General features: G+C 71.3%; 48 protein-coding genes and 1 pseudogene (2 of these 49 cut by a window edge). 19 read left to right on the forward strand and 30 right to left on the reverse strand.

Annotation, left to right across the window (positions count from 1 at the left end; translation table 11 throughout):
- Nucleotides 1–1,043 carry the 5' portion of a low temperature requirement protein A gene (locus BMY89_RS06860; RefSeq protein ID WP_092376650.1) on the reverse strand. The gene continues 169 nt to the left of window position 1, outside the view, so only the first 1,043 of its 1,212 coding nucleotides appear in the window; its start codon is at nt 1,041–1,043; its stop codon lies off the left edge, out of view.
- Between the two features lie 80 nt (nt 1,044–1,123).
- The gene (locus tag BMY89_RS06865; protein ID WP_092376653.1) at nt 1,124–1,642 is read right to left on the reverse strand and encodes an NUDIX hydrolase; all 519 of its coding nucleotides are present in this window, start codon (nt 1,640–1,642) and stop codon (nt 1,124–1,126) included.
- Between the two features lie 199 nt (nt 1,643–1,841).
- Here BMY89_RS06865 and BMY89_RS06870 point away from each other — a divergent pair, with 199 nt between their 5' ends.
- Nucleotides 1,842–3,056 carry a S8 family peptidase gene (locus BMY89_RS06870; RefSeq protein ID WP_092376656.1) on the forward strand — a complete coding sequence of 405 codons (1,215 nt, stop codon included), beginning with the start codon at nt 1,842–1,844 and terminating at the stop codon, nt 3,054–3,056.
- Nucleotides 3,057–3,141: 85 nt separating this feature from the next.
- Here BMY89_RS06870 and BMY89_RS06875 read toward each other — a convergent pair whose 3' ends face one another.
- A complete protein-coding gene (locus BMY89_RS06875) occupies nt 3,142–3,837 on the reverse strand; it encodes a class I SAM-dependent methyltransferase (protein ID WP_092377509.1) in 696 nt (231 codons plus the stop codon).
- Between the two features lie 98 nt (nt 3,838–3,935).
- Here BMY89_RS06875 and BMY89_RS06880 point away from each other — a divergent pair, with 98 nt between their 5' ends.
- Nucleotides 3,936–4,817 (forward strand): LLM class F420-dependent oxidoreductase, encoded by an 882-nt coding sequence (locus BMY89_RS06880; RefSeq protein WP_092376659.1) that lies wholly within the window; start codon nt 3,936–3,938, stop codon nt 4,815–4,817.
- On the opposite strand, the gene BMY89_RS06885 is transcribed toward BMY89_RS06880, so the two are convergent.
- The 3 genes from BMY89_RS06885 to BMY89_RS06895 all read right to left on the reverse strand — a co-directional run bounded on the left by BMY89_RS06885 (nt 4,803) and on the right by BMY89_RS06895 (nt 7,616).
- Nucleotides 4,803–5,333, reverse strand: coding sequence for an AAA family ATPase (locus BMY89_RS06885; RefSeq protein WP_092376662.1), 531 nt, complete (start codon nt 5,331–5,333; stop codon nt 4,803–4,805). The two genes, BMY89_RS06880 and BMY89_RS06885, sit on opposite strands and share 15 nt — an antisense overlap.
- A 94-nt stretch (nt 5,334–5,427) precedes the next feature.
- Nucleotides 5,428–6,327, reverse strand: a complete 900-nt coding sequence (locus tag BMY89_RS06890) for a carbohydrate kinase family protein (RefSeq protein ID WP_092377511.1) — start codon at nt 6,325–6,327, stop codon at nt 5,428–5,430.
- A gap of 65 nt (nt 6,328–6,392) precedes the next feature.
- Complete coding sequence (locus BMY89_RS06895; protein WP_092376665.1) at nt 6,393–7,616, reverse strand: MFS transporter; 1,224 nt, start codon at nt 7,614–7,616, stop codon at nt 6,393–6,395.
- Nucleotides 7,617–7,675: 59 nt separating this feature from the next.
- Between BMY89_RS06895 and BMY89_RS06900 the strand changes: the two genes are divergently transcribed.
- A complete protein-coding gene (locus tag BMY89_RS06900) occupies nt 7,676–8,668 on the forward strand; it encodes a helix-turn-helix domain-containing protein (RefSeq protein ID WP_092376668.1) in 993 nt (330 codons plus the stop codon).
- Here the strand turns inward: BMY89_RS06900 and BMY89_RS06905 are convergent.
- The 6 genes from BMY89_RS06905 to BMY89_RS06930 all read right to left on the reverse strand — a co-directional run bounded on the left by BMY89_RS06905 (nt 8,655) and on the right by BMY89_RS06930 (nt 21,813).
- On the reverse strand, nt 8,655–10,589 hold the full coding sequence (locus BMY89_RS06905; protein WP_092376671.1) for a copper resistance CopC family protein: 1,935 nt from the start codon (nt 10,587–10,589) through the stop codon (nt 8,655–8,657). The genes BMY89_RS06900 and BMY89_RS06905 overlap by 14 nt on opposite strands.
- Nucleotides 10,590–10,704: 115 nt before the next feature.
- Nucleotides 10,705–11,739 (reverse strand): WxL protein peptidoglycan domain-containing protein, encoded by a 1,035-nt coding sequence (locus BMY89_RS06910; protein WP_092376674.1) that lies wholly within the window; start codon nt 11,737–11,739, stop codon nt 10,705–10,707.
- A gap of 71 nt (nt 11,740–11,810) precedes the next feature.
- Nucleotides 11,811–12,443, reverse strand: a complete 633-nt coding sequence (locus BMY89_RS06915; RefSeq protein ID WP_092376676.1) for a hypothetical protein — start codon at nt 12,441–12,443, stop codon at nt 11,811–11,813.
- Nucleotides 12,444–12,477: 34 nt separating this feature from the next.
- A complete protein-coding gene (locus BMY89_RS06920; RefSeq protein WP_092376679.1) occupies nt 12,478–14,895 on the reverse strand; it encodes a family 43 glycosylhydrolase in 2,418 nt (805 codons plus the stop codon).
- 73 nt (nt 14,896–14,968) lie between these two features.
- Nucleotides 14,969–17,413: a glycoside hydrolase family 43 protein gene (locus BMY89_RS06925; RefSeq protein WP_092376681.1), complete on the reverse strand. Its 2,445-nt coding sequence runs from the start codon at nt 17,411–17,413 to the stop codon at nt 14,969–14,971.
- A 185-nt stretch (nt 17,414–17,598) separates the two neighbouring features.
- Nucleotides 17,599–21,813: a HEAT repeat domain-containing protein gene (locus BMY89_RS06930; RefSeq protein WP_170147745.1), complete on the reverse strand. Its 4,215-nt coding sequence runs from the start codon at nt 21,811–21,813 to the stop codon at nt 17,599–17,601.
- Nucleotides 21,814–22,026: 213 nt separating this feature from the next.
- On the opposite strand from BMY89_RS06930, the gene BMY89_RS06935 reads away from it, so the two are divergent.
- Nucleotides 22,027–22,983 (forward strand): SCO2521 family protein, encoded by a 957-nt coding sequence (locus tag BMY89_RS06935; RefSeq protein WP_092376687.1) that lies wholly within the window; start codon nt 22,027–22,029, stop codon nt 22,981–22,983.
- Between the two features lie 6 nt (nt 22,984–22,989).
- Here the strand turns inward: BMY89_RS06935 and BMY89_RS06940 are convergent, their stop codons facing one another.
- From BMY89_RS06940 to BMY89_RS06970, 6 genes are all read right to left on the reverse strand, one after another.
- Nucleotides 22,990–23,973, reverse strand: coding sequence for an SCO2522 family protein (locus BMY89_RS06940; RefSeq protein WP_232521099.1), 984 nt, complete (start codon nt 23,971–23,973; stop codon nt 22,990–22,992).
- Nucleotides 23,958–24,887, reverse strand: coding sequence for an SCO2523 family variant P-loop protein (locus BMY89_RS06945; protein WP_092376694.1), 930 nt, complete (start codon nt 24,885–24,887; stop codon nt 23,958–23,960). The genes BMY89_RS06940 and BMY89_RS06945 overlap by 16 nt, the downstream gene beginning before the upstream one ends.
- On the reverse strand, nt 24,888–26,729 hold the full coding sequence (locus tag BMY89_RS06950; RefSeq protein ID WP_092376697.1) for an SCO2524 family protein: 1,842 nt from the start codon (nt 26,727–26,729) through the stop codon (nt 24,888–24,890).
- Nucleotides 26,730–27,092: 363 nt separating this feature from the next.
- On the reverse strand, nt 27,093–27,797 hold the full coding sequence (locus BMY89_RS06960; protein WP_198413969.1) for an SCO2525 family SAM-dependent methyltransferase: 705 nt from the start codon (nt 27,795–27,797) through the stop codon (nt 27,093–27,095).
- A gap of 302 nt (nt 27,798–28,099) precedes the next feature.
- Nucleotides 28,100–28,777 (reverse strand): hypothetical protein, encoded by a 678-nt coding sequence (locus BMY89_RS06965; protein WP_092376709.1) that lies wholly within the window; start codon nt 28,775–28,777, stop codon nt 28,100–28,102.
- 151 nt (nt 28,778–28,928) lie between these two features.
- The gene (locus tag BMY89_RS06970) at nt 28,929–29,570 is read right to left on the reverse strand and encodes a nucleotidyltransferase family protein (RefSeq protein WP_232521100.1); all 642 of its coding nucleotides are present in this window, start codon (nt 29,568–29,570) and stop codon (nt 28,929–28,931) included.
- 114 nt (nt 29,571–29,684) lie between these two features.
- Here BMY89_RS06970 and BMY89_RS06975 point away from each other — a divergent pair, with 114 nt between their 5' ends.
- Nucleotides 29,685–30,551 carry an SDR family oxidoreductase gene (locus BMY89_RS06975; protein WP_092376714.1) on the forward strand — a complete coding sequence of 289 codons (867 nt, stop codon included), beginning with the start codon at nt 29,685–29,687 and terminating at the stop codon, nt 30,549–30,551.
- Between the two features lie 52 nt (nt 30,552–30,603).
- Here the strand turns inward: BMY89_RS06975 and BMY89_RS06980 are convergent, their stop codons facing one another.
- Nucleotides 30,604–32,994 (reverse strand): tetratricopeptide repeat protein, encoded by a 2,391-nt coding sequence (locus BMY89_RS06980; protein WP_092376717.1) that lies wholly within the window; start codon nt 32,992–32,994, stop codon nt 30,604–30,606.
- 409 nt (nt 32,995–33,403) lie between these two features.
- Between BMY89_RS06980 and BMY89_RS30815 the strand changes: the two are divergent.
- Nucleotides 33,404–33,448: pseudogene (locus BMY89_RS30815) on the forward strand (hypothetical protein); the annotation flags it as partial.
- Nucleotides 33,449–33,547: 99 nt separating this feature from the next.
- On the opposite strand, the gene BMY89_RS06990 reads toward BMY89_RS30815, so the two are convergent.
- Nucleotides 33,548–34,195 carry an L-threonylcarbamoyladenylate synthase gene (locus BMY89_RS06990; RefSeq protein ID WP_092376720.1) on the reverse strand — a complete coding sequence of 216 codons (648 nt, stop codon included), beginning with the start codon at nt 34,193–34,195 and terminating at the stop codon, nt 33,548–33,550.
- An 86-nt stretch (nt 34,196–34,281) separates the two neighbouring features.
- On the opposite strand from BMY89_RS06990, the gene BMY89_RS06995 reads away from it, so the two are divergent.
- Nucleotides 34,282–34,680 carry a hypothetical protein gene (locus BMY89_RS06995; protein ID WP_092376723.1) on the forward strand — a complete coding sequence of 133 codons (399 nt, stop codon included), beginning with the start codon at nt 34,282–34,284 and terminating at the stop codon, nt 34,678–34,680.
- Between the two features lie 54 nt (nt 34,681–34,734).
- Here BMY89_RS06995 and BMY89_RS07000 read toward each other — a convergent pair whose 3' ends face one another.
- The 10 genes from BMY89_RS07000 to BMY89_RS07045 all read right to left on the reverse strand — a co-directional run bounded on the left by BMY89_RS07000 (nt 34,735) and on the right by BMY89_RS07045 (nt 46,044).
- Nucleotides 34,735–35,031, reverse strand: a complete 297-nt coding sequence (locus tag BMY89_RS07000; RefSeq protein WP_092376726.1) for an amphi-Trp domain-containing protein — start codon at nt 35,029–35,031, stop codon at nt 34,735–34,737.
- A gap of 66 nt (nt 35,032–35,097) precedes the next feature.
- Complete coding sequence (locus tag BMY89_RS07005; protein WP_139217917.1) at nt 35,098–36,195, reverse strand: hypothetical protein; 1,098 nt, start codon at nt 36,193–36,195, stop codon at nt 35,098–35,100.
- A 182-nt stretch (nt 36,196–36,377) separates the two neighbouring features.
- The gene (locus tag BMY89_RS07010) at nt 36,378–37,403 is read right to left on the reverse strand and encodes a phosphotransferase family protein (protein ID WP_092376731.1); all 1,026 of its coding nucleotides are present in this window, start codon (nt 37,401–37,403) and stop codon (nt 36,378–36,380) included.
- A complete protein-coding gene (locus tag BMY89_RS07015; RefSeq protein WP_092376734.1) occupies nt 37,400–38,188 on the reverse strand; it encodes an SDR family NAD(P)-dependent oxidoreductase in 789 nt (262 codons plus the stop codon). The genes BMY89_RS07010 and BMY89_RS07015 overlap by 4 nt, the downstream gene beginning before the upstream one ends.
- Nucleotides 38,185–38,814 (reverse strand): TetR/AcrR family transcriptional regulator, encoded by a 630-nt coding sequence (locus BMY89_RS07020; RefSeq protein ID WP_092377519.1) that lies wholly within the window; start codon nt 38,812–38,814, stop codon nt 38,185–38,187. The genes BMY89_RS07015 and BMY89_RS07020 overlap by 4 nt, the downstream gene beginning before the upstream one ends.
- Before the next feature lie 59 nt (nt 38,815–38,873).
- Nucleotides 38,874–40,853 (reverse strand): acetoacetate--CoA ligase, encoded by a 1,980-nt coding sequence (locus BMY89_RS07025; protein WP_092376737.1) that lies wholly within the window; start codon nt 40,851–40,853, stop codon nt 38,874–38,876.
- 47 nt (nt 40,854–40,900) lie between these two features.
- Nucleotides 40,901–42,106, reverse strand: a complete 1,206-nt coding sequence (locus BMY89_RS07030) for a sugar ABC transporter permease (RefSeq protein WP_170147744.1) — start codon at nt 42,104–42,106, stop codon at nt 40,901–40,903.
- Nucleotides 42,107–42,117: 11 nt separating this feature from the next.
- The gene (locus tag BMY89_RS07035) at nt 42,118–42,924 is read right to left on the reverse strand and encodes an ATP-binding cassette domain-containing protein (RefSeq protein WP_092376743.1); all 807 of its coding nucleotides are present in this window, start codon (nt 42,922–42,924) and stop codon (nt 42,118–42,120) included.
- 57 nt (nt 42,925–42,981) lie between these two features.
- On the reverse strand, nt 42,982–44,127 hold the full coding sequence (locus BMY89_RS07040; protein WP_092376746.1) for a substrate-binding domain-containing protein: 1,146 nt from the start codon (nt 44,125–44,127) through the stop codon (nt 42,982–42,984).
- Nucleotides 44,128–44,250: 123 nt separating this feature from the next.
- On the reverse strand, nt 44,251–46,044 hold the full coding sequence (locus BMY89_RS07045; protein WP_092376750.1) for a flavin-containing monooxygenase: 1,794 nt from the start codon (nt 46,042–46,044) through the stop codon (nt 44,251–44,253).
- Between the two features lie 160 nt (nt 46,045–46,204).
- Here BMY89_RS07045 and BMY89_RS07050 point away from each other — a divergent pair, with 160 nt between their 5' ends.
- From BMY89_RS07050 to BMY89_RS07110, 12 genes are all read left to right on the forward strand, one after another.
- Entirely contained in the window at nt 46,205–47,383 is a 1,179-nt protein-coding gene (locus BMY89_RS07050) for an acyl-CoA dehydrogenase family protein (RefSeq protein WP_092376752.1), read from the forward strand.
- Between the two features lie 515 nt (nt 47,384–47,898).
- Nucleotides 47,899–48,585: an arsenate reductase/protein-tyrosine-phosphatase family protein gene (locus BMY89_RS07060; protein ID WP_092376758.1), complete on the forward strand. Its 687-nt coding sequence runs from the start codon at nt 47,899–47,901 to the stop codon at nt 48,583–48,585.
- The gene (locus BMY89_RS30820; RefSeq protein WP_092376761.1) at nt 48,582–49,241 is read left to right on the forward strand and encodes an arsenate reductase ArsC; all 660 of its coding nucleotides are present in this window, start codon (nt 48,582–48,584) and stop codon (nt 49,239–49,241) included. Before BMY89_RS07060 ends, BMY89_RS30820 begins: the two co-directional genes overlap by 4 nt.
- A gap of 37 nt (nt 49,242–49,278) precedes the next feature.
- The gene (locus BMY89_RS07070) at nt 49,279–50,028 is read left to right on the forward strand and encodes an aquaporin (RefSeq protein WP_092376764.1); all 750 of its coding nucleotides are present in this window, start codon (nt 49,279–49,281) and stop codon (nt 50,026–50,028) included.
- Nucleotides 50,025–50,432, forward strand: a complete 408-nt coding sequence (locus tag BMY89_RS07075; RefSeq protein WP_092376767.1) for an arsenate reductase ArsC — start codon at nt 50,025–50,027, stop codon at nt 50,430–50,432. Before BMY89_RS07070 ends, BMY89_RS07075 begins: the two co-directional genes overlap by 4 nt.
- A 100-nt stretch (nt 50,433–50,532) precedes the next feature.
- Nucleotides 50,533–51,111 carry a GNAT family N-acetyltransferase gene (locus tag BMY89_RS07080; protein ID WP_092376771.1) on the forward strand — a complete coding sequence of 193 codons (579 nt, stop codon included), beginning with the start codon at nt 50,533–50,535 and terminating at the stop codon, nt 51,109–51,111.
- Nucleotides 51,112–51,217: 106 nt separating this feature from the next.
- Nucleotides 51,218–51,931, forward strand: a complete 714-nt coding sequence (locus BMY89_RS07085) for a siderophore-interacting protein (RefSeq protein ID WP_092376774.1) — start codon at nt 51,218–51,220, stop codon at nt 51,929–51,931.
- 25 nt (nt 51,932–51,956) lie between these two features.
- A complete protein-coding gene (locus tag BMY89_RS07090) occupies nt 51,957–53,126 on the forward strand; it encodes an ATP-grasp domain-containing protein (RefSeq protein WP_232521101.1) in 1,170 nt (389 codons plus the stop codon).
- On the forward strand, nt 53,123–54,745 hold the full coding sequence (locus BMY89_RS07095) for an IucA/IucC family protein (protein WP_092376780.1): 1,623 nt from the start codon (nt 53,123–53,125) through the stop codon (nt 54,743–54,745). Before BMY89_RS07090 ends, BMY89_RS07095 begins: the two co-directional genes overlap by 4 nt.
- The gene (locus tag BMY89_RS07100) at nt 54,742–56,391 is read left to right on the forward strand and encodes an IucA/IucC family protein (RefSeq protein WP_092376783.1); all 1,650 of its coding nucleotides are present in this window, start codon (nt 54,742–54,744) and stop codon (nt 56,389–56,391) included. Before BMY89_RS07095 ends, BMY89_RS07100 begins: the two co-directional genes overlap by 4 nt.
- Nucleotides 56,388–57,515 (forward strand): alanine racemase, encoded by a 1,128-nt coding sequence (locus tag BMY89_RS07105; protein WP_092376785.1) that lies wholly within the window; start codon nt 56,388–56,390, stop codon nt 57,513–57,515. The genes BMY89_RS07100 and BMY89_RS07105 overlap by 4 nt, the downstream gene beginning before the upstream one ends.
- Nucleotides 57,516–57,657: 142 nt before the next feature.
- On the forward strand, nt 57,658–57,671 hold the start of the coding sequence (locus BMY89_RS07110) for a FecCD family ABC transporter permease (RefSeq protein ID WP_170147743.1). Its footprint extends 1,066 nt past the window's final position; the window shows 14 of its 1,080 coding nt (coding positions 1–14); its start codon is at nt 57,658–57,660; its stop codon lies beyond the right edge, outside the window.

Below are 57,671 nucleotides of genomic sequence, written 5' to 3' on the forward strand. Positions count from 1 at the left end.
AGGTCCGCCAGCGACACCGACCGTACGCTGAGGCCGAGGAACACCGCCTTGCCCGCGAGGTAGAGGGCGACGCCGCCGAACAGCCCGGCCGCCGAGGCCCACTCCAGGTGCGCCCCGGCGATGGTCCCGCGGTCGTCGTGCGCCAGGGAGGCGAGCACCTCGTGCACCCCGAACGCCAGGAAGATCGTCCCCGCGACCAGCGGGAAGTGGCCGAGGCTGTACGCATCGGCGGCGAGTCGGTCCTGTCGTGGACCGGCAGCCGCGATCAGCGCGGCACCGGCGGCCGCCGAACTCACCATGTACAGCCGGAACAGGCAGACGATGATGACGAGGGTGAACGACGCGGCCAGCAGGATCGGAAAGCGAACCACCTCGGCCCCGACCCCGGAGCCGACCGAGATCAGGGTCTCGCCGAGCGCGATGATCACCACGAGGCCGTACCGCTCGGTGAAGTGCCCCGGGCTGCGCAGCGGCCACCCGCTTATCCGGGAGGCGATCAGCCCGCCGCAGAGGTCGACCACGAGCGCCACCGACCAGAGCACGAACTGCGCGGTACCGCCGAACACCGCGCCGAGGACGAGCGGGATCCAGGACAGTCCGGTGGTCGTCGTGTAGATGCGGATGGTCCTGCGCAGCCGCCGGTCCTGCCCTGCCGCCCGGTGGTAGAGGGTCAGGTGGATCACCCGCACCACCATGTAGGAAAGCACCAGGACCAGCCGTGGCCCCGGCGATGGGTCCCAGACGTCCGGGATGACCAGTGCGGCCAGGAAGACGGCGGCCATCGCGACGGTGGTGCCGGCCTGGATCAGTCCGACGTCGGCCCGCGCCTGGTTGCCGAGCCAGGAGTAGATCAACCAGGAGATCCACAACAGCAGGAGCACGAGCAGTCCGCGCAGCAGGGTCAGCGGCGAAGCGCGCTCACTCATGTACTCGGTGACCCTGATCAGGGCGAAGACGAACACCAGGTCGAAGAAGATCTCATGCATCGTGGTGCGGTGGGTCTCCGTGGTGACCACCACCCGCGACCGGAAGATCGGCCACATCGTTTCATCCTCGCCCCTGCACCCGCCACGTTCGTGGCACTTGCCGAAGGTCGGTGACCGGTGGGCGTTCCTGCCGCGAGTCAGACCGACGCGCGAAGGCGATCCAGGGTCGCCCGTCCGTCCGGCACGAAGGGCCAGGCCGGGTCGGCGAGACACGCGGTCAGGTCAGCCAGGCTCAGCCACCATCCCGCCGCCACCTCGGTGGGCTGATGGACCACCGGGCCGCAGCGGCGCGCCTCGTACCGGGCCTCGTAGACGTACGCCAGATAGCTCGCCTGAGCGTCCGTGTACCAGTACCGCAGGCAGGGCCGAAGCTCGCAGTTGCGGACACCCAGTTCCTCGGCGAGCTCCCGGCCGGCCGCCTCGGTCGGATCCTCGCCGGCCAGCACGACCCCGCCGGCGAAGGCGTCGTGCATGCCGGGGTAGAGATCCTTGGTGTCGGTGCGGCGGTGGACGTAGAGCCGGTCGCGGTCATCGCGCAGCAGTACCGCGGTCGCGGCGTGCGGCAGGTTGTCGGCACGGACCACGCTGCGGGGCGCCGCGCCGGTGACCCGCCCCGACAGATCGCCCTCGGCGTACAGCGCCACGAGTTCGTCCACCCGGCCACCGTAGCCGGGGGCCGGCTACCGGCGCCCACCGTCGCCCCGCAGCACCCGCTGAAGTCGCGGCGCGGCGACGTGCGCAAGAGGGGAACAAACTCGTTACATTCCCATACTTATATTTTCTGGTTGGTCTATATAACCTCCCTTCAGCGTTCTTGATCATCCACGTCGGATGATCCGCTGCTGAGGAGGCTCTGTGTCACAAGCACGCCTACCGCACCTGCGGCGCGTCGCGGTCGCCACCGGCATCACGATGGCCACCGTCGCCGCCACCCTGCTCGCGCTGCCGCAGCCCGCGATGGCCGCCGGCGGTCCATACCGGGCCGCCGCCCTCCCGATCACCACTCCGCAGGCGGCGACGGACGTCGCGGTCATTCCCGGTGCGTACGTCGTGACGATGAAGCCCGGGACCGACGCGACGGTACCGGCACGGGCCCTTAAGGCGGCCCCCACCGCCTACTTCCACCGTGCGGTGAACGGGTTCGCGGCCCGGCTCTCCCCCGCCCAGGTCTCCGAGTTGGCCCACAACTCCAACGTGTTGAGCATCGAACGCGACGTACTCCAGTACGACGTGGTCGACGCCGTCCAGACCAGCCCGCCGTCCTGGGGTCTCGACCGGATCGACCAGACCAACCGGCCGCTGTCGAGCAGCTACACCTACAACTCCACCGGCACCGGCGTGCACGCGTACATCATCGACAGCGGCATCCAGGCCAACCACCCCGACTTCGGGGGCCGGGCCACGTTCGCCTACAACGCCATCGACAGCAACAACACCGACTGCAACGGCCACGGCACGCACGTGGCCGGCACCGTCGGCGGCACCAGCCACGGTGTGGCCAAGAATGTGCGGCTGTACGGCGTGAAGTGGCTTAACTGCTCGGGCGGCGGCACTCTCTCCGCCGCCGTCGGCGCGGTCGACTGGGTGACCCGCAACGCCAGCAAGCCGGCAGTGGCGAACGCCTCCTGGAACTACACCTACAGCGCCACGCTGGCCACCGCCCTGACGAACATGATGAACAGCGGTGTCTTCCTGGCCGCCTCCGCCGGCAACACCGGCGGCAACTCGTGTGACCGGCTGCCGCGCAACCTCTCCGCCGCGCTGGTCGTCGCCGCCACCACCAACACCGACGCGCGGGCCAGCTACTCCTCCACCGGATCGTGCGTCGACATCTACGCCCCGGGCTCGGCCATCGTCTCCACCTACCCCACCTCCACCACCTCCAGCCTGAACGGCACGTCGATGGCGACCCCGCACGCCGCCGGAACGGCCGCGCTCTACAAGGCCACGTACGGCGAGGCGAGCCAGGCGACCGTACACAACTGGATCGTGTCGAACGGGACCAGCGGTGTCGTCACCGGCACCCTCTCCGGCACCCCCAACCTCCTGCTCAACAAGCGCAACCTGTAGCCCCCTCCCTCCCGTCGATCTAGGGACATTCGTCGTTGCTGGAGATCGACCAGCGACACTTGTCCCTAGATCGGCGGGCGGGGGGTCAGGGGCGCAGCAGCCGGAACGCGATGAAGCCGGGCGACCGGGACAACTTCTCGTTGACCTCGGGGAAGCGGGCGGCCATCGTCTCGGCCGGCTGCGGCTCGACGAGCCGCTCGATGAGGAATCCGGCGTCGGAGAACTCCTGGCACCATGCCTGAAGCGGCTGCCGCCAGTACCGCACCGTCCACTTCTCCTGCCAGGTCTCCCGCACCGGGGCCCGGTCGAAGTAGCCGCCCCCGGTGAGCAGCCAGTCGCTGGTCGGGTGCGTGGTCGAGACGATCAGGTGACCACCGGGGCGGAGCACCCGGTGCAGTTCCGCCAGGGCCGCACGCCGATCCTCGATGTGGTGGATCACCAGCGCCATGAGAGCGATGTCCTGGGTGGCGTCCGGAAGCCAGCTCAACGGCCGCTCCAGGTCCCAGACCCGCACGTCGACGCGGGCTCCCAACCGGCGCGAGGTCAGCCGCACCATCTCCGGGCTGGCGTCGAAGCCGGTGACGACGGCGCCCCGGGCGAGCAGTTCCTCGGCGTACAGGCCCGGACCGCAACCCACGTCCAGCACCCGGGCACCCGTCAGGTCACCCAGCAGGTCGAGCACGGCCGGTCGGTCGTAGTGGGCGTTGTAGGCGCCGTCCCGGGCGTGAGCCTCGAACTCGGCGGCGAACGACTCGTACATCGGCTCGGTGGGGTGACTCATCCGGACGATGCTGCCACGCCCCGCCACGGCCGTGCGGTGCATACCGCGCCGCAGCCGCCGTAGTGTGGAGTGCCGACAACCGACGGGGAGGCCGTGTGATGAGGCTCGGGTTGCACTACTGGAACTTCTCCACACCGGCCGATCCGGCGGAGATCGCACCGACGCTGGCGGAGACCGCCCGGATCGCGGAGCAGGCCGGCGTCTCGGCGTTCACGGTGATGGACCACTACTTCCAGATGGAGGGCATGGCGTCGGCCGACGAGCCGATGCTCGAGGCGTACACGACGCTGGGCTACCTGGCGGCGGCAACGGAACGGATGACCCTCGGTGTGCTGGTCACCGGAGTGATGTACCGGCACCCGGGCCTGCTCGCCAAGATCGTCACCACGCTCGACGTGCTGTCCGGCGGGCGGGCCCGGCTGGGCATCGGCGCGTCGTGGTACGAGCGTGAGATGCGTGGCCTCGGCGTTCCGGTCGTCCCGGTGGCTGAGCGATTCGAACGTCTCGACGAGACGCTGCACATCTGCCGGCAGATGTGGAGCGACGACGACGGCCGCTTCGACGGCCGGCACTACCAACTGACCGAGACGCTCAACGTGCCGGCGCCGATCAGCCGGCCACATCCGCCGATCATGATCGGTGGCGGCGGCGAGAAGAAGACCCTGCGGCTGGTGGCCCGCCACGCCGATCTGTGCAACCTCTTCGGCACCAGCCCGGCAGAGGTCGCGCACAAGCTCGACGTGCTGCGGGAGCACTGCGCGGCCGAGGACCGGGACTACCACAGCATCGCCAAGACCGTGCTGGTCACCCGTCCGCCGCTGGCCGACGTCGACGCGTTCGTCGCCGAGGTGGCGCAGTACGCGGCACTCGGCGTGACCGAGGTGCAGACGATGCCCGACGGGCACCCGGTCGAGTTCGCGCAGCAACTGGCGCAGCAGCGGGTGGTGGACCGGCTGGCCGACCTCTCACCGGGACGGTAGACGGGCCAACCAGCGTTCGAGGGCCTGCGGTGAGTCGAGCAGCAGCACCGGCGGCCCGGTGGGGTCGCCGTGCCAGGCCCGCATCCGCCGCCGTTCCCGGCCGTACCCGGTGACGTGCCACACCAGGACCGACTCGGCGGACAGGACGCTGCCCAGCGTCTCACGGTTGCCGTTGCAGATCTCCTCCCCGGTCACCAGCCGGCGCAGCGTGCGCCGCAGCAGTCGCCGGAAGGAGAGCCCGCGCGGATAGTCCAGGGCGATGACCAGGTCGGCGCGGACCAACGGCACGTCCCGCCAGCCGTGGTACGCCCCGTCGAGGATCCAGCGGTCCCGCCGGCAGATCGCCTCGATCCGGCTGCGTTGCTGCCCGACCGGCACCTCGGTCCAGTTGGCTTCCCAGAGCAGGTCGTCGACCGGGTACCAGGGCACCCCGAGCCGCTCGGCCAGGCACTGTGCCAGGGTGGACTTGCCGGAACCGTGGACCCCGTAGACCAGGATGCGAGACGGTGTGTTCATCGCGCGGCAGCCTAACCAGCCGACCCGAACAGCCCGCCGGGCGGCACCGGCAGCGATTCGGGCGGCCGGTCACCTGGCCGCCCGGATCGCCGGATCAACGGTTGGTCGCCAGGTCACCGCAGTCGGTCTCGTCCGGCAGCAGCGGCCGCAGGGTCACCGTCCAACGCTTGCCGTCCGAGGCCCACGGGGTCACCGAGGTCGCGCTCGCCGCGGTGGTGAGCAGCTCCTGCGCCTCGTCACCGGTCACCGTGACACAGCCCAGTCCCAGGTCCTTGCTGAGTTCGGTGCCGGGCAACGCCGGGCCGGGCCACGGCACCTCGGCCTGCTCGCCGGCCTCGGCGTTGGCGACCCAGGGCTCGGCGACAGCCGCGACGGCGGTCGGCGCGTACGGCTGCGAATCAGCCTGCGCGGCGGCGAGCGGACCGGACTCGGCGGTCAACGACTCGGCGAAGTCCCGCAGCTTGTCCCGCGCGGCCCGCTGCTCCTCGGTGAGGCCCTGGTCGGCGTCCGGGCCCGGCGCACCGCCGGCCCCCTCGGCGAGCGCGTACACCTCCAACTGTTCGACGCCGGCGTCACCGAGCACGGTGAACCGCGTCGAGGCCGCGTCGGCGACCGGTGGCGTGCCGAGGTCGGCCGGGCCGCCCACACCCGCGGCGCGGGCCGCCTTGATCAGTTCCTGCAGATCGGTGGCGCTGATCGTGCCCACCTGGAGGTTGGGCAACGCCGGGCCGGGATAGCTCAGGGTGACCGGCCCCTCGGTGATCACCCGGCCGTCGCCGTACACACTGATCGCGGGCAGGCGGGTGGCCAGCATGGCCGGCGTGACGAACCCGCCGACGTAGTCCATCCGGAACACCACCGCGTCGGCGGAGTAGGACCGCTCCGGAGAGTCGGAACCTCCCGAGCCGGTGTCATCGGCCTGCTGGCCGCAGGCCGCAGAAGTCAGCAACAGCAGTGGGACGACCGCCAGTCGCCCGCCTCGACGAATCCTCATGCCGATCGGACGTCGGCGGGCCCAGATCGGTTGCATCCCGACACCGCTGAGCGCCGCCATCCGCCCTACCGCCGGCCGTACCCCTCGGCCCGAGTCGGCGTACTCGGGCGATCTGACGGCGCGCCCACCGGTTGGGTCAGGCGCAGTCCCCGGGTGAGCAGCAGCGTCGTGATCAGCGACAGCCCGGCCAGCACGGCGACCGCCCGGTGCGTCGGCAGCAGGTCGGCGACCGCCCCGGCCAGGGCCGCGAAGACCGCCTGCCCGGCATGCATCCCGTTCTGTTGGAGGCCGAGCACCTGACCCCGGGCCTGCGGCGGCGAGTGGTCGATCAGCCGTTCCTGCAGCGGCAGCGATGCCGCGAACCCGACCGAGGCGACCAGGGCGAGGAGCATTGCCGACGGCAGCTCCGGGCGCAGCAGGAAGACGAGGTAGGGCAGCGGCAGCAGGAGCCGCAGCGGCAGCACGAGCCGCTGGCGCGCGGCGGCCGGCAGGAACCGCCCCACCAGCACGTCGCCGGCGAGCATGCCGAGGGCACCGGCGGCGAAGAGAAACCCGGCCCGGTCCCCGGCGTACGGCAGGAACAGCGCCTCGCAGCCGACGACGAGACCGTTGGGCAGCCACAGGTTGAGGTAGAGCGATCGGCGTCCTGGATCGGCCCACAGCTCCCGGTTCACCCGCATGGTCAGGGCCGTCGAGGTCCGCTCCCCGGTCCGGGCCGGTCGCTCCCGCAGACCGAACCAGGTCACCGCCACCACGACGGCGCGCAGCCCGGCGGCGACCAGGAACACCTGGTACGGGCTGAGCCAGACCAGCAGCGCCCCGCCCACCCCGAACCCGGCGATCTGCATGACGCCGACGCTGACGTTCATCGTGGACCGGCCCAACACGTACGCGCCGGCCGGCAGCATGTCGTTGATCAGCGCCCACCGGGCACCGCCGGTGACCGACCCGACGTACGCGACCAGGAGGATCACCACGAATCGGGCCCACAGCGGCAGTCCGGGAACGGCCTGCAGCGCCGCACCGACGAGACCGACCAGGGCGGCGAAGGTCAACGCCCGGCGCGGCGGCAGGCTGTCCGCGGCCGAGAGCAGGGTCAGGCTGCCGAGCACGCTGGCCAGCGGCGCACCGAACATGCTCAGCGCGGTGAGCAGCGCCGACCCGGTGGCCGCGTAGGTCAGCGACCCGAGCGCCAGCGCCGAGGTGGTGTGCGCGGCTATGCCGGCGCAGTTGGCCACGAAGAGATTGCGGAACTCGCGGACGGCGAACAACTCCGAGTACGTCCTCACGCCGATGATCCTCGAACCCCGGCGGTGCGGAGCCGTAGAGTTACGGCTGGGGGCGAAACATGTCGGTCTGGCGGGTGCCGGTGGATCTACTGGCGGGCAGCCGGTTCGTCATCTCGCCGATGACCGACACGGTGGCGGCGCTGAAGACGCTGCACAGCCCCCGCCATCCGTGGCAACACTCCTGGCAGCGGCGGCACCTCGCGGCGTACCAGCGGATGCTGGCGCGGCGGCCGATGCTGCCGGCGCTGCTGGCGGCGGCCTTCGCGCCCCGGTGGATCGCCGACTTCCTCACCCTGCCGCCCGCGACGGCGTCGCCGACCTTCGCCGAGGAGCTGGCCGTCGTCGCCGCCCGTCCCGACGAGCAGATCCGCGCCGACCTGCGGGCGACCCGCCCGGGACCGCTGGCCGAGGTGCTGTGCCACGACGGTCTGACCGAGCAGGTGGTGTACCTGCTCGACTGGGTGTGGACACACACGGTGCGCCCGGAGTGGCCGGAGCGGGAACGCCGGCTGCGGGCCGACGTGGTGGCCCGTACCTCGCGGCTGAGCGCTCAGGGGTGGGCGGGGCTCTTCGCGGACCTCAACCCCGGGATGCGGTGGCTGGGTGACGGCTGGCTCCAGGTCAACGACCATCCCGCCGCGCCGCTGCCGCTTGACCGGGCCGACCAACTGGTGTTCGTCCCGGCCCACTGCGCCCGGGGCTGGGTGGTGTGGGATCAGGACCGTTTTGGCATGGTCTACCCGGCCAGCGGCATCCTCGCCGAGGTGTCCCCGCCCACGCCGGACGGGCTGGACCGGCTGATCGGCGCGAACCGCGCCGCCATCCTGGTCCGGCTGGGCACGCCGCTGAGCACCTCGCACCTGGCCGCGCTCACCGGGCTGTCCGTGGGTGCGGTCGGTGACCACCTGCGGGTACTGCTCGACGCGGGCATGGTGACCAAACGCCGCTCGGGGCGGGAGGTGCTCTACTGGCACACCTCCCGCGGCGCCGCCCTGGCGGCCGGTGACCCGGCCACCGCGGCGGCCCGGGTGGAGGACCTCAGGCCAGGTTGATCGTGTACTCCGCGGTGTGCACCTTCCCGTCGACCTGGAAGTCGAAGTACGCCCGGTAACGTCCCGTGCTCGGTGCGGTCAGCCAGAACGTGACCGCCCCGTCGACGAGCTCCGGTTCCGGATGGACGTGCAGGTAGCCCAGGTCACCCTCACGGACCACGACCAGGTGCCCGTACGCGCCCAGGTAGCGCTCCAACTGGGTCACTCCGCCGACACCGGCGCGGCTGACCCGGAAAGTCATCGGCGTGGTGACCCCCACGGTGGGCGTACCCGCCATCGACACCTCGTACGGCCCGGCCGTCGCCTGCGGCTGTGGCGGCGGCAAACCGGCGGGCTGGTATCCGCCCGGCACGTCATGGTCGACGCCGAGCACCAGCGGCAGCGGGGTGCCCTCCGCGCTCGTGACGGTGAAGTCGGCGTAGATGCGGTAGCCGCCGGCTCGGGGCAGTTTCAGCAACACACTCCAGGTGCCGTCGGCCGCCATCGTCGGGTGCAGGTGCTGGTACCCGCCGAGGTCGCGGCCGACCACGATCAGGTGCAGTGGCTTCTCGTGTACGACCGTAAAGCGGGTCGCCGCCTGTCCGTCGGTACCGACGATCCGGAAGCGGTAGTCCACGGATTCGCCGGGCGGCTGGGAGCGCAGCACCGGTTTGAGCGTGTAACCGCCGGCGCTGACCGTCGTTCCGCTCGCCTGCGCCGGACCGTCACCGGAGTGGGTGTGTGGTCCCGCGCCCGGCGGGTGCTGATGACCGTCGCCCGCAGCCACCGCCGGTCCTCCGGCGGGCGCGATGGCCTGCGGTGCTCCGGCGGCGGTGCGCTGGTCGGTGCCGCCGATCCGGCCGAGCCCGAACCCGGCCAGCAGCGCCACCACCAGACCACCGACCAGCAGGGCGAGCCGAGTGTCGCGCCGCCGGGACGCCGGACCGGGAGCGGACTCAGCCGTCGGCGGCCGGGACTTCACCGCGACCGCCGTCCGGGCGGGGGTCACCGTGCCGCCCGTGCCCACCGTGCCGCCCGTGCCCGCCGTGCCGGGCCGCGCTGCCGGGACAGTCGCCGGTGGCCGCTTACCGGCGGCTGCGGACGTGGCGCGTCGGCCGCCGCCGGCACCACGCGGGGCGGGTCCGGGCCGACCTCGGGACCGGGAGCCGCCGCCGGGCCGGCGTGCCGGTCCCCGGCCTCGGCCAGTGCCGGCCGGGCTGCGTCGCCAGGCGACGAAACCGGCGGCCGCGGCGATGGCCACCGCCACGCCGATCCAGGCCAGTGGGCCGGCGCCCCCCGAATCGTCCGCAGCCGGCGCGGTGGCCGGCGCCGACGGGACCGGCGAGGCGGCCGGCGCCGTCGACGCACCCGGCGCCGGCTGGTTCCCGGAGGTGCCGTGCTGCTCCGCGGCGGCCAGCAACGCCGGCGCCGGCTGGCCGGTCGGCGGCTGCCAACCCGACGGTGCCGCCGTCGCCTTCCCCGTGTAGCGGAAGGTCACTGCGCCGCGTACCGGATCTCCGTCCGAGGCCACCGACAGGTAGCTCACCGAGTACTTGCCCGCTGCCGGCAGGTGCGCGAGGGTCACCACGGCGGCGAAGCCGGTCGTGTACTCACGCGGTTCGAAAACGCCGTTCACCAGGAAGTACTCCCGGACCGGCTGGTCCAGCGGCCGGGGCTCGCCATGCGTCCAGCCGGTGTCGACCCGCTCGCCGCCCGGGGCGGTGATGGTGAAGTACGCGTCCTCGCGGACCTTCTCGGTGAAGTAGAGCCGCACCGCCGTCACTGGTTCGTCGACGGTGGCGCCATCGGCCGGTGTGGACGTCGCCAGGGTGCCGTGCGCCGAAGCGGGCGAGGCGGAGCCGAGGAAGGCGACGACCGAGGCGAGGACCAGCGCGAGCAGACCCGCGACCACGCGGTCAGCAGCCCGAGGGAGGGGACACATCAGATCATCCTTGTGGTGCTGCCGCTTTATTCAATAGCTCTTCATCTTTTTGTTCAGATGGCAAAAGTTCTGCCGCCGTCAGCCAGAATTTCGGCGATCGATCTCCACGATCTCGTCAGCCGTCGATGAGTACGGACTTGCGGCCCTCCTCGCGGGCCCGGGCGAGCAGCTGCGCGAGTCGCCGACGACGCCGGCGGACGACGCTCCGGCCGGCCAGGACCACCGCGACGAGGACGACCGCAAGAGCCAGTTGCGGCCAGGGCAGGGTCCACCCGGTCACCGTGGCGCTTCCCGGCCGGATCTCGGCGCCGGCCGCCTCGCCGGAGGACAGGGCGAGGGTCACCTCGATCGTCGAGTTGAGCCGTACCAACCCCCATACCCCGTCGACGCGTACCTCGACCTGCCGGTTGCCGCCTGGCAACAACTCCTCGACCTGGGCCTCCGTGTCCCGGTTCACCAGGCCGAACAGTTCGGTGACACGGGCTTCGCCGTCGCCGGTCACCGCGACGTTGCCCTGGTTCGTCGCGGTGTACGTGAGCTGGACGGTGCCGGCCGAGAAGGGGTTCCACGAGCGCTCGTATCTGGCGCTGAGGTCACTGACCACGAGCGCGGCCGTGACGGTGCCGCTGGCCCGCATCATGACCCGGAAGCCGACCCGGCTCTCCACGGCCACCGTGCCGGCGCCGCTGGTGACTGTCGCCGCGATGCCGGCCGGGTGATCCCCCGGTGTCGCATCCCTCGGCACCGTGATGGTGAACGGCACCACCTTCGTCTGCTTCGGCCCGACGGTCACCGTCTCCCGCACGTCGATCCAGGTGCCACCGGCCACCGACTCCTTGTCGGAGGCGAGCATGTTGAAGCGTCCCTTGTCGGTCAGGTAGCCGTCGGCTGCCTTCAGCGCGAACACCACCGCGGCGTCGCTGAAGTTCCGGACCGCGAGGTGCTCGGTCACCACCTGGCCCGGGTCGAGCGTGCGCTCGATCCACCGACGACCGTCCGGGCCCTGCTCGTTGGCCGGCTGCACGGCCCAGGTCACCGTCGGAGTCGTCGGCGCGGCCGACCCGGCGGCCGGCGCGACCGGCACGACGATCAGCGCCGTCGCCAGCACGGCGATCAGGCGCGACCACACCCGCGACGAGGTTCGGATCATCAGGCAGCCCTTCGACGCAAAAGAGGTAGCCGGCCCGGGGGCCGCCATCCGGCGGCCCCCGGGCCATGCTGTTACTCGAACAGGGACAGGGTCAACGTCGAGGTGTACGAACCCGCGGCGACATCCGGCGCAGTACGCAGGAACAGGTCCGCGTCGACGGAGTACGCGTCACCGGCGACGGCCCCGGAGTCGAACGTCGACACCAGCAACTCCTGGTCCACCAGGCCCACGTTGTTGCCCGGCTGCGTCGGCTCGTCGAGGACGGTCACCACCTCCTCGCCCTCACTCACCAGTCCCGTGTCCCCACCGTCGAGCAGCCGCGGCCGCCAGCCCAGGTGACCGGCGCCGATCGGCGGCTGGCCGGCGCCGCCGACGAAGTCGGTGGCGCTGCCCAACACCGCCCAGGCGGCGTTGTCAGGTACCTCGTCGGACGTACGCGTGTCGGTCACCGTCACCGTCGGCAGGGTCCCGACGAACTGGCGGACCAGCAGGGTCGAGCCGTCCTCCGACAACGCCACCGAGTCCCCCGCGATCGACAGGGCCAGCACCCCCGGCTCCTCGATCTCCTCGATATCCACCGTCACCTCCACGTCGGCGCTGTCGCCGGGCTCGGCGAGGGCCGGCGACGAGACCGCCACCGTCCCGACCAGGAGGGCACCCGCGGCACCCGCCGCGAGCAGCCGCTTGCGATTCCATGTGCTCATCCGTTGCTCCGTCGTCGTTCGTGTCGGGTGGGAGTCAGGCGCCGCAGTTGACGCCGGGATATTCGGCGGTACGAACGGTCGTCGCGTCGCTGCCGCCGGCCGCTGCGGTGACCCGGACGGTCGCCGCGCCGGCCGGCACCGACGCCGTCCGCGCGTTGAACTGCTGGTAGGCGTTCGCCCCGGGGGCAACGTTCGGCACCGACCGCTGGCCGTACGCGGTCTCCAGCACCACGTCCACCGCAGCGTCATGGTCGTTACGGGCCTGCACCGCCACGTACGCGCTACCGCCCACGCACCGCACCTGCGCACTGACCGTGACCGGCAGGTCGGCGCCGTCGGCGGCCTCGAAGGCCCAGTTGTCGAGTTCGAAGAGGTCGACACCGTCGGGTCCCGCGTAGGTGAAGTACACGTCGTGTACCCCGGCGACGCCGTCGAGCTCAGCGGTCAACTCCGTCCACTCGCCGAGCGGCCCGTCGACCGGGATGGTCGCCACCACCGGCGCGGTGACCTCGTCGAGCCGGATCTGGATCTGGCCGCCGGCCGCCAGCGGACGCACCTTCGCCGTGACGCTGCGGGCGCCCGCACCGAAGTCCACCGACGACAACGCCGTCCAGTCGCCATTGTCGATGTCGCGTACCACCAGATTCGGTGCCGAGTCGCCGAACTGGGCGGATCCGCCGTCGACCTTGACCGTGGCGACGCCCTTGCTCCAGCCGAAGGTCTCCGCCTCGAACACCCGGTACGGGTCGAAGTCGCGGACCTGGTCCACCCCGGCGTAGGTGCCGACGACCTGCTGGATCGTGCCGTCCGAGTTGAAGGTCAACTCTTGGATGTGCGGGCTGCGGTACCCCTGGGTGGTGTCCCCGTTGATCCGCTTGTTCAGCGTCGGAGCATGGTGGGTGAAGTAGTACCTGCCCTCGTACTCGAAGACCGACTGGTGGTTGTTGCCGCCGGTGCCGGCGCCGAAGAACTGCGACTGGTTCGGGAAGAGCACACCCGCATAGGTCTCCTTCGGCCACACCATCGGGTCGTCGGAGATCAGGTAGCCGATCTGGCCACCGCCGGGGTAGCCGGGCAGCGGGGTCTGGTTGCCACCGAAGTCGTTCCCGCCGAAGTGCGAGGAGTACGAGAGGTAGTACTTGCCGTCGCGCTTGAACACCTGGGCCGCCTCGAAGGCCACCGGGGCGTCCACGACCTCAGCCGTGCCCTCGGTCGACACCATGTCGTCGCCGAGCCTGATCGACCGGAGGTTCTTCGGGTTGTTGAAGCGCTCTGCCGCCGGCATGCTCGTCGCGGCCGGACCGCCACCGAAGTAGAGGTACGGCTCGCCGTCGTCGTCGACGAACGGGGCCGGGTCGAACTTCCACGCGACCGCCTCGGCACCCGGCGTACGGCCGTCGATCAGCGTGCTGGTGCGCTCGCTGCTCCACGGACCGAGCGGCGACCCGCCCGTGATCACATTGCTCGACCCGCCACCGTTGGCGTAGTAGAGGAAGAACTTCTCCTCGCCGTCCACCACCTTCTTGGCCATCCCCGGCGCCCAGGAGTTGTTGGTGAACGGGGCCACGCCGTTCGGGCCGGCCACCTGGATCTCACCGTGGTCCGTCCAGTTCACCAGGTCCTCCGAGGAGATGACGGTGATCTGGTTGATGTCGCCGTAGTTGATGCCCGGCGAGACGCCGGTGACCGGGTCCGGCGCGTACCCCTGGGTGTCGTTTGTCATGTACATGTACACCCGGCCGTCGTGCACGAAGCCGAACCCGTCGGCACCGAACTTGTGCCCGATCAAGGGGTTGTGCTGGCCGGGCAGCTTTCCGACGACCTCGACGGTCTTCGACGGGGCAGCGGGCGGCGCGGCACCGACAACCGACACGTCATCGAGCTTGAAATCCATCAGGTGCACCTCCGGGTCATCCGACGGCGTACTCGTCCAGGGCGTCTCGAAGAACAGGCGTGCGGTGGAGACGCTCTGCGCCGCCGGGACGGTGAACATGCCGTTGAACTGCGCCCACTGGCCCTTCGTCGCCGTCACGCTGACGAGGTTGGTGTAGTTGGCCGCGCCGTAGTGCATCGTGGCGAAGAACTGCTTCGTGGCGGGGCCGTTCGGGTTCTCGTACTTGATCCGGGCGGTGAGCGAGTAGGTCTGCCCCGCCTGCACCTTGCCGCTGAGGTCCTGCATCGGGCCGGAGCCCGTCGTCGCCCGGTTCGTGACGAGCGCGGCGCTCGATCCGGAGTAGGCGTCCGTCGTCGGCGAGAGCGTGGCGCCGTCGCTGGCGTTGCCGTTGTTGACGAACCAACTGGTCAGGCCGTCCTCGAATCCGCCGTTGACGATGAGGTCCGTCTCGGCGGCCTGGGCGGGTGCCGTCGCGACGAACCCCGCGGCCAGCATGACGCCGACCGCGGCGATCGCCCCGGCCCGTCGTCGGGCCGTCCTTCGCTCGTGCTGTACCACTGAAGATCCTCCTTGATCACTTGTCTGGATCCGGGGCGGCGCGGGCGGTGCGCGGCCACCCACGCCGCCGTGGTCACTGGGACCGAAGGGGCCCGCAGTGCAGGGCCGGGTATGTGGCGGTGTGGACGGTCGTCCCCTCCGGGTCGCCGATCGCTGCGGTGACCCGGACGGTCGCCACGCCGGCCGGCACCGACGCCGTCCGCGCGTTGAACTGCTGGTAGGCGTTCGCCCCGGGGACCACGTTCGGCACCGACCGCTGGCCGTACGCGGTCTCCAGCACCACGTCCACCGCAGCGTCATGGTCGTTACGGGCCTGCACCGCCACGTACGCGCTACCGCCCACGCACCGCACCTGCGCACTGACCGTGACCGGCAGGGTGGGCTGGTCGGCCGTGAGCGTGCCGAGTCGGGCCAGTTGGTAGCTCAGCGCCCGCTCCGGTGCGTCGATCTGATTCTGGGTACCGAATCCGGCTGCCCGCGCCGCCTGTGCCTCGGCGAGCCGGGCCCGCATCGCGGCCCACGCGACGGCCGGATGGTCGTCCTCGTGCAGCGTGCCGGCGTAGTCGATGGCGGCATCCAGAGCGGTGCTGTCCAACGGCCGGTGCTGCGCCGTCAGCACGTCGCTGAGCAGGAAGTGGTCGAAGTCGACGTGCCCGCCGGTCGCCTGCGTCGCGTAGTTGAACAGGCCGACCCGGTGGCCCATGAAGTGGGCGAGGCTACCGTCCAACGTCTGCGGGCCCACCCGGCTGCCCAACTGCGTCCACTGCCGCCCGTCGAGGCTGTAGTGGAAGGTCGTCCAGAGCTGGCCGGTCGGTGACGCGAAGTCGAGATCCGCCTTGAGGTGAACCTGGGTCGCGTCACCCAGCGAGACGGTGGTGCCCGGCAGGAAGGTCTCCAGCGTCGCCTGGTCGAGGTCGACCGCGAAGGGTTGGCCCCGGTTCACCACGCCGATGGTGTTGACCCCGTCGGTCCGCTTGACGGCCACGTACGAGAATCCGCGGTTGTAGGCGGCCAGGCCGGCGACGTCACCATCTTTGATGGCGGAGATGTCCATCCTGGTCTCGACCGACTGCCGTGGACCGAACGTCCGCTGTGAGAGCGTGTTGCGGGCCTCCTCGAACCAGGCCAGCTCCGCGCGGTTGGACAGCTTGGTGTAGACGTACTGACCGGTGACCACCTTGCCGGCGGTCAGCCGCAACCAGCCCTCCCGGTCGGTGAGCGACCAGTACCGGTTGTCCGGGGCATGGTTCCACTCCCACGCCAGGTCCAGCCGCGAGCCGTTGGGGGCGATCTCGTCCTCGAGCCCCGGTGGGATCGTCCACTGCTCGTCCTGGTACGCCTTGTGCGGCGCGTCGTTGGCGAAGTCGTCCGAGACGACGATGCTCTTCTGCCGTTCGAAGCGCTCCTGGGCCGGGCTGAGTGCGATCGGCTTGTCGAACGGGCCGTCCACCGGCACCGCTCCGTTGTTGCCGAAGGTCGGCCAGCCGCCGGACCAGGTGGCGGGAATCAGCGCCGGAATGCGTCCGATCGGGAAGGTGTCCCGGAAGAACATGCCGTGCCAGTCGGTCCCGCCGTCGGCGCGTGCGATCGGCACCAGACTGCCCTGCGCGAAGCCGTTGGAGTTGAGGACTCCGCGCGCCTCGTAGGTGTTCACGCCACCGGCCGAGGTGTAGCGGCCGAGCAGTTCCCGCGAGCGGAACATGACGACCTGCCGTCCCTGACCGGTGGGCCAGGTGATGATGACGGCGTAGTACCAGCCGTCGATGTGGTAGACCTGCGCGCCCTCGAACAGGCCGCCGATGAACGGCTGGCCGGCGTAGTTGCCCGCGGTGAAGATGTTCGGGTAGTCCTGCGTGATCGCCGTCAGGTCGGCGTTGAGCCGCACGGCGCTGGTGCCGCCGGAGCCGTAGAAGATGTACGGCGTGCCGTCGGTGTCGAAGAAGAGCGACGGGTCGTGCAGGCCGCGCCCCAGCGCCGTACGCTGCCATCCGCCGTTGGAGATGTCGTCGGTGCGGTAGATGTACGCTCCGCCGAGGTTGTTGGTGTTGAAGGCGACGTAGAAGACGCCCTCGTGGTAGCGCAGCGACGATGCCCACTGGCCCTGGCCGTACGAGTTCTGGCCGTTGCGCAGCGAGAACGAGTCGCCGATGCTCGCCCGGTCGAAGACGTAGTTGACGATCTCCCAGTTCACCAGGTCGTACGACTTCATGATCGGCGCACCCGGACTGAGGTGCATCGTCGTGCTGATCATGTAGTACGTGTCCCGGCCCTCGTCGCTCTCGGCGGCCGGAACCCGCTCCACGCTGATGTCCGGTACGTCGGAACGCAGCAGCGGCACGGTGTACGTGCCGCCACCCCGATCGGTCGACGTGTACGACGATCGGGGTGACCACTCGTCGGCGGCCCCGGCGGCACCGCCGGTGGTGACCAGAGCAGCGCCGAGCAGCGCGCCGACCGTGACGAGCGGGATCCACCGATGTCGGGGATGGGGGGCAGGAGGGCCGTCCGACACCTGCATTGGCGAGCTCCAGACACGAGCGTTACGGGGGCCTTAATAGTGTTAGCGCTAACATCGATGGTCAAGACCTCGACCGATACTGATCTGAAATGTCCACGAAACAGGGCCAGCGGGAGCGCCCGTGCGAGCACTCCGACCAGGGGTGACCACGCCGCCCACGGATCTCCGGGCGAGGTGCCACCGAGTCACGGGAAGTCGTCGGGACTGGTGCCGGGCAGCGTCGCCAGCAGTTGCCCCGCCAGGCCCCGGATCGTGGCGTCCTCCTGACGGGCCAGCCGGATGAGAATCTCCCGGGTCCGGGTGTCCGCGCCGTAGTGGCGGGCCAACGCGAGCAGTGCCGTACGACGGATCTCCCAGTCCTCGTCGTCCACCAGCCGCATCAGCAGCTCCCGCACCCCCACGCGCCCCGCCAGGGTGGCCGCGAGCTGCTCCGCGGCCCGGCGTCGGACCTCCAGATGCGGATCGTCGCGGACCAACCCGACCAGCAGCACCCGGACCTCCGGATCGCTGCCGAAGTGCTCGCCCAGCGCGGCGGCGATGCGGGCGCGGATCGCCGGGTCCTGATCGGCCAGCCGCCGCATCAGCCGCAACGTCACCGCCATGGACGTCGAGCCGCGACCGGTCAGGCAGCGTACCGCCGCGTCGAAGGCCGCCGGGTCGGTGTCGGACTCGATGCACTCCAACAGCACGTCGGTCACCACGTCCGGGCTCCCGTACGCGCTCAGGCTCTGCACGGCGGCCAGCCGGATGCCGGCATAGCTGTCCCGTCGGGCCCGACGGGACAGCGTCTCCACCAGACTGCCGGCCCCGCCGTCGCGGGCCAACGCCTGGGCGGCCGCCCGCAACACGTTCGGATCCGGGTCGCGACGGAGCTGCTCGGCCAGGCACTCCCGCACGTCGTCGTTGAGCGGCTCACCCAGACGTGCCAGGCTGCGGGTGACCCGTAGCCGGACGATCGGGTCCCGTTCCCGGGACGCCCGGCTGATGAGCAGCTCGCGGGTGGCGTGCCCGAGCAGTGTCCGGCCGGTGAGCAGGTCGACCGCGGCGAGCCGGACGCTGGCGGTGAGGTCCTGACGGGCCCGTTCCAGCAGCAGCTCGCCGGTGCGGTGATCCGGGTACGCCTCGGCCAGCGCACGCACCGCGGCGAGCCGCACCGTCGCGTCCTCGTCGGCCCGCGCCGCATGTGCCGCCACCGTCCATCCGGTGTCATCCATGCGGTACCGGTCGGCCAGCACGGTCACCGCCGCGGCCCGCACGGCGGCGTCCTCGTCCTGCTCGATCCGGTCCACCAGCCGGTCCCGGCAGCGTCCGTCCGGGTCGTTCACCAGCACCAGCCGCTGTACGGCGACCGCGCGGACCCGCGCGGAGGCGTCCGATCCGGCCAGCTTGAGCAGCAGTTCGGTGCCCTCGGCGCTGGGTCGCCCGGGCAGCAGCTCGGTGACCAGGCAGCGCCGCACGTCGTCGTGGGAGTCGCCGCCGATCCGGGACAGCGCCCGACTGCGGGCCGCCTCGGCGTGCTCGGGCAACTCCAGGAGGCAGCCCAGCGCGCACTGCACCACCCCGGGATCGGTGTCGGTGGCCAGCAGCCGCTGCAACGTCTCGGCGATGCCCGGCAGGTCGGCGCAGCGCGCGGCGAGCACGGCCACCGCCGCCCGGCGTACCCCCGTGTCCCGATCCTCGGTGGCCCGGGTCAGCAGCAACCGACGGATGTCCTCGGCCTGCTCCGCCCGGCCACCGAGAGACTGCACGGCGAGTGCGCGCACCGCGGGATCGGACGATCCGGCGAGGTCACGCAACACGTCGACGAGGTCGGTACCGGCACCGAAGTTGGTCACCAGCGCGCGTACCGCGGCCTGCCGCACCGCCGTCGAGCCCTCCGCCCGGGCCTGCCCGAGCAGCAGGTCGTGGCAGTGCCGGCGGCTGCGGCTGTTGGTGTCCGGCCGGCCGGCCAGCTCGGCCAGGCCGGCGACCAGGGTGATCCGCGCCTGCCGCTCGCGGCCCTGCCCGAGCTCGCGGACCAGCAGCTCCTCCAGCTGCTCGTCGGCGGTGGAGAGCACCGCGGCGACCCGGGTGGCGAAGGTGGAGCCGGAGCGCCAACTCGTGCGTACCCCACGGCGGCGATACCAGTTCAAGAAGACGGCCCGGCCGGGCCACTGCGGTCCGAGCGCCCGGACGGAGGAGAGCAACTCCTGCTCGGTGAGCTCGACGAGGTTCGGGTCCTCGACGGAGATGCCATGTTCGACCAGGAGCACGACCTGGCGCAGCACCGCCGCACCGGCACCGGTCAGCCCGGCCGGCTGCGGCGCCTCCGCCACGGACTGTGCGGCCAGGACCAGGTTCCACGGTGGACTGGCCAGATTCAGTGGCGGCCAGGGACGGTTGACCTCGGTGGCGATCAGGGTGACCAGGTCGTTGGCGGCGTCGGCGGGCAACGCGCTGGCGACCAGTCGCAGCACCTCCCGCCACGAGGGGTCGGCCCAGTGCTCGCGGAACAACGCCCGCAGCCGGTCGAGCCCCCAGGCGTCCGGATCATGGTCGAACCTGTCCACGATCTCCTCGGCACAGAAGAATTCCAGGAACGTCCGATGTACGAACCCGAACAGCCGCAGCCCGTACCGTTCCAGGATGAAGCTTCGCTGGCGTAATTTGTCGATCATCGAGTACGCCATCGCGTGCGCGCGCTCGTTCTCGAAACCGTAGAACTCCACCAGATGATCCCGGAAGATGCGCGACAGTTCATCCGATTCAATGTAATTTCCGGCGGACCCGGACTCACGGCACTGCATCCAGAAGGCCAGGTGGCGCAGCAGCCGCAGTTTCGCCTGCGGATCCAGTGGCGGCACCTCGCCGTGACTTTCCCGCAGCTGCTTGGTGACGTCCCATTCCGAGATCAACACGTCCGTGACGTGCAGGTAGAGCCGACGCCGGTTGCGCGGCAGCGGTCTGTCCCGGCCGACGATCGCCATGAGCATCAGCAGCAGCGGGTTGCCGGCGATCTCGTGCATCGCCCGGGACCGGCGCAGCACCTCGAGGATCTGCCGTCGCTGTCGGTCCGCCTCGGCCGGCGGGGTGGGCATCACGTAGCGGTACCAGTTGCCGAGGAAACGCTCGATCCGCTCGTCGTCGAGATCCTCCAGGGTGAAGTGGTCGAAGCCGGCGTTGGCGAAGGTGTGCCGGAGGTAGCCGGCCGCCCGTGAGGTGACCACCGTGCGTACCCCGGGATACTCGGCGGCGAAGGTGGCGATCTGCGCGGCGATCTCCTCCCGCTGCGCCGGGTCGAACACCTCGTCCAGACCGTCGAAGAGGAACAGCGCCTGGCCACCCTGGCGCAGATAAGCCTCCAGCACGTCCCGGTCGATCCCGGTCAGCCCCTGCTGGTGCCGGTGCCCGACATAGTCCATCAGTCCGTCGCAGCGACCGTCACCGCGATGCGAGGCGTACGAACGCAGCTCGATCAGGACGGGCAGGTACCGGTGCAGCGCCGACAGGCGCGGCTCGTCGCAGACCCCGGCCAGCGCCAGCGCCACGTAACGCGCGGCGGCGGACTTACCGGAGCCGGGGTCGCCGAGCAGCACGATCGCCCGCCGGGCCGGGTCGCAGACCACGTCGAACAGCGCCGACGCCTCCTTGGCCGCGTACTCCTCCCAGAGCCGCTCCACCTCCTGCGGATCCACCACGCCCGGCAGCTGACTGCCGTCACCGTCCGAGCCGGATCCGGCCCAACGCCACCAGGCCAACGGCATCTCCGGCCGGGCGTCCTCGCGGACCAGGGGTTCGACGAAGACGGTGGACAGACCGATGGTGAGGTAGCCGATGGTGGGACGGGGCGAGACGCCGTCGAGGGACACCGCGTGGTACTGCAACCCCAACTGCTTGTGGTACTGGCCGCGCACCGCCTCCGGCAGGTGGGTGTCCGGGTCGCCGGGCTCGCGCCCGGGAGACCGACCGCTGCGCACGTCGGCCAGCGCCACCGTGACCTTCGCCGAGAGGTCGTCCACGCTGGAGAAGAAGTCGCACAGGTGGCGCTCCTTCAACTCCCGCCGCAGCGCGACGACCTGCCGCCAGTCGCCGTTGCGGTCGACCATGTCCACCGGCCAGGGAACGTCCTCGGCGAGCAGGAAGATCAGACAGGGCTTCCCGGCTGCGAGCGCCTCGCGGTACTCCAGCTCGGTGATGGAGGACTCCTGGCCGGGTGGCCGGTAGCCGTACCGCCAGGCGAACAGGCCGATGTAGAGGTCGCATCGGCGGACGTCGGCCAGGCAGCGTTCCAGAGGCGGCCGGATGTCGGCGCCGTACGCCTCCATCGCGACGTCCTCGATTTCGAGGCGACGCGCTGCCGCGTGCACGGCCGCGCGATAGTCCAGCAGGTCCTTTTGGGTGGCCGAAATGTAAACCTTCATGGACGGCAAACTCCAGGGGTGGCTGGCGACCGCATTCTTCAAAATATCAGCCGCCATCACATCCATCCGCCCCGTGAAGGTCGGCAAACCCACCGCCACATTTCGGCTCCCCCCGCTGGGGTGGGCATATGATGACCCAGGACGGATTCGGGTACGGTCGTCGGCCGGAGCCCGTGCTTGCCGGTGTCCCGGTGATGCCGATGCGGAGGAACCATGCTCACGGTGGGCGAGGTGCACACCAGCCTGCTACAGCACAGCACGGCGTTGGCGCAGGAGCAGAGCGCCGAGGTGCTCGGCCTGGTGGAGGGCGAGGCCGTGTTGACCTCGCGCCGCCCGTCGCTCTACGCGGTGTCGCCCGACGTCCGCACCGGGGTGGACTGCTGGCTGCCCAGTGCGAAGAACCGCCAGCTGCGTGGGGTGGGCGCGGTGGTCACCCGGGCGATCATCACGGGTGGCCGGATCGTCCAGGCGTCCTCGATCATCCAGGTCGCCGCCGGGGCACGCCGCCGGCCCTGGTCGTACTACCTGGCCAACTCGGGGATGCTGGAGACCGTCGGCAAGCTCGACGCCGAGGATCTGGCCACGGGTTTCCTGCACGGCAACGCCGCCGATGTGCTGAACCTGGACGCGATCACCGGCCGGGTCCTCGACAGCGTGCAGATGTCCGACCTACTGGACCGGCGTCCGCCGCTGCGTGCGGCCCGTACCCGGCTGCGGTGGACGGCTCAGGTCGACCAGCAGCCGGGCGACACCGCCACGGCGCTGGTCGCGGTGGACTCGCCGACGCTGCGCACCGTCCGGCTCACGGTCAGCCCGCAGGACGTGCCGGCGGCGGTCGCCGGCCTCTGCGAGGATCTTGCCCTGCACGACTGGCTGCTCACCATGCTGTCCGCGCTGGTCGAGGCTGCGGTGACCCGGACCGGCTCCGCGCAGGAGCACATCGAGCGGCTCCGCCCGGTGCTGGAGCACCTGCTGCACCTCTGGCTGCCCGGCGCGCGGGTCGATCCGCGACTGCGGCCGATCTGGGACCGGCTGGAGCAGGTGCCCGGCTTCAGCCGACAGTGGCAGTCGTCGGTCAACTGGATCCGGGATCAGATCACCGTCGGCAACATGGCCCTGCTGCGTGAGCTGGCCGGCCGGGTGGCGGTCGACCAGGCGTGCGTGCGCTGACCGCGCTCACTCGCCGATGAACACGTAGCTCAGCCGGTCCACGAGCTCCTCGGGCAGCTCCACGCCCTCACCGACGGCCCGCTTGGCGACCTGCCGCGCGACCGCCGGCGACACCGCCACCTGACCCAGGATGGTCCGCACGGCCAGCTCGACCGGCAGGTACCGGGTGTCCATCAGGGTCACCGTGCGATACCCGCAGAACGGCGCGGCGGACGGGTTCAACTGGACGATGGCCGGCAGCTGATCCCAATCGGTCGGCAGCGGCTCGTCGGCGGAGAGCCGGTAGGGCTGGGTGACCGTCTGGCCCCGGTGCCGCAGCACGCCCAGCCTGGTCATCTGCCAGACCGAGGCGAGCAGCGCGCAGGCCCACACCCGACGCTCCGGCTCGTCGGACCACAACTCGACGTCCACGAAGATCGAATGCTGGGGGTCGCCGGACTGCAGGGGCGGCGACCAGGGCATCGGCAGGGTCATCGCGGGCGCGCCGGCGTGACCCGGCGAGCGCTTGCCGTTGGACAGCCAGCCCGACTCGCTCAGCGGCGGGCGACTGCCGTTGGTGTGCCGGGGCGGCTCCACCACCAGTGTGTCGACCACCAACCGGGCCAGCTCGACGTCGTCGTGCCGGGCGAAGCTCGACTCCCGGGCCACATAGTCCAGCACCAGGCCCTGTTCTGCGGCGGCCCGCTGCACCTGCGGGATCACCTCCCGCGGGGTGGCGAACCGGTGGAAGTAGTCGTCGACCAGGAAGCATGTGCTGATCCGGGGTTGTCGATGCGGGCGCAGTCCCCGGCGGGCCAGCGCCGGCACCACCTGCGCCCAGTCCGCGATCCGCTCGAACTTGCGCCGCAGCTCCCGGCAGTCGTCGCCAAAGTCCTCCGCGTACACGTGCCCCAACTCCACCGACAGGTGTGAGTACGCCACGCTCTCCGTCCGACGCACCGCGGCTGCCTCCTGGAACCTGACATCCACGCTCATCACACGGTCTCCCATGCCGTCTCGTCGAAGAGCTTCTCGGTCAGCTCCACGAAGGCGTCCACCGTCCGTGCGTTGGCGATCTTTGCCTGCACGTCATTATCCGAGATCAGCTGCTCACGCCACTGCAACAACGGGTCCAGCGGAACCGTGCCGAGCAGCGTGGTGCGCCCGGTGCCCCGCCGCCGGGCCAGCTCCGACAGCTCGGAGTCGCACTTGCGCAGGAACGCCTGCTGCGCCAGATCGAGGTGACCGACCTCCGGTCCACGTGAGTCGATCACCGCCGTACGGACGAACCGCATCGACTCTCGCAGCCGGTCCGGCTCGTGGCCGTACTCCTTGCCCATGGCCAGGATTCCACCGGCCTCGAAGGCCAGGTCGGCGGCCGCCATCACGTGTTGCGGGGTCCACCGGTGAAAGACCAGCCAGCGGACGGCCACCTTGCGCAGGGTCGGGGTGGCCGTGGCCGCCAGGGCGATCTGGCTGGCGTACGAACGGCCGGCACTGAGGTCCACCAGGATCAGGTCGAACTCCTCCTCCAGCCGGAGGAAGAGTTCGGCGCAGCGCCGACCGATGTCGTTGGTGAAGCCGAACTCGCTGCCGTTGCGCTGGCCGGGCAGCAGCACCAGGGAGCCGGAACCGGTGGGGCGCTGACGCAGGCTGACCCGCTCCGAGGTGCCCCACACATCCAGCTGCTCCGGTGACGGGATCTCGCCACGTAGGTACCGGTGCAGGCCGCCGCCGTTCGGCCCGGCGCCCTCCACTCCGTTGATCGCCTGCGGGATCTGGAAGGTGATGCCGGCTGTCGGCGAGCCGAAATCGTAGTCCAGATAGCAGGTGGGCCGACCGGACAACGCGCTGCGGTAGGCGATGTTCGCCGCGGTCACCGAGCGCCCGGTGCCACCCTTGTGTGACGTGACGAAGACCAGCATTCAGATCCCCTCGCTGGCCTTCTGCTGGCCGGTGGTGACGTCGTTGAGCAGCAGCAACAGGCTGCTCGCCAGGGCGGCAGCGGTGCCCGGACGGTCGTCGACCAGCGACTGCGCCTGGCGCAGGCTGGCCCGGATGCTGCGCATGCTGCGTTGCATCGCCTCGCCGGCGAACGTGCCGCGCATCAGCTCCCGGTCGAAGAGGTACTCGGCCTCGTCGATGAGGTCCTGCGCGTACCTGGCGAGGCTGCCGGCCCGTGGGAACGGCCGTTCCCAGAGCAGCTGGCCGGCGGTGACCAGCGCGTGCACCACCCGCTCGGTGAGGTACCAGGAGGGAGCCACCGGCGGCGGCGCGAGCCCGGGGAAGGCACCGGCCGCGTGATCCCACAGCCCGCGGTACCGGCTGTCCGGAATCCGACGCAGCAGCAGATGCTCCCAGACCTCGTCGGCCAGTTCGAGCAACTCGCTGCGCTGCCGGGCATTGTTCAGCAGGCCGGCGACGGTGGCGGCCCGCAGCAGCAGCACCGTGGAGAACTCGTTGACGTTCCACGTCATGATCGGCTTGGAGGTGGCGTCGTTGAGGGTCACCTGCTTGCCGGGCGCATGCACCACCAGGGCCGACTCGTCGGGCGAGGCCCGCCGGGTGATCCGGGCCCGCTGCGCCAACTCCACCAGCACGCTGGCGATCCGTCCGAACTCCTCGTCGCCGCCCCGCCCGCCGGCGATCAGGCCCTTCACCGCCAGGGAGGTGGCCTGCAGGGTGTAGTAGTCGGTCCGGTCGCCGTCAGTGGTCCGCCAGGGGATGTCCTCGATGGGCCAGCGCCGCCGGTTGCCGAAGGTCGCCACCGTCGCCCAGTACGTCCGGGTCAGCTCCCAGCGCAGCTGCAGGGCACGGGACAGCCGCTGCTGCTCCTCGTTGAGCAACCCGAGCAGGCGGGTACGCTCGGAGTTGAGGTCGTCGATGGCGTCCATCGCGATGACCGTGAAGTAGAGATAGGGCGCGTTCTCCGCCGAGCCCTCGCGCTGCGCGCCGATCGGCTCGCTGGTCGGGACCTCCTCGGCCCCGGCGATGGTGCCCCAGGACCAGCCGCACTCGAAGAGCATCTCGCTGTTGTCCAGGTCCTCGGTCACCCGACCGGAACCGATCACCACACTGCGCAGGCTCGCCATCGTGTCCCGCAGCTGCTCGCGCAGGGTCGCCACGACCTCCCGACGCGGTCGCCCGTCCTGGTTGACCATGTCGCACAGTCGGATGCCGAGCTCGTCGGTGGAGGTGAAGACGGAGGTGCTGAAGCTGCGCAGCAGGCCCACCATGGCGGCGGTGAGCCGCACGCTGGCCATCGTCTCCAGGGTGTCCAACTGGGCCAGCAGGTCGCGCCGCTGCGTCGAACCTCGGTAGATCTTGACAAAACCGATCGTCGCCAGGGTGAGCGTGATGGACACCGCGTACGAGTCCACGATGTCCAGGGAGTACTGCTCCTCGGTGAGGTCCGGGCCACCGTCGACGGGGGTGAGGTAGGTGCCGCCGGCGAAGATCGGGACACCACTGTCGTCGGTGTACCGGGTGAAATAGTCGCTCATCAGGCCGACCAGTCGGCGCGGGATCTCGATCGCGCCACCGATCGCGCTGAGCGCCTCGATGACCTCCTCGTCGATGCGGTCCGGATCATCCAGTGCCAGCACCGGGACCTTGGTCGCGGGCAGCAGCAGGGTCAACAGCTGCTCCGCGTCGCTGATGGAATTGGTCCCGCTCCGGCCACCCCAGTGCCATTCGGAGTTCTGCCAGCAACTGCGCACAGTCGCCCGCCAGATGTCGAGGATCTCCTGGCGTGGCTGTATCCGCATCGTTCACCGCCGTCTGTTGTCGTCGTCGAACTGCTGGAACCCTCGAACTGTTGGAGCCGTCGAAGCGTTGGAGCCGTCGAAACGGTACTACCGGTGTTACCTGGCACGCGATGACCCACGGTGACGTGCGTCCTCCATCGTATCCCTGCCGGAGCGTCACCTGAACGGCCGCGCGTACCCGTGTTGTCGAACGACCCGGTACCGGAGTGTCCGCATACGACCGGCACACCGAACCGTCGTGGACGGTGCACCCCGGCGGTGTCACGCCGATCCTGGTCACGGCCCACCGGGTCACGGTCGACGGCCACCGGCAGCCGCTCCGGGGCCCGTGCACGGCGACGCCGGCCACTCTCGACCCAGGGACTAGCCTCGGCTACGGCCGGTGACCAGCAGCATGCCCAGGTACCCGTCGCGCAGCGACGGCGTGGGTCGCACCTCGTACATGTCGACGTCGTGGGCGCCGGCCGCGATACTCGCCACCACCTCCGCGCGTTGCAGCTCCACGGCCGGAAACCAGTGCTGGCCTACGCGGTAGCCACTCGACCCGAGCATGAACGCGGCGGCGAAGGGTGAACCGGGGCGCAGCGCGCCGAGGAACCGGCCGACCGCGTGTTCGGACTCCATCCGGTCGGCCGAGATCGAGCAGGCCACGAAGAACATCGTGCCCGCCTCCCAGGCACGCCTGGGCAGATCGAAGACGCTGCGCCGCAGCACGCGTCCCACCTGTGCCAGCCGGCGTCGCGGATCGGCGAGCGCCGAGTACGCCGGATGCTCCGCACACACCCGCCAGTACGCGTCCCAGCAGCCGTCGTAGTTGTCGATCTGGGTGCGCAGCCAGCCCACATTCGACATTGACAGTTCGCACAGGTCCACGCTCTGTGCGAATGGCAGAAGAGACAGCGCCGGGTAGAGGTTTGCACCCGACCCCACGTCGACGCAGCGCACTTCGGAAATGTTCGCACCCGCGAAGAAGTCTCTTATCCGACAGAGCAGCTCGCGATCATCGGCGCGCAGTACGGAGTAGTTGTGCTGGACGTAGGCCCGGGGGTCGAAGCCGTCCCACTCCACCTCGGAATTGGCTGGCCTCCGGGAATCAACTCGTGGCGGTGGGGTCGACGGCCCACTGCAACCCGAGCCAGCCGCCGGAATCAATGCCATGGAGGTGCCTCCATTGAGGTTGGCAGATCACTTTGGCCCTCGCTCCGACGCGCTCAGCCCATTGCCCATTATGCATCGGACGCGATACCGACTCGCAAGTGGCGACGCGGACGACAGGCCCGCCGGGCAGTCAAGATCCCTCTTTCCGCACCGGCGCATCGTCCACATTCCGCGCGATGGCGCCGACGGCGGTTGGTCGTTGTCGGGACGACCTACCCGCCGGAGCCCTCGGTCGCGCCGTCCGGGGTGAGAGCCCCCTCCACCTCGCCGGCATCGAGGTGCACGTGCTGATGGCCGAGGCCGGCATCGATGTTGATCTGATCGAGCTGGGTCGCGGCCACCGACCAGGTGGTGACGGCGAGGGTCGCCTGCCGGGCCGCCAGCGCCAGCTGCTCGGTACGCCCCGCGGCGGGACCCGACAGGGCCAGGGCGACGGAGTCCACCGCGACGGCCGTCTGCTCCACGGCGCTGCGCAGCCCGCCCCTGGCGACGTTGGTGGCGGTCATGCCCGACGGCGGGTCGGCGAACTGGGCGATGAGTCGATTCATGGTCTGCTGCCACTGGCTGACCTGGGCCGCCTCGGGTGTGCGGCCGGCCTCGGCCTCCTGTCTGACGGCCTGGAGGATGGGCGAGAGCTCCTGCCCTGTCTGGTGCGCCATCGCGGTGAGCTCGACGATCTGTTGCGCGTCACGCTCGACCTCGGCCTTCTGCAGCTGCGCGATGTTCGCCTCGGTCGGGCTCGGTCGTCCCACCGCATGCCCGACCAGCCCGCCCACCGGGGCCGCCACCAGCACCGCCGCGGCGGCGACCGCGACCATCCAGGTCTTCGACCGCCCCTTGCCGCCGGGCGAGGTCAGCAGGTAGGAGGGCCTTCCGGTTCGACGGGACATGTCACCCCTCCATCGACGGCTGTTTGTCTCGGAGACTAGTCCTTCTGCTATAGGGCGTCGATAGTTCTGCTCCCACATGGCGGACTTTCCTCGCACCGATCCGAAAGATGGGCCGGCCGGGCGGCAGCGACCATCCCATCCGACGAACCCCTCACGGCCAGCCCCGCCCCCCGAGGTCGCCAGCGGGCCGGAACCTGTCGCGCTCGGCCTCGGTGTCGATGTCGCCGCCGGTGGCAACATCGCCGCAGGGCACGACCCGCAGATCCGCCGACCGCTCGCGCAGGTAGGCGCGGGCACCCATGTCGCCGGCCGCCGAGGCGACGACGCCGGCCCAGTGGGACCGACCGAGCAGGACCGGATGGCCACGGGCGTTGCCGTAGCCCGCCATCGCCAACGCCTCCGGCGCGGCGAGCGCCGTCAACCGGCGTACCGCCTCGGGGGTGACGCCGGGCATGTCGACCAGCAGCACCACCACCGCGACCACCTCGGTCGACCGCAACGCGACGAGGCCGGCCCGCAACGACGACGCCATGCCGGTGGCCCACTCGGGATTGTCGAGCACCAACCCGGCACCGAGGTCGGCGCGGGCCCGGACCGTCTCGGCCCGCGCACCGAGCACCGTCAGCACCGGCTGACAACCGCCGGCCCGAGCGGTGGCCACCGACCGCTCCACGAGCAGCCGGCCGTCGAACTCCACCAGCGCCTTGGGCTGCCCGTAGCGCCGGCCCGCGCCGGCCGCGAGCACCAGCCCGGCGACCGCTGCGTCCACTCCGGTCACCCCACGGACCCGCACCGCCGCACGCTAACACCGTTCTGCCTGGACCGGCGGACGAGTCACCGATCGACGCCAGGGGCATGCCGACGCCCTGCTTGACCTCAAGGGGCCTTCAAGTTCCAGCATGGGCGCATGACAGACATCGAACGGGCGCTGGTCATCGGCGCGACCGGCAACATCGGCAGGCACGTGGTGACCTCGCTGCGCGATCGCGGCATCGCGGTACGCACCCTGACCCGTAGCCCGGGTGGGCTCCCGGACGGCATCGAGGCGGTCCACGGCGACCTGCGGGATGCCGAGACCCTGAAACGGTCGCTCGCCGGGACCGACGCGGTCTTCCTGCTGTGGCCGTTCATGACCGCCGATGGCGCGCCGGCCGTCGCCGAGGCGATCGCCGCCACGACCCGGCGGGTCGTGTACGTCTCGGCGATGCACGTACGCGACGACCGCCCGCCGATCGAGAACGGCTTCTGGGGCCAGGTCGAGGACGCGATCCGGCGGACCGACGTCGAGTGGACCTTCCTGCGGGTCGGCGGCCTGGCCACGAACACCCTGCAGTGGGCACCGGCGATCAGTGCCGGCCGGCCGGTACGGATGCCGTACCCGGCCGCCTCCCGGTCACTGATCCACGAACGGGATGTGGCGGAGGTGGCCGTGCTGGCGATGACCGAGGCCGGACACGGCGGTGCCGCGTACGCCCTGACCGGTCCGGCGTCCATCACCCAGGCCGAACAGGTACGGATCATCGGCACGGTCACCGGCCGTCCGGTGCGGGTCGAGCGGGCCCCGCTCGCCGAGGCGCGGGCGGAGCTGCTCAGCTGGGCGGATCCGGCGTACGCCGACACCGCACTGGCCTACTGGGCATCGCTGGTCGACACACCCGAGCCGTGCACCCCGACGGTGGCAGAACTCACCGGCTCGCCCGCCCGCACCTTCGCGCAGTGGGCCGCCGAGCACGCCGACGACTTCCGGCCACCGCGCACGCCGGAGCGACGCTGACAGCAGAAGCGGACACGCGAGCGCCCGCCCGGACGAGGGCGGGCGCGTCCCGTTACGGGCGGTCCCGGCCAGGTTCGACGAACCGCTCGACCGGCTCCGCCAGCTGGGTCAGCGCGTTGCGGGCCCGCTTCTGCTCCTCGGGCCGGTCGATCTCCGTCGCCAGGGTCAGGGCCTCGACGTGCCGGGCGACCGCCGCGTCCCGCTGGCCCTGTCCGGCCAGGGCCCGACCCAGTCCGTTGAGTACGCAGGTCTCGCCGTACCGCTCACCGATGTCCCGGAAGATCGCCAGGGCCTGTTCGTAGCAGTCCACGGCGTCGGCGAACCGGCCCAGCGTGACGTAGGTGTCGCCCAGGTTGTTCAGCGCGGTCGCCTCGCCACCGAGATGCCGCAGTTCGCGGAAGATGGCCAGGGCGCGGCTGTTCTGCTCGGCCGCCGCGCCGGAGCGGCCCAGCCGTTCGTGGACAGCGCCCAGGTTCGTCAGCGTGTTCGCCTCGCCGACCCGGTCACCGACCTGCACGAAGCGGTCGAGCGCCAGCTCGTGGTATGCCCCGGCACCCTCCCAGTCCCCCGCCGAGCTGTGCACCACGCCCAGGTTCCCCAGCACCCGGGCCTCACCCCGGCCGTCACCGGCCGCGCGGAACAGCGGCAGTGCCCGCTTGAGATGCCCGGCCGCCTCCGGGTAGCGGCCCAACTGCCACCCCGCCACACCGAGGTTGGTCAGGGCGGTGGCCTCGGCGACGTCGTCACCGAGCAGCCGGGCCGCGTGCTCGGCCTCGGTGTGCACGGTGATGGCGTCGGCCGGGTACCCGCCGTTGTCGAGGTAGGAGTACAGGGTGCCGGCGAGCCACACCGCGTGTCGCGGCCAGCCGTTGCGGGCCGTGTGCAGGCAGACCGCCACGAGTGTGGCGCGTTCGGCATCCAGCCAGCGCAGTGCGACCCTGGGTTTGTCGAGCCGCGGGCCGGCCGGGGGCCGCTGCGGCAGCGGCGGGCGGCGGTGCCGCTCGGCCGGGTACAGCGCGTCCATCGCCGCAGCGGCGCTGTACAGGTAGTGGTCGAACAGGCGAGTCAACGCGGCCTGGCGATCCGCGGGCCGGTCCTCGTCCCGGGCGCGCTCCTCCGCGTACGCCCGGACGAGGTCGTGCAGCGCGAACCGGCCGGCGACGGGTTGCTGGACCAGGTACTCGGCGGCGAGATGCCGCAGTTGAGCGGCGGCGGCGGACGGATCACTGTCGAGCAGGGCGGCGGCGCCGTGCTCGTCCAGATCCGCGCCGGGATGCCCGGCCATCCGACGCAGCAGCGCCCGCCGCTGCTCGGGCAGGTGCTGGTAGGACAGGTGCAGCGCGAGCTCCACACCGGTGTCGAGCCGACGATGACGGTGGCGCTCGTCCAGCCGATCGGCGTGATCGGTGACCGTCCACTCGGGTCGGGCCGCCATCTGACCGGCGACCACGCTGAGCGCCAACGGCAGGTGTCCGCAGCGCACCGCGACCCGCCGCAGCGCCGACGGATCGGCACCGACCGCCACGCCCGGCACCGACCGCACCAGCAACTGCTCCGCCTCGTCCGCGGTGAACAGGTCGATGTCGAGGCGAACCGTCGCGTCGAGGTCGGCGAGCCGGCGGCGGGACGTGACCAGGGTCAGGGTGCCGGCGGCATTCGGCAGGAGCGGGCGTACCTGCTGTGTGCCGGCCGCGTTGTCGAGCACGACCAGGACACGCCGGTCCGCGAGTCGTTCACGGAAGGCCGACGCCCGTTCCGCCAGGCCGTGCGGAATCTCGCTACCGGAGCAGCCGAGCAGACGCAGGAAGCCGTCGAGGACCGCGGCCGGCTCGACCGGCGGCTGCCCCGGGTCGGGGTGAAAGCCGCGCAGGTCCACGAAGAGCGTCGTGTCGTAGCGCCCCTCGGTGGCCAGTAGCCGGCCGGCGTGGACCGCCAGTTGGGTCTTGCCGATCCCCGCCATCCCGGCGAGTACGCAGACCACCGGGCCGCGCGTCGCCGGATCCGTGCCAACGGTCGAACCGCCCGCCTGCCGCAGGTGATCCACCTCGAACTGCCGCCCGGTGAAGGCGGCCACGTCGTCCGGCAGCCGGTCGAGCACCCGTACCTGGGCGGCCGCCGTGGTCTCGGCGAGACTGACGCGCAACGCCTGCCGCCAGTGCGCCAGGTAGCCCGTCTCGCCATGCAGCGCCTGCACCACCGCCAGCACCAGGTCGGCGTTGATCCGGCGCCGGCCGGTCTTGAAGCAGTCCACGACCGTGCCCCTGCGGGCCAGCTCGGCGGCCGGTCGGTGGTCCGTCCGCCACTGCTCGTTGACCCGCCGGGTGATCGTCTCGTACGAGGGGTCGCCGGCCCAGAGTTTCAGCGCGCGCAGAACGCCGACCAACTCGTCGAGACTGTGGGCCGACCCAGGGTCGGGAGGACCGGTGGACGTGTCAACCTGCATGGCGCCCCCGTGAGGATGAGGTGTCTATCGATTCCACTGTGCCTCATGTGGAATCGTTTGGAGTTCACCGGGTGTGGTCATCGCCATGCTCAGATGGTTGGGGGTACGGGGCCGCCACGGGTACGGGGGCGTGGCGGCCAACCCGCCTCGTGACGCCGCTCGGGCACCCGGCCAGGCAACCTGGCCCGCTGTCCGATGCCCTCTCCAGAGTCACCCGCACCTCTCCCGGACGCGGGGATCCCCTCCGCAGACACCCGGGCGCGTACAGGTGCGGCTCTGGGGGAGCAACGACCGCGCCGACCGGTTCTTCGCCCTGCTCGGCGGCTTCCTCGCCGCGATCGAGCCACTGGAGCCGCCGTCGGCGGCCGAGATCGTCGCCTCCGGTGCCACCACGACCGCCGCCGCCGACATGCTCACCCGGCACGGCGTACCGTTCCGGGCCGCGCACTCGGTGGTGGGCCGGCTGGTCCGGGCCGGCGGGCCGGACAGCTCGACCGCCGAGCAGGTCACCCTGGCCGGAGGCGCTGCCGGTCACCGACTGACGGGCCGGCACCTACCGACTGACCGAAGGGCCGGCGCCCTGGTCGAACCGGGCCGGGTCGCCGGCGCCGACCCTGATGATCTCCGGCTCGCCGTCGGAGAAGTCGACCACCGTGGTCGGCTCGGTGCCGCAGTCCCCCGCGTCGACCACCGCGTCGAGAGCGTGGTCGAGGCGCTCCTTGATCTCCCAGCCCTGGGTCATCGGCTCGTCGTCGCCGGGCAGCAGCAGAGTGCTCGACAGCAGCGGTTCTCCCAGCACGTCGAGCAGGGCCCGGGTGACCGGGTGCGCGGGGATCCGCACGCCCACGGTCTTCTTGCGTGGGTGCAGCAGCCGGCGCGGCACCTCCCGCGTCGCCGGCAGGATGAAGGTGTAGCGGCCGGGGGTGGCCGCCTTCACGGCGCGGAACACCGCGTTGTCCAACTGCACGAACTGACCGAGCTGGGCGAAGTCCCGGCACACCAGCGTGAAGTGGTGGCCGCTGTCAAGTTGGCGGATCTCCCGGATCCGGTCCAGGCCGTCCTTGTTGCCCAGCTGCGCACCCAGCGCGAAGCAGGAGTCCGTCGGGTAGGCGATCAACCCGTCCGCCCGGACGATGTCGACCACCTGGCCGATGGTGCGCGGTTGCGGATTGTCCGGATGCACGTCGAAATACCTCGCCATGGCCGGAAGCTTAGGCTGCTCGCCGGCACTGTCGCGTTGCCGACAGTGCCACGCTCCGCAAGAAGTCGACGTCCATCGTTGTCTGTATGGTCGTTCGCCCCTCCGGCGGCGGCTACCGGGGCCTGCTCCGGCAGCCTGCGACGCCCACCCCCGTACGGGTCACCGTGCTCGTCTTCGCGGTGCTGTCGCTGCTGTTCACCCTGGCGACGGTGCACCGGCTGGTGGCCGGGACCGGCTCGCTCGGCGCCGTCGTCTTCTTCGCCGTGATGGCCGGGGCGTGCGGGCTGGTGGCGATCAGCCTTGCCGCCCGCCGCCCGTGGGCGCCCTACCCGGCATACGCGCTGACGACGCTCCTGGCCGCCGCCTCGCTCGGTCTCTTCGGCGCGATCACGATCGTCGGCCTGGCCCTGCTGGCCTGGGTGCTCTGGGCCCTCAACGTCCGCGCCTCCCGGGACTGGTTCGGCAGGCGCGGCCGGCTGCGTTGACGTCACGGCCGCGGGTGGTCACGGCGGCCCGCCCCCGGGCGGGCCGGCGCGCCGCTACTCGCTGGCCGGGGCGGTCACCTCGGTCTCCTCGTCGGCCTCGACCGCCGCAGCCTTCTCTACCTCGGGCACCGGGGTGGCCCTCGGGTTCACCCAGGAAAACTCGATCTCGATCGAGTACTCGTCCGCACCCTCCTGCTCGATCTCCAGCTCGCAGTGCACCTCGTCGGCGACGGTGACCGCCCCCGCTGCTCCGTAGAAGACCTGCCCGGTCTCCAACTGGCTCGCCACCTGACGCAGCCACGCGGCCAGATCCGCCCGCGACACCGTCCGGGCGTCCTCGTAGATATCCATCCCGCCATGCTGGCATCCACAGCGGACCTCCGGCCCGCAGGGGGTGCCGTCGGCGCGCCGTGGTCATCAGCCGTCCGAGGCGCGCCGCCCCGCGACGGCGGTCGCCTCCAGCAGGCTGTCGTAGTGCTGCAACCCGTGGTCGGGCGGCACGTCCGCGAGTGACCAGCTGGGGTAGCCGGTAACGCCACGGGGAAGCTCCACGGCGCTGGCACCGTAGGTGAGGGCGAGGTCCATCGTCTGGTTCCACACCGAGGCCGGGCAGGGCGACTGGTCGAAGCAGACCTTGTCGGCGGTCGCCGTCTGGTAGCTGATCGGGCCGCCCTTGGCCGCGATGTACGCGTACATCGTGAAGTAGTTGTTCGGCCGGTCGGGGTAGATCGAGTTGTTGCCCAGCACGCAGCGCTCCCCGAGCGAGGCGCGGCAGTAGTCGATCATGGCGCGGGTGAACGGCATGTCCACCGAGCCCGTCCAGCTGACCTCGTCGATCCGCTGGTACGGATTGAAGGCCAGGTACGACCGCGTCCGCTCCCACACGTCGTGCGCGTCGATCTCGTCGCGGTGGCACTGGTCGTCGGCGGCGCCGGTGTACCCGGCGGCCTCCAACCCGGGCCGGTTCAGGCTGAGCTGCCCGGTCTGGCGGATGTACGGTTCGGCGAACTCAGTCGTGCAGCGGGAGATCACCACATCCAACAGGCGCGGCTCGTCGTCGTACATCGCGGCGAGCCGATCCTGCAGGTTCTGGTAGGCGGTGCCGTACGCGGCCGTCCAGAACGGGCCGATCGTGCCGACCTGGACCCCCTCGGCGTACCACGGGATCGGGTCGCCACCGCCCAGCGTCTTGGCCCAGTCGGGTGCGTGGATGCCGCCGACCACCCGCAGCCGGGTCGACATGCCCGCCGTGGTCGCGGCGGCCAGCGCGTCGTCGATCGCGGTGGTGTCGAGGTCACCACCGTGGTCCGTGCCGGCCTGCTGCTGCGGTTGCAGGTCGCTCCAGTTCACCCGGATGACGAACCCGTCCACCACCGGCGCGTACGCTCCGCTGGCCGGCCCGGCCCGGTCGATCAGCCCGCGCAACGGCTCCTTGAGCGTGACCGACGCCTGCGCCGGCACGCCCACCACCGCCGCTGCCATCACCATGGTTGCCAGGACCGCGAGCGCTCTCAAGAAGCATCCTCCTCCGGACACATCGGACGGTGCCGGCGAGGACGGCGACCGCGCGCCCAGAATACGTCCCGACCCGACCGCCCGCCGGCCGTGGCGACCACCGGACCGCCGTGGGAATGCGCACGGCGGGCACGGCTCAGCGCAGTCGGCCCCGCGCGTCGCGCGCCTCGCTGAACGTCCAGCTAACCCGGCCCCAACGCCCGCAGGCCGGCGGCGAGCAGCGCCGGAACGGCCTCCTCGGCGGCCACGGAGGTCGAGTCGGCCGCAGCGCCCTGCCGCGCGCGGTAGCTGATCCCCTGGGCGATGACGGCGAGCTTGAAGTTCGCCAGCGCCAGGTAGAAGGGCCAGTGATCGAGGTCCACGCCGCGCCGACGGGCGTACGCCTCGGCGATCGCGTCGCCGTCGGGCAGCCGGTCGCTCGCCCAGGCCGCGTCGAGGCCGAGGATGGGGTCGAGCTGCGGCTGGCGGTAGACGCACATGAGCGCGACGTCGGTGAGTACGTCGCCGACGGTCGCGAGTTCCCAGTCGACCACGGCGAGCACCTTGCTGATGTCGGCGCTGTCGAGCAGCGTGTTGTCGATCCGGTAGTCCCCGTGCACCACTCCGATCTGCGCCGACGTGCGCGGCAGCGCGGCGACCAGCCGCGAGTGCAGGCTCGTCGCGTCCACGAGGTCGTGGCTCTTCACCTCGTTCCACTGCCGCCACCACAGGCGGGCCTGACGCTCCAGGAAGCCGGCCGGCCGGCCGAGGCCGGTCAGGCCGACCTCGTCGACGTCGACGGTGTGCAGATCAGCCAGGATGCGGACCAGCTCGGTGACGCAGGATTCGAGCTCGCGTGAGGTGTAGGCGTCGAGCTGGACGCGGGTGCGCACCACCTGACCGGAGATGAAGGCGGTCACGGCGAACGGCGCACCGATGACCGCCGGGTCCTCGCAGAGGGCGACTGCGGGGGGTACGGGTATCGCGCTGTACTGCAGAGCCTGCGCGACCCGCCACTCCCGCGCCACGTCGTGCGCCGACGGGGTGAGGCCGGACAGTGGTGGGCGTCGGACGACCCAGCGGTGGGTGCCGTCGGTGACGACGTAGGTGAGGTTGGACTTTCCGCCGCTCACCAGCTCACTGGTCAGCGGTCCGGTGACGGGGACGCGCTGGCTTTCGAGGAACGCGCGTACGCCCCGCACGTCGAGCATCGGTGGGTCGGCGTTCATGCCTGGTATCCCCTGATCCCGGCGCGGCTGATCACGATCTCGTTGATCACACTGCGCGGCGACAGGTCGAGCAGTGCGGTGACCGTGGTGACGACGTCGTCGACCGGGATCATGGTCTCGGGTGGTACCCGGTCGTGGACCCACGCGCTCATGTCGGTGTCGACGAACCCGGGAGCGATCGCCGTCGCGGTGACCCCGTTGGCCGATTCCTCCGCGTTGAGCCCTCGGCACAGGGCCAGCAGCGCGGCCTTGGTGGCCCCGTAGACGGTGAGCGACGGCTCGGCGTAGACCCCGTTGATCGACGCCAGGGCGACGACTCGCGCGCCCCGGGCCGGGCGGTGTCGCGCCGCCACCCGAAGGAGTGGCAACGCCTGGCTGACCAGGACGAACGGTGCACGGGTGTTCAGCGCGAACTGCTTGTCGTACCGTGCGATCGGGTATCCGTCGAGCGGTGCGGCCGAGCCCACGCCGGCCGCGAGGACGAGAGCGTCCAGGCCGTCGTGCCGCGCGGCGTGCGCGGCGACGACCGCCGCCGGCGCGTCAGGTGCGGCGAGGTCGACCTCGACCGGGTGCACCTGCACCGCTCCGGCCGCCCTCGCCTCGGCCGCGGCGGCGGCCAGCCGGGCCGGGTCGCGGGCCGCCAGGGTCAGCGACCAGCCACGCGCGGCGAGCGCCAGTGCGATGCCGCGCCCGATCCCCCGGGATGCTCCGGTGACCAGCGCGGACCGGGCCGGCCCACGGTCCGTCGCGCTGGACCGCCCGGCCGGGGTCGGGGGTGCGCTCATCGGGACCGTCCTGAGGCGGTCTCTCCGCTGATGCCGACGATCGAACGCGCGATGGTGAGGTACCGGTCGAGCAGAGCATCGACCGGGAGCGTCCCGTCCGGCCGGTACCACGACGCGACGCCTACGCAGAGCGAGGCGATGGCCCGGCTGGCGTCCTTCGGGTAGGCGGTCGCGAAGACGCCGTCCCGCACGCCGTCGAGGATCACCCCATCGAGCATCCGTTGCTGCTCGTCGCGCTTGGCGACGTAACGTGCCCGGTTGTCCGGCTCCAGGCTGCGTAGCTCCGCCGTGGAGACCATCGCGCCGGTGCGTCGGTACATGTGGAACCGGAGTAGCGACTCGACCAGCGCGTCGAACTGCGAGCGGGGATCGGCGGACGCGGTCGCCAGCGCCTGCCGGCTACGGACCAGCAACTCGTCGATGATCACCGTCATGAGGTCGAAGAGGATGTCCTGTTTGGACGGATAGTAGTGATACACGCCCGGCACGGAGAGACCGGACCGACGCGCCAGGTCACGGGTCGTCGTGCCGTGATAGCCGTGTTCGTAGAAGGCCTGGAGAGCGGCGTCGAGGATGCGGGGGAACTCGAGCGGCCCGTACTCCCGCCAATCGGACTCGGCAGACATCGGCTCGGTCGTCACCTCTCTCGTCGTGAATCCAGGGGTCTGGTTCTCGGTGGACCGGCTCATGGCTCGCGCCGCCTCTCGCGTGCCGAGGTGATCAGCATGTCCAGAGCCGCCGGATCGTCGACGGCTCCACGGTCGATCACGCGCTCCGGGTCGGCGCCCTGGAGGATGCGTTTGACCGGCACCTCCAGGCGTTTGCCGGTCTTCGTGTGGGGCAGGCTCGGCAGCAGGATCACCTCGTCGGGCACGTGTCGGGGCGAGGTCCGCTCGACGATGTGCCGCCGGATCCGGCTGACGAGCTCGGCCGGTCTCCCGTCGCCGTTCGGGACGACGAACAGTGGCAGCCAGTATCCGCCGTCCGGCTCCTCGACGCCCACCACGAGGGCGTCCGCCACCTCGGGCAGGTCGCTGATGGCGGCGTAGATCTCCGCCGAACCCAGCCGGACACCGTGTCGGTTGATGGTCGCGTCGGAGCGCCCGAGGATGACGACGGTGCCACGCTCGGTCATCATGGTCAGGTCCCCGTGTCGCCACACGCCGGGAAACATATCGAAGTAGGTGTCCCGCAGCTTCTGGCCGTCGGGGTCGTCCCAGAAGTGCAGGGGCATCGACGGCATCGGCTCGGTGATCACCATCTCGCCCGGCACGCCGACCCGCGCCCGGCCGCCTTCCGGGTGCCACACCTGGACCGCGGCGCCCAGTGCGGGGGCGCTGATCTCACCGTCGTACACCGGGGTGGTCGGCGCGCTGGCCACGAAGATCCCGACGATGTCGGTGCCGCCACTCATCGATCCGAGCTGCACCTGCGGGCTGACGTGCTCCCGGAACCACGCGTTTGCGGTCCCCGGCAGCACCGACCCGGTGACGCCGACCAGCCGTAGCGCCGACAGGCCCAGCTCCCTGCCCGGCGCCAGGCCCGCTCGTTGCGAGGCTTCGAGGTAGCCGGGGCTCGTGCCGAACACGGCCACGCCGAGATCGGCGACCAGTCGCCACAGCGCATCCGGGCCCGGCCAGGTCGGCCGGCCGTCGTAGAGGACGATGGTCGCGCCGTGCAGCAGCCCGCAGACCTGGGCGTTCCACATCATCCAGTTCGGCGTGGTGAACCAGAAGAAGACGTCCCCGGCGCGCAGGTCCATGTGCAGGCCCGGTGAGACCAGCTGTTCCAGCAGCACTCCCCCGTGCCCGTGCACGACCCCCTTGGGCCGGCCCGTCGTACCGGAGGTGAACAGGACCCAGAGCGGGTGGTCGAACCCCACCGCGAGACCGTCCGCAGCGGGTTCGGCGGCCAGCGCCTCCGCCCAGGTGCTGGCGTCAGGGCCGTCCGCCGGGTTGGTCAGCCCCGCGGTCTCCACGGTGATCGTGTGGCGCAGCTCCGGAAGCAGCTCGCGTAGCTGCCGCGCGTCGTCCCGGCGGTCGTGCACCTTCCCGCCGAACCGGTAGCCCGAGCCGGTGATCAGGACCCGGGGCGACAGCTGCGCCATCCGCTGGGCGGCCGAGGGTGCCGCGTAGTCGAGGCCGGTCTGCGCCCACACCGCGCCGACCAGGGCGGTCGCCACGAACGCGACGACACCTTCGACGCAGTTCGGCAGGTAGGCGGCGACCCGGTCACCGGGCGCGACACCGAGGCCGCGCAGTCGCCCGGCGACGGCGGCGGCCTGCGCACGCAGCTCGCCGTACGTGATCGACGACCGCTCGCCGGTCTCGGCGACCAGGATCACCGCGTCCTGGTCGTCGTCGCCGGCGCGCAGCAGGTGCCGGCCGAAGTTGAGGGTGCCGCCGGGAAACCACTCGGCCCCGGGCATCCGATGTTCGGCGAGCGCGCACCGCGGCGGGGTTTCCCAGTCCACGCCGAAGAAGTCGGCGACCGCGGCCCAGAAGTCCCCGGGCGACGCCACGGACCACGCGTGCAGCGCGCGGTAGTCGGTCACGTCGTCGAGGCTGGCGCGGCCCTGCCCGACGAGCCATTGCGCGAACCGCACGATCCGGGTCTGCTGGACCCGCGCCGGGTCCGGCAGCCAGCTCGGTTCGATGGCAGTCATCGTCGACCTTCCTTCACGATCGGTGTGGCTGGCCGGGTGCACACCGGTCAGCGCCGCCCCGGCAGGAGCGCGCCACGGGTGAGGACCACGTCGACGGCCACGGCGATGATGAGTACGGACCCGGTCGCGAAGTACTGCACCTCGGTCGAGAGCCCCAGCAGTTGGACGCCATTGCTGATCGAGCCGATGACCAGCGCGCCGAGCAACGCCGACCAGATCGATCCGCGTCCGCCGAAGAGGCTGGTGCCACCCACGACCGCCGCCGCGATCGCGTTCAACATCAGCGGGCCGGAACCGGAGGTGACCGAGACGCCGAGTTGGCGGGACGCGTCGACCATGCCGGCGACGGCCGCGCACGCGCCGAGGACGAGGAAGGAGTAGAGCACCATCCGCCGTACCGGGATACCGGCACGCTGGGCCGCCTCGCGGTCGCCGCCCACCGCGTACAGGTGGATGCCGTAGCGGGTCTGGGTGGTGACGTACCACGCGATCAGCAGCATGACCGCCACGATCAGCACGGGCATCGGCAGGCCCCGCTGCCGGGTCAACGTGAAGACCCCGCCGAAGAGCACGGCCGCGACCAGCGCGGAGGGCACGATGATCGTGGTCAACGAGGCCAGCGATCCGGTGGACAGCCGCTCCCGGTACTGGAACAGGCGGTACGCGACGAACGCCAGGGTGGCCACCGCCGCCAGCGCGTAGCTCGTGCCCGCCGGGATCGCCGCGCTCGCGATCGTGGCGAACGGGGTGCCGGCCACGCTGATCGTGAACTCGGGCGGCAGCACGACCAGGATCAGGCCCTGGAGGATCACCATGCCGCCCAGCGTCACGATCAGCGACGGTACGCCGAACATCACGGCCTGGGCCTGGACGAACATGACGGCCATCCCCGCGGCCACCGCCGCCGCGATACCGACGGGCAGCGGCAGGCCGCTGTTGACGGTCAGCCCGGCGGCGACCGCCGCGCACACGCCGGACAGCACGGCCGAGGAGAGGTCGATCTCGCCGACGAGCAGGACGAAGACCACGCCCAGGGCGAGGATCGCCGTCGTCACGATCTGCAACGTGAGGTTGGTGAGGTTCTGGAAGCTGAGGTACGCCGGACTCTGGCTGTAGAAGACGGCCCAGATGATTGCCAGCACGACCAGCACCGGGACGCTCCGGTGCCCGCGCGCCGCCGTCTCGATCGCCCGGCTGAGCCGGCTACGGTGGGCCGTCGGCGCGCCGACGGCGGGTGATGTCGAGATGCTCAAGGTCTCCGCCCTCAATCGTCGCTTGGCTCGTGCGCACCGGTCATCGCGCTGACCAGCTCCGACGGTGTGTAACCGCCACGGCGGTACTCGGCGACCCGGGTGCCGAGCCGCAGGACCACGACCCGGTCGGCGATCTGCCGCACGTCCCGCATGTCGTGTGAGATCACGACCACGCCCCGTCCCTGCTCGCGTAGCCGGCCGATCAGGTCCAGCACCTCACCGCGTTGCGACACGCCGAGCGCCGCGGTCGGCTCGTCGAGGATCACCACCGCCGGGTCGCTGATGAGCGCACGGCAGATCGCGATGCCCTGACGCTGGCCGCCCGAGAGCGCGACGACCGGGGTGTTCAGTGAGCGGAGCTTGACCGACAGCGACTCCAACACCCGCCGGGCCTGCTCCTCCATCACGTGGCGCCGAACCCGTCGCCCGGACCAGACCGGCCCGTGGCGTTCCTGGCCCAGGAAGAGGTTCTGGACGGCGTCGAGGTTGTCGCACAACGAGAGATCCTGGAAGATCGTGCGGATCCCCGCCTCGGCTGCGGCCCGCGGCGAATCCAGACGGGCGTGCTGTCCGCGTACCCTGATCTCCCCGGTGTCCGGTCGCTCCACCCCGGAGACCAGCTTGACCAGAGTGGACTTGCCGGCGCCGTTGTCGCCGACGAGCGCGACCACCTCACCCGGGTGCACCGTCAGGTCGACCTCGTGCAGTGCCCGCACACCGCCGAAGTGCTTCGAGACCTTTCTCAGTTCGAGCAGGGGAGTCGAGTGTGGCCCGCCGTCCGACGGGTCGGAAAGCTGTGGCTCGCTGTCCACGGTCATGGTCTCCTCCGCGCGGGCGGTCGGTGGCTGCCGACCGCCCGCTGCCGATGGGTTGGGCTACTTGTTCCTGGTCTTGCAGGTCTCGGTCTCCGCGGCGGCGCCGGTGCAGATCTGCGCCCAGGTGAACATGCCGAGGTCGACGGCCTGCTGCACCGCGTCGCCGGGATCCTTGCCCTCTTCGAGGTGGATCAGCGTCGCGTCGAGCTTGGCCGTGGGCACCTGCATCGCCCCGTTGTCGATGGTGTCCTTGACGAGGTCGGCCGGGGGCTGCTGGCCGGCGATCGCGGCGATGGCGATCTTCGCCGCCGCCTCCGCCTCGACCGAGAACGCCTTGAGCACGTTGTCCTGCTGATCCCCGGTCAGCATGTACTGCAGGCCGGTCAGCTCGGGGTTCTGGCCGCCGTACACGGGGATGTCCAGGTTCTTGCCCTTGAGCGCCGCGATGACGCCCGCCGTGATGCCGTCGTAGAACCCGAGGAACGCGGCGACGCCGTTCTGCGTCCTGGTGAGGCACTGCTCGGTGGCCTTGGTGGCGTTGTCCGGTGCCCAGTCCTTGATGTAGTCCTCGCAGACCACCTCGATGTCACCGCTGGAGATGAGCGGGTCGAGGATCTTGTTCTGCCCGGCGAGCATCTGGGTCGTGTAGACGTCGCCCTTGTTGCCGTACTGGCGGGCGACCTTGACCGGCTTTGCGCCGAGCGCGCCGCCGGTGACCTGCGCGGCGAAGTAGGTCGCCTGCTGGGCGCCGACCTTCTCCGGATCGAAGACCACCTGGGCGTACATGGTGCCGTTGACCGGCGGGTTCTCGTACCCGATGACCGGCACCTTCGCCTGTTCGGCGGCCTGCAGCAGACCCGCGCTGGTGTTCGGGTCGGCGGCAACCACGACCAGGGCCTTGGCGCCGGCGGCGATCGCCGCGTTGGCCTGGGCGAGCTGCTGGTTGGAGTCACCGCCGGCGTTGACGAACTTGACCTCGACGCTGGGGTCCAACGCCTTGATCGCCTTCTCGAACGCCGGGCCGTCCTGCTGGATGTAGCGGGTGGGCGTGGTGTTGGGTGCCATGAAGTAGACGAGCTTCGAGTCGGCGCCGCCATCGCCGGTACCGGAGTCGGCACCGCCGCAGGCCGAGACGAGAAGGAGACTGGCGCACGCGCCTGCGGCGACGACCGCCCGAAGGGTGCGAGCATAGGACTGACGTTTCACTGGGCAACTCCTCTGCTGAACTTTCACGCCGGATGGCGGCAAGAACGCTTGCGGGTGTGCATCAGGGCCCACGGCCGGTGGGCGGGCGGCGGAGTGCTCTGGAACCGGTGCCGGTCGCTCCCGCTACCGCGCCGTCACGCCCGGTCGGGGCAGCTGGATGCCCGCGTGCTTCGCGGTGATCTGTAGCGCCAGATGCTTGGAGTAGATGCGGACCCAGGCGAGTGGGCCGCCCATGTACCAGAACCCCGGGTGGCCGGTACGCCGGTAGAGCCCGCCGATCTCGCCGTCCTCGCCGATGCCGAGGACGAGCGGCAGCCGGTCGGCGACCCCGTCGCCGAAGAGCCGGCGAGCGGTTTCGCGCATGTTCCGGTACCCGGTCGCCAGCACCACGAGGTCAGCGTCCAGGGTCCGGCCGTCCGCCAGGCGGATGCCGTCGGGGGTGAACTCCGCGAGCCCGGATCCCTGGGCAAGCTTGACCTTCCCGTCGGCGATGAGCCGTGAGCAGCCCACGTCGATGTAGTAGCCGCCGCCGTACGCCAGCGCGTAGCCCATCAGCCCGGTGCCGTCGGGCCCGTCGTTGCGCTTGAAGCCGACCGCGTCGAGGGCGGCGAGCAGTTCGGCGTCCTTCCTGGCGGTCTCCTTCACCCCCTCCCTGGCCATGTCGAGCACGAGGGGCCACGGGGTGCCGCTGGCCAGCAGGTCGGCGTACGCGGTCGGTGGGCCGCCCTCGACGAAGTTGCTGCCGAAGATCGCCGGGATGCCGTGCTCCTGGCTGATGATGTGGGTTGACGAGCGCTGGACGATCGTGACGTCCGCACCGGCCTCGTAGAGGTCCTGGGCGATGTCGTGGCCGCTGTTGCACGCGCCGACCACGACCGCCTTCTTCCCGGCCCAGTCGGTGGCGGAGGCATGCTGGCTGGAGTGGTAGCTGGTGCCCGCGAACAGCTCGCGCCCCGGCACGGCGGGAACGTTCGGTTCGCCGGCGGCACCGGTGGCGAGGATGACGTCGCGCGGGTGCAGTTCCCGCTCACCGTCCGGCGTACGGACCCGCAGCGTCCACCGTCCGCTCGTCTCGTCAAAGCTGGACGAGGTCATCTCGGCCGACGTCCAGACGTTGAGCTCCATCGCCGAGGCGTACGACTCGAACCAGTCGGCGATCTTGTCCTTGGGGCAGTAGACCGGCCACGACTCGGGATAGGGCAGATAGGGAAGGTGATCGGCCCACACGGGATCGTGCAGGACCAGCGAGTGGTAGCGCTTGCGCCACCCGTCGCCGATCCGCTCGCTCTTCTCCAGGACCAACGTGTCCACGCCCATCAGCCCGAGGTTCGCGGCAACCGACAGACCGCCCTGGCCGGCGCCGATGACGACCACGTCCGGGTCACCGTCGACGTAGCGCACCTTCTCCTGCCGCTCGTCACGCCAGTTGCGGCCACGCACGGCCGGGTTGTGCCGGGGCCCCTTGGAGCGGTGGTGGCCGATCGCCCGCTCGTGACCGCGCAGGTCGTCCAGCTCGGTCAGCACGGTCCAGGCGACCCAGTCGCCGTCCTCCTGACGCAGCCGGACGGCACCCCGCCCGAACCCGAGGGGGGTCTCGAAGGTGATGAACCCCTCGATCAGCTCGTTGGCGCCGCCCTGGTAACGCGGCCCGAACTCCGTGGTCATCCGGACATTGACGACGGAGCCAGGCCCGAGGTGCTCGCCCAGCATCGTCGCGACCCGGTCCCGGCCGTGGTAGGTGCCGAGGTCCCCGGTGAGCGCGAGCAGGTCACGCCACCAGCACTCCCTGGCCAGCAGCGTCGTGATTGTCGGCACGTCGGCGGCCTGGAGTGCCGGCGTGAGTCGGTCCAGCCAGGCGGCGAAGGTGGTCTCCGCCGTGACCTCGGCCGCGGTGGCCTGGGGTGTCTCCGTCGCCATTGACGCGCCCTTCCGTCCGTATCACCCTGGTACAGTCCGAGCGCTCGCTCGGTAGCCAGAGTCTGAACCTTGGACGGCGTGACGAGCAACACTCCGACGAAACTTTCTCGCAACAAAATTGTCACGAGATCCGCGCCGTCCTCCGTGAGCGAGGTGCCCCATGACCAGCAGAATCGATGACCTCGTCGCCCGTACCCGAGCTTTCATCGACACCCATGTGATCCCCGTCGAGGACGAGTTCGACGGGGACGTCGCCGCCGCCGGCGGTGACGAACTGCGCGCCGGCCTACAACACGAGGCACGTGCGGCGGGCGTCTTCGCCCCGCACGCGCCACGCGAGTACGGCGGCCTCGGCCTGGGCATGGCGGAACGCGCCCCGGTCTTCGAGGCCGCCGGGCGTTCCCTCTTCGGCCCGCTGGCCCTCAACATCAACGCCCCCGACGAAGGCAACCTCCACCTGCTCGAACGGGTCGCCACCGGTGGCCAGCGGGAGCGCTACCTCGCGCCACTTGCCCGGGGCGAGCAGCGGTCGGCCTTCGCGATGACCGAGCCGCCACCCGGTGCCGGGTCGGACCCGGGCGCACTGCGGACGCTCGCCCGCCGCGACGACGACGGATGGCTGATCACCGGTCGCAAGAAGTTCATCACCGGTGCCGACGGTGCCGGCTTCTTCATCGTCATGGCCCGGACCAGCGGAGAGCCGGACTCCACCGGCGGCGCGACGATGTTCCTCGTACCGGCCGACCGCACCGGCATCCGGGTGATCCGGCACGTGAACACGATGGACAGATCGATGCTCGGCGGCCACTGTGAACTCGACCTGACCGACGTCCGGGTCGAGCAGGACGACGTGCTCGGCGCGCTCGACCAGGGATTCCACCACGCCCAGGTCCGGCTCGGCCCGGCGCGCCTGACCCACGTGATGCGCTGGCTCGGCGCGGCCCAGCGGGCCCACGAGACAGCGGTCCGGTACGTCAGCGAGCGCTCCGCCTTCGGCCGCCCGCTGGCCGAGCAGGGAATGATCGAGCTGATGATCGCCGACAACGAGATCGACCTCGCCGCGACCCGCTCCCTGCTGCTCACCGCGTGCCGGGTCCTCGACGCCGGCCACGCCGGCCGCGAGGAGACCTCGCTGGCCAAGGTCTTCGGAGCCGAGGCCGCGCATCGCGTCGCCGACCGCGCGGTCCAGATGTGCGGCGGCGCCGGCGTCTCCGCCGACCTGCCGACCGCCCGGATCGCCCGGGAGATCAGACCCTTCCGGATCTACGACGGCCCCTCGGAGGTCCATCGCATGTCACTGGCCCGGCGCGCCGTCCGCCGGTACGGCGGCCCGCGGTGACGTCGCCGGGGCCGGCGCGACCTCCCCCGCGCCCGCCGCCCGGCCTCGCCCGGCCGACGCAGATCCGTCCCGATGGTCACCGCGCACGCCGCGCACGCCGCCGGTCCGAACATCAACCACGGGTGGACGTACGCCCGCCGAGTCGACATCGCCCGACCGCCGCCAGCTTGATCGACTCGGTTTCGGCGCAATGGTGGACTTCTGACGCCCGAGATACCGCCGAAACGGCGAGCCGAGGTGCGGGCGAGCCGAGGTGCGGCTCGCTGCGCCGGGGACACGGGGTCGGGTCTGTGGATGCTGTCGACCTGATAGCGCGAACGGCTCACTGTGACTGACCGGCTGTGGCGCGCCAGCACCAGTCCGGGGCCGCCGCGACAGCGCCCCGCGACAGCACAAACGGTTCAGCTCGACAGCGCCCACACGCACTGCCGTGGGCCACCTTCCGGCCGTGCGCGGGATCTGCCGCGCATCCCATGAGCTTGACTTTCCAATATTAGTCAGTGATAGTTGAGTCTATGGAAGTTGAGCTTTCGTCCCTGGCGGGGCGGGCACGGGTGCATGCAGCGCTCGGCGACCCGGCACGCCTGGCGATCGTGGACGCGCTCACCCTGGGCGACGCCTCCCCCGGCGAGATCGCCCACCGCCTCGACATGCCGACCAACCTGGTCGCCCACCACGTCAAGGTGCTCACCCACGCCGGCCTGGTGACCAAGGTCCGCTCCGAGGGTGACCGGCGACGCACCTACCTACAGCTGCGACCCGACACTCTCGCCGCCCTCACTGCCCCACGGCTGAGCGGCGTCGACCGGGTGGTCTTCGTCTGCACCCACAACTCGGCGCGCTCGCAGCTGGCCGCCGCGCTGTGGCGCAACCGCACCCGGGGCGCCGCCACCTCCGCCGGCACGAAACCGGCGGCCCGGGTGCACCCCCGGGCGGTCGCCGTGGCCCACCGCCACCGGTTGGACCTCGACCCCGCCGGCACCGCGCACGTCACCGACGTCGTCCGCAGCGACGACCTCGTCATCGCCGTCTGCGACAACGCCCACGAGGCGATGACCGGCCCGATCCGTCCTCGCCTGCACTGGTCCGTCCCCGACCCGGTCCGGCTGGACACCGACGAGGCGTTCGAGTCCGCCTACGCCGACCTCGCCGACCGCGTCGCCCGGCTCGCTCCCGCCGTCCTCCCCGGAGACCCCCGATGACCGACATCAGACGCACCCCACGCCCCGACCTCTCCGTCGACCAGCGCCTGGCTCTGCGCACCGCCGCGACCCGCCTCGCCGCCGAGTTCGACGGCACGTACGGGGCCGAGACGATCGAACGCTTCCTGCACAGCAGCTACGACCAGTTCGCCACCGACGGCCGCATCCCCCACTACCTGCCGCTGCTCGCCGAACGTTTCGCCCGCCAACGACTACACGCGCTGGCCAGGGTCGAGGGCCACCACCGCGACGGCCGTCCCGTCGTGCTGTTCCTGTGCACCCACAACGCCGGCCGCTCGCAGATGGCGCTCGGGTTCCTCGCCCACCTCGCCGGCGAGCGGGCGGTGGCCTGGTCCGGTGGCAGCGAACCCGGCATCGAGATCAACCCCGCCGCGGTCGCCGCGATGGCCGAACGCGGCATCGACATCTCCGAAGAGTTCCCCAAACCGTGGACCGACGAGGTGGTACGCGCCGCCGACGTGGTGGTGACCATGGGTTGCGGCGACGCCTGCCCGGTCTTTCCCGGCACCCGCTACGAGAACTGGGACCTGGCCGACCCCGCCGGCCTCGGCGTCGACGACGTGCGGCCGATCCGCGACGAGATCGAACGGCGGGTACGCCGCCTTCTCGACGAGCTGAACGTACCCACCCGCTAAGCACCCAACCCGAGCGACCGAGGAGCAACACAATCCGATGACCATCGCACTTCCGCGGCGCCTGCTGGCCGAATTCACCGGCACCGCCCTGCTGGTCACCGCCGTGGTCGGCTCCGGCATCATGGCCACCGCCCTGTCCCCGGACGACATCGGCCTCCAACTGCTGGAGAACTCGATCGCCACGGCGTTCGCTCTCGGCGTGCTGATCCTGATGTTCGGACCGGTCTCCGGGGCCCATTTCAACCCGGTCGTCTCCGTCGCCGACTGGCTGCTCGGCCGACGATCGGGCACCGGCCTCACCGCCGGTGACCTGGCCGGTTACGTGGCGGCACAGGTGCTGGGCGGCATCGCCGGAGCGGTCCTGGCGAACCTGATGTTCGACCTCGCCGCCGTCAGCTTCGCCGGCAAGGACCGTACCGGCGGGCACCTGTGGCTCGGTGAGGTCGTCGCCACCGCCGGCCTGGTCCTGCTGATCTTCGCGCTGGCCCGGTCCGGCCGCGCCACCGTCGCACCGGCCGCCGTCGGCGCGTACATCGGCGCGGCCTACTGGTTCACCTCGTCCACTTCGTTCGCCAACCCGGCGGTCACCGTCGGCCGCGCGTTCACCGACACGTTCGCCGGCATCGCCCCCACGTCGGTGCCGGGCTTCGTGCTGGCCCAGCTCGTCGGTCTCGCCGTGGGTGTCGGCCTGCTCGCCGCCCTCTACCCCGACGCCGGTGACGCCGCCGACCAGGTCGTCGTCCCCGCCGACGGTCACGAATCGCACGTCACGAGAGGCACCTCATGAGCGACAAGCCCAGCGTCCTGTTCGTCTGCGTACACAACGCCGGCCGCTCCCAGATGGCCGCCGGCTGGCTGCGGCACCTGGCCGGCGACGCCGTAGAGGTCCGCTCCGCCGGCTCCGCGCCCGCCGAGTCGATCAACCCGGCCGCCGTCGAGGCCATGCGGGAGGTGGGCATCGACATCACCGACCAGACCCCCAAGCTCCTGGAGTACGCCACCGCGGAGTCCTCCGACGTCATCGTCACCATGGGCTGCGGCGACGCCTGCCCCGTCTTCCCCGGCAAGCGCTACGAGGACTGGAAGCTCGAAGACCCGGCCGGCCGGGGCGTCGAGGCGGTGCGGCCGATCCGCGACGAGATCCGCCACCGGGTCGAGCGGCTGCTCAGCGAGCTGCCCGTGACGGCTTGACCGGTCCCTTTCGGCCGGATGACGAGGCCGGCGGCACCGGGACTTGCTGGATCGACTCCCTCCTGGTTAGGTATGCCTAACCAAACTTCGGGAGGGTTTCATGTCGTCGTCTGTCGCTGCGGCCGCAACGATCGGCGGTCTGGACAGCACGGTCGTCGTCACCGACCGGGTCGACGTGGATCAGCTCGCCGAGGTCTACCAGCAGGTGCACGCGGCCGATCTGCAGCTGACCGACCACCGCGTACCGAGCGTGCAGGAACGCCTTCGCTGGACCGCCGCGGCCCCCGGTTTCCAGGCGGCGCTCGGCTATGTCGACGGCCGCCTGGTGGGCACGGTGATGGGCTGTCCCCTGCCGCCCGACACCGTGTGGTGGCGTGACCTGACCGCGACCGACGATCCCGACCTGGCGGTCGAGTGGCAGGGGCGCACGTTCGCCGTGTGCGAGGCGTTCGTGCTGCCCGACCACCGCCGGCACCGCCTCGGCCTGCGGATGACCACGCAGTTGCTGGCCGGACGCCGCGAGGAGCGGGTCGCCCTGGCGGTCGCCGAGACGAACACCCGGGTCTGGCACGCGCTACAACGTATCCGCTTCGACCATGTCGGCGATCTCGTCCCGTTTCCGGGCTGGCGTTCGCACCGGATGTTGGTGCGAACGCTGCCGCTGAGCCCCACGCCGTGAGCGCAGAGACCAATGCCGACCGGCGCTGGCCGGTCGGCGACCGGCACGCGGCGTCACCGACCTACCGGCTCGTCGTCACCCGGACGCAGGCACAGTGGAGGCACATGTGAAACGAAACTGGGAAGCTCTCGTCCTCAAGGCGTTCGGGGGCAGGAACTTCCAGCTGACCGTCCTGGAGACCGAACCAGTCGGCGAGCGCTACCAACGGCTGCTCGTCGACGGGGGTGAGCTGCTGCGCGACTGCGGCACCCACCCCACCATGTGGATCCGGTTGTGGTTCGACAACGAGGGCCGACCCCACCAGCGGGCCTACACGCTGGTCGACCCGGACACCGACAGCGGGCGTTTCCACCTCGTGTTCGCCCTGCACGACGGCTGCGCCGCGCGCTGGGCCACGACAGCCCAGCCCGGAGACACCATCGAGGCGACCGTGCAGGGCAGCTCCTTCACCCTGCCGGAACCGGCACCCGGCCGGCTCTACCTGGTCGGTGACGCGGCGTCGCTGCCGGCGGTCAACAGCCTGCTCGACGCCGCCGGGCCCGTGTCCGCGACGATCTGGATCGAGTACGCCGACGACGGCGAGCGGACCCTGCCGGTGCGTACCCGCCCGCACGACGACCTGGTGTGGGTGCCGCGCCGCGACGAGGGCCAGCACCTGGTGGACACCGTCACCGCCGCCCTGGCCACCGGCCACGAGGACGCGCTGTACTGGGTGGCCTGCGAGGCGGCCAGCACCCGCAGCATCGTCAAGCACCTGCGGCGGGGACTCGGCGTCGGCAAGGAGCAGGTGGCGGCGTTGGCCTACTGGCGCGCCCGGTGACGGGTCGCCACCCGAACGGTTCGTGATGCTGTACCTGACCGCCCTCAATCCGACCGACGCCGTGCTCGACGGTCTGCTGCCGGCGGCCGGTTCGCTCGGCGTACCGGTCACCGTGCTCACCGACCGGCCCGACGACTGGCCGGCGGCGGTGCCGACCCGGCACTGCCCGGTACGGCAGCCGGACGCCGTCACCGAGGCCGTCCGGGCCGGGCCCACGGCGGCGGGTCTGTTGTCCAACAGCGACCACCTACAGGCCGCGACCGCGCAGGCGGCCCGGCGGCTCGGCCTGCCCGGAAAGGATCCCGAGTCGGCGCGGCGCTGCAAGGACAAGGCCGCCACCCGGCGGGCGATCGCCGCGGCCGGGCTGGATCACGTCCGCGCCCACCTGCTCGAACCGGGTGCGCCTGCGACGTTCGACGCCTTTCCCGCCGTGGTCAAGCCACGCGACGGTGTCGCCAGCGAGGACGCCTACCTGGTGACCGACGCCGGCGACCTCGCCCGCCGGGTCACCGAGATCCGCCGCCGCCGACCCGACGAGCCGCTGGTGGTGGAGGAGTACCTGCCCGGCGACGTCCAGACGCACGACACCCTCGGTGACGCGCACACGCGCCGGGTCCTCGGCGGCTGGCGCACCACGCTCGGCGCGCCACCCACCTTCACCGAGCAGTGTCTGGAGTGGGCGCCGGCGACACCGGCGGTGACCGCCGCGCTGCACGCCCAACTCGACGCGCTCGGCGTACGGTTCGGCGCCTGCCACACCGAGTTCGTCGTGCAGGACGGGCGGCCCCGGCTGATCGAGGTCAACGATCGGCTGATCGGTGACCGGATGGATCTCGTCCTCGCCGAACTGCTCGGCGTACCGCTGTTCGAGTACGTCATCCGGCTGCACCTCGGCGAGTCCGTGGCCGACCTCGGTCTGCCCGAGCCGGCCACCGTCGGCCGGGCGGCCCGGGTCGAGTACGTCTGCGCCGAGCACGGCGGCACCCTGGTGGCCGCTCCCGGTCCCGTCGACGCGCTCCGCGACGGGGTGCGGCTCGGCTGCCGCCCGTTGCGTGCGGTGGGGAGCACCGCCGAGTGGACCGGCACCAACCGCGACTACCTGGCGGTCCTGCACGGCATCGGACCGGACCCGACCGGGGTCCGCCGCGCGCTGGCCGGCTTCCGGGCCGACCTGGACTGGGTGATCACCACGTGACCGACCCGGTCGAACGGGAGGTGTTCCGCCGGGTGCTGGACGCGCTGCTGCGCGAGGACCATCTCGGCCTGGACAGCACCGGGAGCCCCGACGGCCCCGGCTGGTGGCAGGTGCCGCACCGCGCCGGCCGGCTGCGTCTTCCGGTACGCCCCGACGGCTTCCAGCACGACATTCGCCTCGCCCGCGCGGAGCTGCACGTCGAGCCGCCCGGCCACCGACCGCGTCGGGTCGACACGATGGCGGAGCTGCTGGATCTCCTCGCGCCCCGGGACGACGCGGACGCCGAGGAGGGCTGGCGTGCCTTCACCGCCGAATGCCGGGCGGACCTGGTCGCCCGCCGGCTGGCCGCGGTGACCCGCTCCCGCACCCACGCCCGGATCGCTGCCGCCCGGACCAGCACGCCGACCGGTCTGTCCGGCGCGCTGCTCGACGACGTTCTCGCCGCCCGGGCCGGCCATCCCGTCTACCCCACCGACCGGTGTCGCCACGACCTCGACGGCGGCGAACTGCTCCGGTACGCACCCGAGCACGCCCCCACCTTCGCGCTGCGGTGGCTGCCCGTGCCGGCCGAGACACTGCGACTGAACGGCCCGCTGCCCGCCTGGTGGCCGGTGCCCCGGCAGGACAGGGAGGTGCTGCTGCCGGTGCATCCGCTCACCGCCGACCGGGCCGGCCTGCCCGTCCTCGACCGCCCGGCCGTCCCGGTACGGCCCACGCTGTCGATGCGGACCGTCGCTCTCGATGCCGATCCCGCGACGCACCTGAAGCTGCCGCTGCCCACCGCGTCCCTGGGCGCCCGCAACCGCCGTACCCTCGCGCCCGACTCCCTGGCCGACGGGGCGGCGGTGGCCGGGCTGCTGGACCGCATCGCCGCCACCGAGCCGCGCTTCGCGGGGCGGGTGAGGCACGCCGACGAGAGCACCTTCGGCCACTGCGACGACGACGAGCTGCGATCCTTTCTGCTGCGCCGGCTGCCCGCCGGGCTGGATCGGGCGACGGTGGTGCCGGTGGCCGCGCTCGCCGCGGCGGACCCGAGCGCCGCAACGGTTGCCCAGCGGGTCGGCGGTAGCGACCCGACCCGGCTGCTGCTGTCCTATCTGGATCTCCTACTCGACTGGCACGTCTTCCTCTGGTTACGGTACGGAGTGGCGTTGGAAGCACATCCGCAGAACATCCATCTTGTCCTGCCGGCCGACGGCCCGCTCGGCCTGCTCTACAAGGACAACGACGGTGCCCGCCTGGATCGGCGGCACGCCGGCACGGTGCGGCTGCACGACCAGCGGATGTGGGTTCGCCACCCCGGGGAGTTGGCCGACATGTTCGTCACGATCACCGTGCACCTGGCCGCCGCGGCACCCCTGCTCGCCCTCGCCGAGCAGGGCGTCGACGTGCCCTCCCCCACCGAGGTGATCCCGCCGCGGCTGCGTGCCGCCCGCGACCGGTGGGGTGCGGATCCCACCACCCGGCGCCTCGTCGACGAGGTTCTCACCGCCGACCGGCTGCCCGTCAAGGCGATGCTCACCGCGGGTACGCTGCTGCCCAAGCAACGACTCGGCTGCACCGACGTCAACAAGTACTACCGGCGCACCGGCCCCAACTACCTGCGGAGCGACTCGTGACGGGTCGGACGGCCGAGGCCGCCACCCGGCCGGCGGACCAGCCGGTGGAGCAGGCGGCGGACCTGGCCGCCGCGCACACGCTGCTCTCCTGCTACCTACGGGAGATCGCCGCACCCGCCGGGGAGGCCGCGACCGCCGGCGGTGTCGTCCAGATCCGGCTGCGGCACCTCGGACTGACGCTCTCCTGCCGGCTGGCGCGCGTCTCCCCCATCCTGGCGCACCGCTACGACGGCCCGATCCGGTGCCGCCCCACGGCCGACACCACCGCGCGAGGTCCCGCCGCCGGCCCGGCAACCGCACCGGCCGACACCCCGGTCGACGGCGCACAGCTCGCTCGGCTGCTCGCCGCCGAGCTGACCGGCCGCACCGGTCTGACCAACGACGAGTTCGTCGAGCAGGTGCTCGGCAGCCGCGACGCGCTCGCCATGCTGCTGCGCCAGCGGCCGTCGGACGACCCCGCACCGACCGGCGACCGGGCGGTGGACACCTACGTCGACTCCGAGCAGTCCCTGGTGTACGGCCATCCGCACCATCCCAGCCCGAAGTGGCGCAGCGGTGATCCGGGGAGCTGGCGTCGCTACGCCCCGGAGCTGCGCAGCACCTTCCGGTTGAGCTGGCTCGCCGTCCCGGCTGAGCTGGTGGCGGGCGACGGGCCGTTCGACGAGTTGATCGCGCCGCTGGACCCGCCGGCCGCACCCGCCGGGCACCGCCTGCTGCCGGTGCACCCGTGGCAGCTGTCCCTGGTGCCGCCGGCGGACCCACGGCTGCGCCGGCTCGGACCGGCCGGCGTGCCGGTACGCCCCACGGCGAGCGTCCGGACCCTCTACGCGCCGGCCGCCGACCTGTTCCTCAAGACCAGCCTGCACGTACGCATCACCAACTGCCTGCGCAAGAACGCCCGCTACGAGTTGACCGGTGCGGTGGCACTGACCCGGTTCCTGGCCACCGTGCCGCTGCCGGCGCAGATCGGTCTGCTCGCCGAACCCGGCTACCGCAGCGTCGACCTGCCCGGCCCGGACGAGGCGTACGGCACGATCCTGCGGACCGGCGTACGCGAGCACCTGCGCCCGGGCGAGACGGTGGTGCTGGCCGCCGCGCTGGCCGCCGCGCCGCTGACCGTGCCGGATCCGTTCGACTGGTGGCGGGCCTACGTCGACCTGCTGGTCCCGACGGTCCTGCGACTGTGGCTGCGCCACGGCGTCGTCCACGAGGCGCACCTGCAGAACGTCCTGGTGGTACTCGATCCGGGCGGCCGTCCGGTGCGGCTGCTGCTACGTGACCTGGAGGGCCTCAAGCTCGACACCGGCCGGCTGTCGGGCTGGCCCGACCGGGTGCCCCGGCAGGCCGCCTACACCACCGCCCAGGCTGCCCGGCGGGTCACCTACTGCCTGTTCGTCAACCATCTCGCCGGTCTCGCCGGTGCACTCGCCGACGGTCACCCCGGCACCGAGGCGCGGCTGTGGCTCGACGTACGCCAAGCCGTCGAGGCGACGTACGGGCAGCTGGGCGAGCCGGCCGAACTGACGCCGCTGCTCGACGGCACGCCGCTGGCCACAAAGGCCAACCTGCTGGTCCGCTGGCATCGGGCACCCGACCAGCGGGCACCGTACGTCGCGGTACCCAACCCGCTGGGCGGGGGCCGGTGACCCGACCGACGTACGTCTACGACCTCGCCGCGCTGGCCGCCCACGCCGCCGCCGTGCGGGCGGCGCTGCCCGAGCGGGTGGAGCTGCTCTACGCCGTCAAGGCCAACCCGGACCCGGGGATCCTGCGTACCCTCGCGGAGGCGGTGCACGGCTTCGAGGCCGCCAGCCGTGGCGAGCTGGACCATCTGGCCACGGTGCTGCCCGGCCGGCGGCCGGCGGCCTTCGCCGGTCCGGGCAAGACCGACGCGGACCTCGGCGCGGCGCTGAGAGCCCAGGTGGGCCGGGTACACGTCGAGTCCACCACGGAGCTGGGCCGCCTGGCGGCGCAGGCCCGCGCCGCCGGGCGTACCGTCGATGTGCTGTTGCGGGTCAACCTGCCCGTCGCCACTCCGGGCGCGAGCCTGGTGATGGGCGGCCGGGCGAGCCCGTTCGGGATGGACCCGCGGGAGGCGATCCGGCTCGCCGACGACCCGCCGGCCGGGATCCGGATCCGGGGTGTGCACGCCCACCTGGCCAGTGGGCTCGACGCCGTGGTCGCCGCCTCGGTGGCGCGCGGTGTGGCGCAGTGGGCGGTGCGGCACCTGCGGGCCGAGGAGGTGAACGTCGGCGGCGGCATGTCCGTCAACTACGCCGACCCGGATCGCCGCTTCGACTGGCACCGTTACGGCCGGCTACTCGGCGAGGTGCTGGCCGAACACCCGACGATCCGCCTGCGGATCGAACCCGGGCGCGCGCTGGCCGTGTACTGCGGCTCCTACCTCACCGAGGTCGTCGACGTGAAGCGGTCCCACGGCCAGTGGTTCGTGATCGTCGCCGGCGGCACCCACCACCTGCGTACCCCGGCGGCCAAGGGGCACTCGCAGCCGTTCGTGGTGGTGCCCCGGGGCGGCGACGGGCCGCGTACCGACGGCGGCCCGGTCACCGTCGTCGGTCAGCTCTGCACGCCCAAGGACGTCCTCGCGCACACTGCCGACGGCCCCGCGATCGCGGTCGGTGACGTGCTCGTGTTCGCGATGGCCGGCGCGTACGCGTGGAACATCAGCCACCGCGACTTCCTCCTGCACGATCCGCCCGACTTCAGGACCGGAGATCCACTCCTCCACGCCCGGCGCTGGGGCCGCTGACCTCGCGATGACGGCGGTCGCCCCACGGCGACCACGCCGACCCGGTGGTGAACAACGACTCACCCGCTTTCCGCTGCCCTGATCTTGTTGGTAGCTTTTGCCACAACTTTGCAAAAGCCAAGTGAGTGCAGATGGAGGTGCGGTGACCGCCACCGC

Origin of the sequence: Micromonospora phaseoli (genome assembly GCF_900109115.1) — a bacterium.
Taxonomy (GTDB): Bacteria; Actinomycetota; Actinomycetes; order Mycobacteriales; family Micromonosporaceae; genus Micromonospora; species Micromonospora phaseoli.

Excerpts from the sequence above, each read along its gene's own strand:
- BMY89_RS06875 (WP_092377509.1), bottom strand. The coding sequence starts at position 3,837 with ATGAGTCACCCCACCGAGCCGATGTACGAGTCGTTCGCCGCCGAGTTC.
- BMY89_RS06880 (WP_092376659.1), top strand. The coding sequence starts at position 3,936 with ATGAGGCTCGGGTTGCACTACTGGAACTTCTCCACACCGGCCGATCCG.
- BMY89_RS06885 (WP_092376662.1), bottom strand. The coding sequence starts at position 5,333 with ATGAACACACCGTCTCGCATCCTGGTCTACGGGGTCCACGGTTCCGGC.
- BMY89_RS06890 (WP_092377511.1), bottom strand. The coding sequence starts at position 6,327 with ATGAGGATTCGTCGAGGCGGGCGACTGGCGGTCGTCCCACTGCTGTTG.
- BMY89_RS06900 (WP_092376668.1), top strand. The coding sequence starts at position 7,676 with ATGTCGGTCTGGCGGGTGCCGGTGGATCTACTGGCGGGCAGCCGGTTC.
- BMY89_RS06905 (WP_092376671.1), bottom strand. The coding sequence starts at position 10,589 with ATGTGTCCCCTCCCTCGGGCTGCTGACCGCGTGGTCGCGGGTCTGCTC.
- BMY89_RS06910 (WP_092376674.1), bottom strand. The coding sequence starts at position 11,739 with ATGATCCGAACCTCGTCGCGGGTGTGGTCGCGCCTGATCGCCGTGCTG.
- BMY89_RS06915 (WP_092376676.1), bottom strand. The coding sequence starts at position 12,443 with ATGAGCACATGGAATCGCAAGCGGCTGCTCGCGGCGGGTGCCGCGGGT.
- BMY89_RS06925 (WP_092376681.1), bottom strand. The coding sequence starts at position 17,413 with ATGCAGGTGTCGGACGGCCCTCCTGCCCCCCATCCCCGACATCGGTGG.
- BMY89_RS06930 (WP_170147745.1), bottom strand. The coding sequence starts at position 21,813 with ATGAAGGTTTACATTTCGGCCACCCAAAAGGACCTGCTGGACTATCGC.
- BMY89_RS06935 (WP_092376687.1), top strand. The coding sequence starts at position 22,027 with ATGCTCACGGTGGGCGAGGTGCACACCAGCCTGCTACAGCACAGCACG.
- BMY89_RS06940 (WP_232521099.1), bottom strand. The coding sequence starts at position 23,973 with ATGGGAGACCGTGTGATGAGCGTGGATGTCAGGTTCCAGGAGGCAGCC.
- BMY89_RS06945 (WP_092376694.1), bottom strand. The coding sequence starts at position 24,887 with ATGCTGGTCTTCGTCACGTCACACAAGGGTGGCACCGGGCGCTCGGTG.
- BMY89_RS06950 (WP_092376697.1), bottom strand. The coding sequence starts at position 26,729 with ATGCGGATACAGCCACGCCAGGAGATCCTCGACATCTGGCGGGCGACT.
- BMY89_RS06965 (WP_092376709.1), bottom strand. The coding sequence starts at position 28,777 with ATGTCCCGTCGAACCGGAAGGCCCTCCTACCTGCTGACCTCGCCCGGC.
- BMY89_RS06975 (WP_092376714.1), top strand. The coding sequence starts at position 29,685 with ATGACAGACATCGAACGGGCGCTGGTCATCGGCGCGACCGGCAACATC.
- BMY89_RS06980 (WP_092376717.1), bottom strand. The coding sequence starts at position 32,994 with ATGCAGGTTGACACGTCCACCGGTCCTCCCGACCCTGGGTCGGCCCAC.
- BMY89_RS06990 (WP_092376720.1), bottom strand. The coding sequence starts at position 34,195 with ATGGCGAGGTATTTCGACGTGCATCCGGACAATCCGCAACCGCGCACC.
- BMY89_RS06995 (WP_092376723.1), top strand. The coding sequence starts at position 34,282 with ATGGTCGTTCGCCCCTCCGGCGGCGGCTACCGGGGCCTGCTCCGGCAG.
- BMY89_RS07000 (WP_092376726.1), bottom strand. The coding sequence starts at position 35,031 with ATGGATATCTACGAGGACGCCCGGACGGTGTCGCGGGCGGATCTGGCC.
- BMY89_RS07010 (WP_092376731.1), bottom strand. The coding sequence starts at position 37,403 with ATGAACGCCGACCCACCGATGCTCGACGTGCGGGGCGTACGCGCGTTC.
- BMY89_RS07015 (WP_092376734.1), bottom strand. The coding sequence starts at position 38,188 with ATGAGCGCACCCCCGACCCCGGCCGGGCGGTCCAGCGCGACGGACCGT.
- BMY89_RS07020 (WP_092377519.1), bottom strand. The coding sequence starts at position 38,814 with ATGTCTGCCGAGTCCGATTGGCGGGAGTACGGGCCGCTCGAGTTCCCC.
- BMY89_RS07025 (WP_092376737.1), bottom strand. The coding sequence starts at position 40,853 with ATGACTGCCATCGAACCGAGCTGGCTGCCGGACCCGGCGCGGGTCCAG.
- BMY89_RS07035 (WP_092376743.1), bottom strand. The coding sequence starts at position 42,924 with ATGACCGTGGACAGCGAGCCACAGCTTTCCGACCCGTCGGACGGCGGG.
- BMY89_RS07045 (WP_092376750.1), bottom strand. The coding sequence starts at position 46,044 with ATGGCGACGGAGACACCCCAGGCCACCGCGGCCGAGGTCACGGCGGAG.
- BMY89_RS07050 (WP_092376752.1), top strand. The coding sequence starts at position 46,205 with ATGACCAGCAGAATCGATGACCTCGTCGCCCGTACCCGAGCTTTCATC.
- BMY89_RS07060 (WP_092376758.1), top strand. The coding sequence starts at position 47,899 with ATGGAAGTTGAGCTTTCGTCCCTGGCGGGGCGGGCACGGGTGCATGCA.
- BMY89_RS30820 (WP_092376761.1), top strand. The coding sequence starts at position 48,582 with ATGACCGACATCAGACGCACCCCACGCCCCGACCTCTCCGTCGACCAG.
- BMY89_RS07070 (WP_092376764.1), top strand. The coding sequence starts at position 49,279 with ATGACCATCGCACTTCCGCGGCGCCTGCTGGCCGAATTCACCGGCACC.
- BMY89_RS07075 (WP_092376767.1), top strand. The coding sequence starts at position 50,025 with ATGAGCGACAAGCCCAGCGTCCTGTTCGTCTGCGTACACAACGCCGGC.
- BMY89_RS07080 (WP_092376771.1), top strand. The coding sequence starts at position 50,533 with ATGTCGTCGTCTGTCGCTGCGGCCGCAACGATCGGCGGTCTGGACAGC.
- BMY89_RS07090 (WP_232521101.1), top strand. The coding sequence starts at position 51,957 with ATGCTGTACCTGACCGCCCTCAATCCGACCGACGCCGTGCTCGACGGT.